The organism is Streptomyces sp. NPDC028331 (assembly GCF_055565775.1).
Genome location: NZ_JBVHTR010000030.1, coordinates 1 through 55,526 on the forward strand (window position 1 = coordinate 1; position 55,526 = coordinate 55,526).

Annotated in this window: 53 protein-coding genes, 4 tRNA genes and 2 pseudogenes (1 of these 59 running past the window's edge); 33 read left to right on the forward strand and 26 right to left on the reverse strand. The window is 71.7% G+C overall.

Annotated elements, in window-relative coordinates; genetic code table 11:
• Positions 1-163 precede the first annotated feature (163 nt).
• From ACZ4SW_RS32285 to ACZ4SW_RS32310, 6 genes and pseudogenes are all read left to right on the forward strand, one after another.
• Positions 164-792: pseudogene (locus tag ACZ4SW_RS32285) on the forward strand (HhH-GPD-type base excision DNA repair protein).
• A 60-nt stretch (positions 793-852) separates the two neighbouring features.
• Complete coding sequence (locus ACZ4SW_RS32290) at positions 853-1,530, forward strand: HdeD family acid-resistance protein (RefSeq protein ID WP_468252448.1); 678 nt, start codon at positions 853-855, stop codon at positions 1,528-1,530.
• Between the two features lie 128 nt (positions 1,531-1,658).
• Positions 1,659-2,000 carry a hypothetical protein gene (locus ACZ4SW_RS32295; protein ID WP_468252450.1) on the forward strand — a complete coding sequence of 114 codons (342 nt, stop codon included), beginning with the start codon at positions 1,659-1,661 and terminating at the stop codon, positions 1,998-2,000.
• A 54-nt stretch (positions 2,001-2,054) separates the two neighbouring features.
• Entirely contained in the window at positions 2,055-2,228 is a 174-nt protein-coding gene (locus ACZ4SW_RS32300; protein WP_468252451.1) for a hypothetical protein, read from the forward strand.
• Between the two features lie 156 nt (positions 2,229-2,384).
• Positions 2,385-2,681, forward strand: coding sequence for a type II toxin-antitoxin system VapB family antitoxin (locus ACZ4SW_RS32305; RefSeq protein ID WP_004943146.1), 297 nt, complete (start codon positions 2,385-2,387; stop codon positions 2,679-2,681).
• A 132-nt stretch (positions 2,682-2,813) separates the two neighbouring features.
• Entirely contained in the window at positions 2,814-3,461 is a 648-nt protein-coding gene (locus tag ACZ4SW_RS32310; protein WP_468252452.1) for a LytR C-terminal domain-containing protein, read from the forward strand.
• Positions 3,462-3,564: 103 nt separating this feature from the next.
• On the opposite strand, the gene upp is transcribed toward ACZ4SW_RS32310, so the two are convergent.
• Positions 3,565-4,200 (reverse strand): uracil phosphoribosyltransferase, encoded by a 636-nt coding sequence (gene upp, locus ACZ4SW_RS32315; protein WP_468252454.1) that lies wholly within the window; start codon positions 4,198-4,200, stop codon positions 3,565-3,567.
• 97 nt (positions 4,201-4,297) lie between these two features.
• On the opposite strand from upp, the gene ACZ4SW_RS32320 reads away from it, so the two are divergent.
• The 8 genes from ACZ4SW_RS32320 (at position 4,298) to ACZ4SW_RS32355 (ending at position 9,439) form a co-directional block, all read left to right on the forward strand.
• Positions 4,298-4,483, forward strand: a complete 186-nt coding sequence (locus ACZ4SW_RS32320) for a hypothetical protein (RefSeq protein WP_468252590.1) — start codon at positions 4,298-4,300, stop codon at positions 4,481-4,483.
• Positions 4,484-4,757: 274 nt separating this feature from the next.
• Positions 4,758-5,291 (forward strand): tRNA adenosine deaminase-associated protein, encoded by a 534-nt coding sequence (locus ACZ4SW_RS32325; protein WP_468252593.1) that lies wholly within the window; start codon positions 4,758-4,760, stop codon positions 5,289-5,291.
• A gap of 66 nt (positions 5,292-5,357) precedes the next feature.
• On the forward strand, positions 5,358-5,786 hold the full coding sequence (tadA, locus tag ACZ4SW_RS32330) for a tRNA adenosine(34) deaminase TadA (protein ID WP_468252595.1): 429 nt from the start codon (positions 5,358-5,360) through the stop codon (positions 5,784-5,786).
• 68 nt (positions 5,787-5,854) lie between these two features.
• A tRNA-Ser gene (locus ACZ4SW_RS32335) sits at positions 5,855-5,939 on the forward strand.
• Between the two features lie 625 nt (positions 5,940-6,564).
• On the forward strand, positions 6,565-6,741 hold the full coding sequence (locus ACZ4SW_RS32340) for a hypothetical protein (RefSeq protein ID WP_468252456.1): 177 nt from the start codon (positions 6,565-6,567) through the stop codon (positions 6,739-6,741).
• A 79-nt stretch (positions 6,742-6,820) separates the two neighbouring features.
• Entirely contained in the window at positions 6,821-7,114 is a 294-nt protein-coding gene (locus ACZ4SW_RS32345) for a Dabb family protein (protein ID WP_468252458.1), read from the forward strand.
• Between the two features lie 219 nt (positions 7,115-7,333).
• Positions 7,334-8,248 (forward strand): RNA polymerase sigma factor SigF, encoded by a 915-nt coding sequence (locus tag ACZ4SW_RS32350; RefSeq protein ID WP_468252461.1) that lies wholly within the window; start codon positions 7,334-7,336, stop codon positions 8,246-8,248.
• A 246-nt stretch (positions 8,249-8,494) separates the two neighbouring features.
• The gene (locus ACZ4SW_RS32355; protein ID WP_103844213.1) at positions 8,495-9,439 is read left to right on the forward strand and encodes an RNA polymerase sigma factor SigF; all 945 of its coding nucleotides are present in this window, start codon (positions 8,495-8,497) and stop codon (positions 9,437-9,439) included.
• Positions 9,440-10,242: 803 nt separating this feature from the next.
• Here ACZ4SW_RS32355 and ACZ4SW_RS32360 read toward each other — a convergent pair.
• Complete coding sequence (locus ACZ4SW_RS32360; protein ID WP_468252464.1) at positions 10,243-10,440, reverse strand: hypothetical protein; 198 nt, start codon at positions 10,438-10,440, stop codon at positions 10,243-10,245.
• A 246-nt stretch (positions 10,441-10,686) separates the two neighbouring features.
• Here ACZ4SW_RS32360 and ACZ4SW_RS32365 point away from each other — a divergent pair, with 246 nt between their 5' ends.
• From ACZ4SW_RS32365 to ACZ4SW_RS32375, 3 genes are all read left to right on the forward strand, one after another.
• On the forward strand, positions 10,687-11,196 hold the full coding sequence (locus ACZ4SW_RS32365; RefSeq protein ID WP_468252465.1) for a MarR family winged helix-turn-helix transcriptional regulator: 510 nt from the start codon (positions 10,687-10,689) through the stop codon (positions 11,194-11,196).
• 85 nt (positions 11,197-11,281) lie between these two features.
• Positions 11,282-13,753 carry an MFS transporter gene (locus ACZ4SW_RS32370; RefSeq protein WP_468252597.1) on the forward strand — a complete coding sequence of 824 codons (2,472 nt, stop codon included), beginning with the start codon at positions 11,282-11,284 and terminating at the stop codon, positions 13,751-13,753.
• A 117-nt stretch (positions 13,754-13,870) separates the two neighbouring features.
• Positions 13,871-14,692 carry a YceI family protein gene (locus ACZ4SW_RS32375; RefSeq protein ID WP_468252467.1) on the forward strand — a complete coding sequence of 274 codons (822 nt, stop codon included), beginning with the start codon at positions 13,871-13,873 and terminating at the stop codon, positions 14,690-14,692.
• On the opposite strand, the gene ACZ4SW_RS32380 is transcribed toward ACZ4SW_RS32375, so the two are convergent.
• The gene (locus tag ACZ4SW_RS32380; RefSeq protein WP_468252468.1) at positions 14,678-15,406 is read right to left on the reverse strand and encodes a GAF and ANTAR domain-containing protein; all 729 of its coding nucleotides are present in this window, start codon (positions 15,404-15,406) and stop codon (positions 14,678-14,680) included. The two genes, ACZ4SW_RS32375 and ACZ4SW_RS32380, sit on opposite strands and share 15 nt — an antisense overlap.
• Before the next feature lie 41 nt (positions 15,407-15,447).
• The gene (locus ACZ4SW_RS32385; protein WP_468252470.1) at positions 15,448-16,038 is read right to left on the reverse strand and encodes a GAF and ANTAR domain-containing protein; all 591 of its coding nucleotides are present in this window, start codon (positions 16,036-16,038) and stop codon (positions 15,448-15,450) included.
• 347 nt (positions 16,039-16,385) lie between these two features.
• Between ACZ4SW_RS32385 and ACZ4SW_RS32390 the strand changes: the two genes are divergently transcribed.
• On the forward strand, positions 16,386-16,739 hold the full coding sequence (locus ACZ4SW_RS32390; protein WP_468252471.1) for an STAS domain-containing protein: 354 nt from the start codon (positions 16,386-16,388) through the stop codon (positions 16,737-16,739).
• A gap of 66 nt (positions 16,740-16,805) precedes the next feature.
• On the forward strand, positions 16,806-17,279 hold the full coding sequence (locus tag ACZ4SW_RS32395; RefSeq protein WP_468252473.1) for a PPOX class F420-dependent oxidoreductase: 474 nt from the start codon (positions 16,806-16,808) through the stop codon (positions 17,277-17,279).
• Between the two features lie 143 nt (positions 17,280-17,422).
• On the opposite strand, the gene ACZ4SW_RS32400 is transcribed toward ACZ4SW_RS32395, so the two are convergent.
• From ACZ4SW_RS32400 to ACZ4SW_RS32430, 7 genes and pseudogenes are all read right to left on the reverse strand, one after another.
• Positions 17,423-19,666, reverse strand: coding sequence for a glycosyltransferase family 39 protein (locus ACZ4SW_RS32400; protein ID WP_468252474.1), 2,244 nt, complete (start codon positions 19,664-19,666; stop codon positions 17,423-17,425).
• Complete coding sequence (locus ACZ4SW_RS32405) at positions 19,663-21,147, reverse strand: bifunctional glycosyltransferase family 2/GtrA family protein (RefSeq protein ID WP_468252475.1); 1,485 nt, start codon at positions 21,145-21,147, stop codon at positions 19,663-19,665. The genes ACZ4SW_RS32400 and ACZ4SW_RS32405 overlap by 4 nt, the downstream gene beginning before the upstream one ends.
• Positions 21,148-21,161: 14 nt before the next feature.
• On the reverse strand, positions 21,162-22,826 hold the full coding sequence (locus ACZ4SW_RS32410) for an ATP-binding protein (protein WP_468252477.1): 1,665 nt from the start codon (positions 22,824-22,826) through the stop codon (positions 21,162-21,164).
• A complete protein-coding gene (locus ACZ4SW_RS32415; protein WP_236041816.1) occupies positions 22,823-23,563 on the reverse strand; it encodes a response regulator transcription factor in 741 nt (246 codons plus the stop codon). Before ACZ4SW_RS32415 ends, ACZ4SW_RS32410 begins: the two co-directional genes overlap by 4 nt.
• A 432-nt stretch (positions 23,564-23,995) precedes the next feature.
• On the reverse strand, positions 23,996-24,352 hold the full coding sequence (locus ACZ4SW_RS32420) for an antibiotic biosynthesis monooxygenase family protein (RefSeq protein WP_468252478.1): 357 nt from the start codon (positions 24,350-24,352) through the stop codon (positions 23,996-23,998).
• 59 nt (positions 24,353-24,411) lie between these two features.
• Positions 24,412-25,279 (reverse strand): annotated as a pseudogene (locus tag ACZ4SW_RS32425) (DUF2797 domain-containing protein).
• 105 nt (positions 25,280-25,384) lie between these two features.
• On the reverse strand, positions 25,385-26,041 hold the full coding sequence (locus tag ACZ4SW_RS32430) for a class I SAM-dependent methyltransferase (protein WP_468252480.1): 657 nt from the start codon (positions 26,039-26,041) through the stop codon (positions 25,385-25,387).
• Between the two features lie 345 nt (positions 26,042-26,386).
• Between ACZ4SW_RS32430 and ACZ4SW_RS32435 the strand changes: the two genes are divergently transcribed.
• Positions 26,387-27,664: a glycoside hydrolase family 3 N-terminal domain-containing protein gene (locus ACZ4SW_RS32435; protein ID WP_468252481.1), complete on the forward strand. Its 1,278-nt coding sequence runs from the start codon at positions 26,387-26,389 to the stop codon at positions 27,662-27,664.
• A 197-nt stretch (positions 27,665-27,861) separates the two neighbouring features.
• Here the strand turns inward: ACZ4SW_RS32435 and ACZ4SW_RS32440 are convergent, their stop codons facing one another.
• The 5 genes from ACZ4SW_RS32440 to ACZ4SW_RS32460 all read right to left on the reverse strand — a co-directional run bounded on the left by ACZ4SW_RS32440 (position 27,862) and on the right by ACZ4SW_RS32460 (position 31,836).
• Positions 27,862-28,956, reverse strand: a complete 1,095-nt coding sequence (locus ACZ4SW_RS32440; RefSeq protein ID WP_468252483.1) for a hypothetical protein — start codon at positions 28,954-28,956, stop codon at positions 27,862-27,864.
• A 433-nt stretch (positions 28,957-29,389) separates the two neighbouring features.
• The gene (locus tag ACZ4SW_RS32445; RefSeq protein ID WP_468252484.1) at positions 29,390-29,848 is read right to left on the reverse strand and encodes a PPOX class F420-dependent oxidoreductase; all 459 of its coding nucleotides are present in this window, start codon (positions 29,846-29,848) and stop codon (positions 29,390-29,392) included.
• Between the two features lie 103 nt (positions 29,849-29,951).
• The gene (locus tag ACZ4SW_RS32450; RefSeq protein ID WP_468252486.1) at positions 29,952-30,779 is read right to left on the reverse strand and encodes a hypothetical protein; all 828 of its coding nucleotides are present in this window, start codon (positions 30,777-30,779) and stop codon (positions 29,952-29,954) included.
• Positions 30,780-31,456: 677 nt separating this feature from the next.
• Positions 31,457-31,529 (reverse strand) — tRNA-Arg (locus ACZ4SW_RS32455).
• Positions 31,530-31,745: 216 nt separating this feature from the next.
• Positions 31,746-31,836 (reverse strand) — tRNA-Ser (locus tag ACZ4SW_RS32460).
• A gap of 276 nt (positions 31,837-32,112) precedes the next feature.
• On the opposite strand from ACZ4SW_RS32460, the gene ACZ4SW_RS32465 reads away from it, so the two are divergent.
• The gene (locus tag ACZ4SW_RS32465; protein WP_468252487.1) at positions 32,113-32,550 is read left to right on the forward strand and encodes an SSI family serine proteinase inhibitor; all 438 of its coding nucleotides are present in this window, start codon (positions 32,113-32,115) and stop codon (positions 32,548-32,550) included.
• Positions 32,551-32,748: 198 nt separating this feature from the next.
• A complete protein-coding gene (locus ACZ4SW_RS32470; protein ID WP_468252489.1) occupies positions 32,749-37,020 on the forward strand; it encodes a PAS domain-containing protein in 4,272 nt (1,423 codons plus the stop codon).
• A 178-nt stretch (positions 37,021-37,198) separates the two neighbouring features.
• Here the strand turns inward: ACZ4SW_RS32470 and ACZ4SW_RS32475 are convergent, their stop codons facing one another.
• From ACZ4SW_RS32475 to ACZ4SW_RS32495, 5 genes are all read right to left on the reverse strand, one after another.
• The gene (locus ACZ4SW_RS32475; RefSeq protein ID WP_468252598.1) at positions 37,199-38,854 is read right to left on the reverse strand and encodes a long-chain fatty acid--CoA ligase; all 1,656 of its coding nucleotides are present in this window, start codon (positions 38,852-38,854) and stop codon (positions 37,199-37,201) included.
• Between the two features lie 119 nt (positions 38,855-38,973).
• Positions 38,974-39,528: a SigE family RNA polymerase sigma factor gene (locus ACZ4SW_RS32480; protein ID WP_468252491.1), complete on the reverse strand. Its 555-nt coding sequence runs from the start codon at positions 39,526-39,528 to the stop codon at positions 38,974-38,976.
• 259 nt (positions 39,529-39,787) lie between these two features.
• Positions 39,788-40,954, reverse strand: coding sequence for a lipid-transfer protein (locus ACZ4SW_RS32485; protein ID WP_468252493.1), 1,167 nt, complete (start codon positions 40,952-40,954; stop codon positions 39,788-39,790).
• Positions 40,951-41,421 carry a MaoC/PaaZ C-terminal domain-containing protein gene (locus ACZ4SW_RS32490; protein ID WP_468252600.1) on the reverse strand — a complete coding sequence of 157 codons (471 nt, stop codon included), beginning with the start codon at positions 41,419-41,421 and terminating at the stop codon, positions 40,951-40,953. Before ACZ4SW_RS32490 ends, ACZ4SW_RS32485 begins: the two co-directional genes overlap by 4 nt.
• A 5-nt stretch (positions 41,422-41,426) precedes the next feature.
• Positions 41,427-42,455 carry a bifunctional MaoC family dehydratase N-terminal/OB-fold nucleic acid binding domain-containing protein gene (locus tag ACZ4SW_RS32495; RefSeq protein WP_468252495.1) on the reverse strand — a complete coding sequence of 343 codons (1,029 nt, stop codon included), beginning with the start codon at positions 42,453-42,455 and terminating at the stop codon, positions 41,427-41,429.
• 171 nt (positions 42,456-42,626) lie between these two features.
• Here ACZ4SW_RS32495 and ACZ4SW_RS32500 point away from each other — a divergent pair, with 171 nt between their 5' ends.
• On the forward strand, positions 42,627-43,499 hold the full coding sequence (locus ACZ4SW_RS32500) for a bifunctional DNA primase/polymerase (RefSeq protein WP_468252496.1): 873 nt from the start codon (positions 42,627-42,629) through the stop codon (positions 43,497-43,499).
• A 145-nt stretch (positions 43,500-43,644) separates the two neighbouring features.
• Positions 43,645-44,112 (forward strand): DUF6083 domain-containing protein, encoded by a 468-nt coding sequence (locus ACZ4SW_RS32505; RefSeq protein WP_468252498.1) that lies wholly within the window; start codon positions 43,645-43,647, stop codon positions 44,110-44,112.
• Positions 44,113-44,594: 482 nt separating this feature from the next.
• On the opposite strand, the gene ACZ4SW_RS32510 is transcribed toward ACZ4SW_RS32505, so the two are convergent.
• Complete coding sequence (locus ACZ4SW_RS32510) at positions 44,595-44,924, reverse strand: helix-turn-helix transcriptional regulator (protein WP_468252499.1); 330 nt, start codon at positions 44,922-44,924, stop codon at positions 44,595-44,597.
• A 139-nt stretch (positions 44,925-45,063) separates the two neighbouring features.
• Here ACZ4SW_RS32510 and ACZ4SW_RS32515 point away from each other — a divergent pair, with 139 nt between their 5' ends.
• The 3 genes from ACZ4SW_RS32515 (at position 45,064) to ACZ4SW_RS32525 (ending at position 47,138) form a co-directional block, all read left to right on the forward strand.
• Entirely contained in the window at positions 45,064-45,432 is a 369-nt protein-coding gene (locus ACZ4SW_RS32515; RefSeq protein ID WP_468252501.1) for an STAS domain-containing protein, read from the forward strand.
• A 55-nt stretch (positions 45,433-45,487) separates the two neighbouring features.
• Entirely contained in the window at positions 45,488-45,826 is a 339-nt protein-coding gene (locus ACZ4SW_RS32520) for an ANTAR domain-containing protein (protein WP_468252502.1), read from the forward strand.
• 349 nt (positions 45,827-46,175) lie between these two features.
• Entirely contained in the window at positions 46,176-47,138 is a 963-nt protein-coding gene (locus tag ACZ4SW_RS32525; protein ID WP_468252503.1) for a hypothetical protein, read from the forward strand.
• Positions 47,139-47,360: 222 nt separating this feature from the next.
• Here the strand turns inward: ACZ4SW_RS32525 and ACZ4SW_RS32530 are convergent.
• Positions 47,361-47,445 (reverse strand) — tRNA-Ser (locus ACZ4SW_RS32530).
• Between the two features lie 170 nt (positions 47,446-47,615).
• Positions 47,616-48,506: an arsenite methyltransferase gene (arsM, locus tag ACZ4SW_RS32535; protein ID WP_468252505.1), complete on the reverse strand. Its 891-nt coding sequence runs from the start codon at positions 48,504-48,506 to the stop codon at positions 47,616-47,618.
• Positions 48,507-48,611: 105 nt separating this feature from the next.
• Between arsM and ACZ4SW_RS32540 the strand changes: the two genes are divergently transcribed.
• The 3 genes from ACZ4SW_RS32540 to ACZ4SW_RS32550 are packed head-to-tail and all read left to right on the forward strand — an operon-like array spanning position 48,612 to position 50,172.
• Positions 48,612-48,986, forward strand: coding sequence for an ArsR/SmtB family transcription factor (locus ACZ4SW_RS32540; RefSeq protein ID WP_468252507.1), 375 nt, complete (start codon positions 48,612-48,614; stop codon positions 48,984-48,986).
• Entirely contained in the window at positions 48,983-49,717 is a 735-nt protein-coding gene (locus tag ACZ4SW_RS32545; protein ID WP_468252508.1) for an aquaporin, read from the forward strand. Before ACZ4SW_RS32540 ends, ACZ4SW_RS32545 begins: the two co-directional genes overlap by 4 nt.
• A 32-nt stretch (positions 49,718-49,749) precedes the next feature.
• A complete protein-coding gene (locus ACZ4SW_RS32550) occupies positions 49,750-50,172 on the forward strand; it encodes an arsenate reductase ArsC (protein ID WP_468252510.1) in 423 nt (140 codons plus the stop codon).
• Positions 50,173-50,485: 313 nt separating this feature from the next.
• On the opposite strand, the gene ACZ4SW_RS32555 is transcribed toward ACZ4SW_RS32550, so the two are convergent.
• Entirely contained in the window at positions 50,486-51,991 is a 1,506-nt protein-coding gene (locus ACZ4SW_RS32555; protein WP_468252511.1) for a S1C family serine protease, read from the reverse strand.
• A gap of 277 nt (positions 51,992-52,268) precedes the next feature.
• On the opposite strand from ACZ4SW_RS32555, the gene ACZ4SW_RS32560 reads away from it, so the two are divergent.
• From ACZ4SW_RS32560 to ACZ4SW_RS32570, 3 genes are all read left to right on the forward strand, one after another.
• The gene (locus ACZ4SW_RS32560; protein WP_468252513.1) at positions 52,269-53,078 is read left to right on the forward strand and encodes a glycerophosphodiester phosphodiesterase; all 810 of its coding nucleotides are present in this window, start codon (positions 52,269-52,271) and stop codon (positions 53,076-53,078) included.
• Positions 53,079-53,282: 204 nt separating this feature from the next.
• On the forward strand, positions 53,283-53,825 hold the full coding sequence (locus tag ACZ4SW_RS32565; protein ID WP_468252514.1) for an ATP-binding protein: 543 nt from the start codon (positions 53,283-53,285) through the stop codon (positions 53,823-53,825).
• Positions 53,826-54,097: 272 nt separating this feature from the next.
• Positions 54,098-55,078, forward strand: a complete 981-nt coding sequence (locus ACZ4SW_RS32570; RefSeq protein ID WP_468252516.1) for a DUF5926 family protein — start codon at positions 54,098-54,100, stop codon at positions 55,076-55,078.
• Positions 55,079-55,472: 394 nt separating this feature from the next.
• Here the strand turns inward: ACZ4SW_RS32570 and ACZ4SW_RS32575 are convergent, their stop codons facing one another.
• Positions 55,473-55,526: the end of a hypothetical protein gene (locus ACZ4SW_RS32575; RefSeq protein ID WP_468252517.1), read on the reverse strand. Its footprint extends 510 nt past the window's final position; only the last 54 of its 564 coding nucleotides appear in the window; the start codon falls outside the window, past its right edge — the gene reads right to left on this strand; the stop codon is at positions 55,473-55,475.

Here is a 55,526-nt window from a genome sequence, read left to right on the forward strand (position 1 = left end):
CGAGTACATCCAGTACGCGGGCGATGCTCCGCCTTGCGATGTACCGCACCGGACGCCGCGAGCTTCCCGGCAAACCTTTCCGGTCACAGCACTAGTGCCGCGCCCCCGGCCTCCGGAGGGCGTCCCGGCTGCGGGCCGGGCGCCCGCGGGCGACCATCGGGTCATGGACGTCACCCTTCACCTCGCCCAGGACCCCGAGGCCGACGCGCTCCTCGGGCGCAGTCCGCTCGCCGCGCTGATCGGGATGCTGCTGGACCAGCAGGTCCCCATGGAGTGGGCGTTCAAGGGGCCGTGGACCATCGCGCGGCGGCTGGGCACCGACGACCTCGACGCGCACGACATCGCGGCCCAGGACCCGGAGGCGTTCGCCGAGTTGCTGTCGCGCAAGCCCGCCGTGCACCGCTATCCGGGATCGATGGCGTGGGGGTCCCCCCTGCTCGAGCGAAGCCGAGAGCTTGGGGGAGGATCCAGCAGCTCTGCCAGTACCTCGTCGAGCACTACGACGGGGACCCGGAGGCCCTCTGGGCGGACGCCGGCAGCGGCCGGGAACTGCTCGGGCGGCTCCAGGACCTGCCCGGCTTCGGCAGGCAGAAGGCGCAGATCTTCCTCGCGCTGCTCGGCAAGCAGCTCGGCGTGCGGCCCGAGGGCTGGCGCGAGGCCGCGGGGCCCTACGGGGAGGCCACCTCGTTCCGGTCCGTCGCCGACATCACCGGGCCCGAGTCGCTGGCGAAGGTCCGGGCGCACAAGCAGGAGATGAAGGCGGCGGCGAAGGCCGCCCAGGGCCACCGGTAGCCGTCAGTCGGTCGGACCGCCCGGGTGGCGGGGCACCCGTCGCCGTTCCCAGCATGGATCATGCCCGACGCACCGACCGGACCCCCGGGTGGCCCGGAATACGACGACCGCCACGTCCACGCCACGCGCGGCACGCACACGCAGCGACCGACGTGGGACATGCGGGAGCCGCCCTTCGAGGGGCCGTTGCACGTCCTGGCCCGCACCGCCTGGCAGGTCGTGCTGCTCACCGGCGTCGCGTCGCTGGTCCTCGGCGTCCTGCTCCTCGTCTGGCCGGGCCCGTCCCTGCTCGCGGCCGGGGTGCTCTTCGGGGTGTACCTGCTCGCCAGCGGCGTGCTCCAACTGGCGTCCGCCTTCGGCACGCACAAGGCCACCTCGCTGCGCGTCCTGGCCTTCATCAGCGGCGCGCTGTCGATCCTGCTGGGCCTGTTCTGCTTCCGCGGCCGCCTGGAGTCGATCCTGCTGCTCGCACTGTGGATCGGGATCGGCTGGCTGATCCGCGGCATCACCCAGACCATGGCCGCCGCCCACGATCCGGCGGTGCCGGCGCGCGGCTGGCAGATCTTCCTCGGCTTCGTCACCTTCATCGCCGGGATCGTGCTGATCGTCTCGCCGTTCCGGTCGATCGCCGTGCTCACCCTGGTCGCCGGGTGGTGGCTGGTGGTGGTCGGCATCGTCGAGATCGTCACCGCGGTCCGGATCCGGGGCGGGGCGCGGCACATCCCGCACACCGTGTGAAGATCCCACGAAGGCATCGCGCCGATCACATGGAGAACGTCAATCACACGTCCGGCCGGTACACCGTGCGAGCGGTTGTCGGGGCCGACACGATGAAAGACGTGCCGGGGACGGGGAGATGACCCCACGTGAGCCACGCACCGCACCCCCCACGCACCGCCCGGCGGTACGCCTGGTTCCGGGTGCTCGTGGTGCTCGTCACCCTCTTCGTGGCCGGCGCGTACACCGACGCGGTGGAGGCCGACTCCGCCTCCGTGTCCGCAGTCCGGGCGTGCGACGCGGACTACGAGGTCCTCGCCCCGGCACCACGGACCGCGGCCCTCCAGGGGCCCCGCGCCGTCGCGCCACTGCGGCCGGGACCGGCCTCCCTCACCGCGCCGTCCGGCCCGGACGACCTGCCTCTCGTCCCCGTCCGGGCGCCGCGCTCGGCCGCACTGCACGCCCTGCGCACCGTGGTCCTGCGCTGCTGACGGATCCGGCCCACCCGGAACCGTCACACCATCGGCAACGCGAGGAACCCCTTCATGCTCATCGACCCCTACGCGGTCCTGCACGCCCTGGTGCGTGCGGAGGCCCTGCGCAGCACCAAACCGACCCAGGAACCCGAGCCGGAGCCCGAGGCGATGGACCCGCCCCGCCCGGCGGTCCCGCCGGAGAGGAACCACGAGCGGCGCCCGTGGACCCCTCAGCACCCCTGACCCACGACAGCGGCCGCCCCCCGGCGGGGCGGCCGCGCCTCTTGCGGCACGCATCCCGGCCCCTCTCCCTTTTTGCCCCGTTTACCGCATCTTTTCCGAGGGCGCACTCCGTCGCCATGGCTGCGCCCGGAACGTGTCGACCGGTAGGCTTTCCGTGTGATCTTCAAGCGCATCGGAAACGGCCGGCCGTACCCCGACCACGGCCGGGAGAGCACCCGGCAGTGGGCGGACGTCGCGCCGCGCCCGGTCCGCCTCGATCAGCTCGTGACGACCAAGCAGCAGCTCGACCTGGAGACCCTGCTCGCCGAGGACTCGACGTTCTACGGCGACCTCTTCGCGCACGTCGTGAAGTGGCAGGGGGACCTCTACCTCGAGGACGGCCTGCACCGCGCGGTCCGCGCGGCGCTGCAGCAGCGCCAGGTGCTGCACGCACGGGTGCTCGAACTGGACTGACCCCGTCGGCACCCGGCCCGCCGCCGCTCCCATCGGGCCGTACGAGCGCCCTTTGACCCTTTCGGGTTGGACTGCGCGGCATCCGATGATCATCTAGTAGGCATTGCTGCCCGGGCGCACTACGCTGCGCCCATGAGCATGCTGACTCCTCCCGGCATGGGCGGCCAGTACCGCATCACGGGGGACAAGTACCCGCGGATGCGCCCGCCCCGGCGCCGCGGCCGGCTCGTGGTCGCCATCGTCACGTCCGTGGCCGCCGTCGGGCTGATCGGCTGGGGAACCGTGCAGCTCATCGACGTCTTCACCGGCGGCAGCGGCAGAACGTCGGCATCCGGCCCGAAGGCGGGATGCACCACGAAGGTGAGCGCGTCGCCCGCCGCCGCGGAGGCCCTGCCCCGACCGGACCGGATCACGGTCAACGTCCTCAACGCCACGCAGCGCGGCGGCCTCGCCAAGGAAACCGCGGACGAGCTGAAGAAGCGCGGCTTCCACATCGGCACCGTGGGCAACGCGACGCAGCAGTACGACAAGAAGGTCAAGGGCGTGGCGATACTGCTCGGCCCGAAGGCCTCCCTGCACACCACCCTGCCGGTCCTCGCGGCCCAGCTCGCGGGCGCCGACCAGCGCACGGACGCCCGCACGGACGCGTCGGTCGACCTGATCCTGGGCGACGGCTTCAAGTCCCTGGCGAGCAAGCCGGACGCGGACAAGGCCCTGGCCGCGCTGACCAACCCGGCACCGACGTCGTCACCCGGCGAGAGCGGCAAGAAGAGCTGCTGAGGTCCCTCCCGGGCACCGGCTTCCGGGTATCCGGCTCCCGGGCCGCACCGGGGGTCCGGCCGTGCGGTCCCGACCGGGGACGCACGGCCGTCGCGTACGTCTCCTACTCCGCCGCCCCGTACAGCCGGTCCCCCGCGTCTCCCAGGCCCGGAACGATGTAGCCGTGCTCGTTGAGGCGTTCGTCGACCGCGGCCGTCACCACCGTGACCGGCGTGCCCGCCAGTTCACGCTCCATGACCTCGACGCCCTCCGGGGCGGCCAGCAGCACCACGGCCGTCACATCGTCCGCGCCGCGCTTGATCAGCTCCTGGATCGCCGCGACGAGCGTGCCGCCGGTCGCGAGCATCGGGTCCAGGACGTACACCTGCCGCCCCGAGAGGTCCTCCGGCATGCGCGACGCGTACGTGGAGGCCTGCAGCGTCTCCTCGTTGCGGATCATGCCGAGGAAGCCCACCTCGGCGGTCGGCAGCAGCCGCACCATGCCGTCCAGCATGCCGAGCCCGGCGCGCAGGATCGGCACCACGAGCGGGCGCGGGCGGGACAGCTTCACACCGGTGGTCGCGGCGACCGGCGTCTCGATCCGGATCGCCTCGGTGCGCACGTCCCGCGTGGCCTCGTAGGCGAGCAGGGTGACGAGTTCGTCGGCCAGCCGACGGAAGGTCGCGGAGTCGGTGCGCCGGTCGCGCAACGTGGTGAGCTTGTGGGCGACCAGGGGGTGGTCGACGACATGGAGACGCATGCCCCCACAGTAACCGGGCCCAGGCGTCCGTCCGGACCTGGCATCGAACCCCCCATCAGAGGGAAAGTGGGAGGAACCGAACAGGGGTGGTGTGACGATGCCGGACCGGGAGTCCCGACAGGAGACGGAGGCACAGGAGCCGGACGCCGAGCGCAGGCGGCGCCGCGCCAGGTTCCTGCGCGAACTGGCGGAGGCACGGGAGCTGCGCGCCCGCGTCCAGCCCCGCCGCGCCAAGGCCGCACGGCTGCGTCACGCCATGCGCATGCGCACCTTCCGCTGGTAGCGACGCGGCCGTGGCGGGGGTGGCCGTGCGGCCACACCGGCGAAGGCCGCGTACGATCCGCTGGTGGCGGCAACGAGTGCGCTGGTGAGTGGACCGCTCTACTCGAGTGCTCGCGATCAAAACAGCCAGACACAGGGAGCCGAAGACGTCCCCTGAACGCCTTGTTTCTGCCACGATTCCGAGTGGGTGGGGCTCGGAGCCCAGCTCTCTCCGCCCTAAACCTCCGCCGGGGGGACCCCCAACCGGCACGCCTATGACCAGTGGGAGAGTCACGGTGTACTTCGCCGCACTGCTCGCGCGCACCGAAGACGGGTGGGAAGCGAGCGACACAGAGCTCGACGATGTGGAGACGCTGTCCGACCTGGCCGACCTGGCCCGGGAAGCCTCGGCCGACGACGACACGGTGCTCGTTCTGATCGAGCAGGAGGACGCGTGGTTCGGCGTCGTCCGCGTGGACGGCGAGGACGACCCTCGTATCTACGTCTCGGACGCCGCGGCCGCAGCCCGCAGTTCGTACGGCGAGATCCTGCTCACCGACGAACTGCTCGGAAGGGAGCCCGGCGACGACGGTCCGGACCTGGACTCCCTCGACCTCGACGGCACGGAGGACGGTGAGCCCGAGGACGCCGACGACGAGGACGCGCCCGGCGCGGACGCCGCCGTGCCGCACGGCCCCGTGGGAGACAGCGAGATCCTCGACGACCTCGGCGTCTCCGAGAAGGAGCTGCGTGCCCTGGACGCCGAGGACGCGCTCGGCGCGATCGCCGAGGCCCTGGGCGCCTCGGAGGTCCTGGAGACCGTCCGCTAGGCGCCGCGGGTGACTGAGGACGCGACGCCGGCCCCCGACCCCGTGCGGGACCGGTGGCGGGCCGCGATGCGGCTCGCCCTGGACGAGGCGGCGCGGGCCACCGAGGGCGGTGACGTGCCCGTCGGTGCCGTCGTGCTGTCCCGGGACGGCACGGTGCTGGCCACCGGTCACAACGAGCGCGAGGCGACGGGCGACCCGTCGGCCCACGCGGAGATCGTCGCGCTCCGCCGGGCCGCGGCGGCGCTCGGCGAGTGGCGGCTGCCCGGGTGCACGCTGGTCGTCACCCTGGAGCCCTGCACGATGTGCGCGGGCGCGGTGCAGCAGTCCCGGGTGGAGCGGCTGGTCTACGGTGCGCGCGACGAGAAGGCGGGCGCGGTCGGGTCGCTGTGGGACCTGGTGCGCGACCGGCGCCTGAACCATCGCCCGGAGGTGATCGCCGGCGTGCTCGCGGACGACTGCGCGCGGCTTCTGACGGACTTCTTCCGCGGCCGCTGAGTCCCCGGCCGGGCGGCCCCCGCAAACGGATTTCAGACCATGGCCCACCTTGGGGTAGGGTCTCCCTCGGTAGCGTGTCCGAGCGGCCGAAGGAGCTCGCCTCGAAAGCGAGTGTGGCGCAAGTCACCGAGGGTTCAAATCCCTCCGCTACCGCTGGAGAAGGGCCCCGCCTAGGCGGGGCCTTTCGCATGCCCGGGCAAACGGACGCGCCCCCGCCACCGGGCAGGCCGCACCACCGCCGCGTACTTCGAGCGACCCCACCGCACCGCACTGCCCGGCAGGCGCCGTTGGCGCACCGCAACGGCGCCGGGGTGACCCCTGCGACGGACCCCGCACGGGATCCGGGCGGCGCGAAGCCCCGGCGTGCCGCTCAGTCCGCCGGGGCTTCGGCCCGCCCCCTGGAGCGGGGCGGCGGCCTCGGGGGAACAGGGCGCCGTCCTCTCCTCGAGGACACGGGCGTCGGTGGCCGCCTCGCAGCCCGGGGACCTCGCGGTGCGGGTCCCACAGCCGGGTCCGGTCACCCGGGTCCGGTCCTCCCGGCCCTCCGGGCCCCTGCCGGTCCGGTGGGCTCCTCTCCATCGTCCGGCGTCACGCCGTTCCGGCAACCCGGCCGAACGGCCCCACCCCCGGGCCATTGGTCCCCGAAGTCCTCGTACGAAAGGACCGGGTGAGGACCTGGTGCATACCGGATCTTTTGCGGAGCCCCGAACACCTGGCCGGGTTACACTCACCCGCGGCGAACGGGCCCCTCGGGGCGGACGAGACGGGGGAGGCCACGGTGGCGGTACCGGGAAAGAAGATCGCGTTCTACGTGCTCGTGGTCTTCGTGCTGTATGTGATCATCACCGACCCGGCCAAGGCCGCCGACTACGTGCAGATCGGGTTCGAGGGCATCTCGAACGCCGCCAAGGCCATCGGCCACTTCATGACCTGGCTCGCCGACGGGGCCAAGTAGGCCGGGTAAGGTCCCCTCGAAGCCCGGCCGAGCGCAGCGCCGGGCGGCCGACGCCGTCGCCGTACCCCTGGGAGCACCCGTGATCCGCCACCTGGTCCTCTTCAAGCTCAACGAGGGCGTCCGGCGTGACGACCCGCGCGTCGTGGAGGGCGTCCGCGCCTTCGAGGCCCTCGGCGACCTCATCGACGACCTCCGCTTCTGGGAGCTGGGCTGGAACATCAGCGACCGCCCCGTCGCCCACGACTTCGCGATCAACTCGGCGGTGGACGACGCGGACGCCCTCAAGCGGTACCTGGAGCACCCGGCGCACCAGGCGGGCGTCGCCCTGTGGCGCGAGTTCGCCACTTGGGTGATCGCCGACTACGAAATCTGAGCGACACCGCCCACCGATTCCGGGCGACACAACCGACGGAGCCCTCCACCGGAACAGTGGAGGGCTTTCCTGCGTCTTGTGCCCCATTCCCTGCCCCGGTCGCTCCCCCAACACGGAGTTATGCGGTGCTTGCACACAGTGTCCATTTCTTGTGATGCTATGACCGCTTTTGACGGTGAGTTGACAGATGCGTTGACGGATGAAGAGGTGGCGTTGACCGTGTCGGCCAGTACTGCGCCGCCCCAGGAGGAAGAGGCTCCGGCCCCGCCCCCCGACCGGCATCAGACGTCCGCCACGGACCCCGCCCACCCCGACACGACCGAACCGGCCCCCGACACCTCCGCCCCCCGCCCCCAGGAAGCCGCAAGGCGCCGCGGCGCCGACACCCGGGCCCTCACCCAGATGCTCTTCGCCCAGCTCAAGGAGCTCCAGCCGGGCACCGACGAGCACCACCGGGTGCGCGGCGCGCTCATCGAGGCGAACCTCCCCCTCGTCCGCTACGCGGCCGCCCGCTTCCGCTCCCGCAACGAGCCCATGGAGGACGTCGTCCAGGTCGGCACGATCGGTCTGATCAACGCCATCGACCGCTTCGACCCCGACCGCGGCGTGCAGTTCCCGACCTTCGCGATGCCCACCGTCGTCGGCGAGATCAAGCGCTACTTCCGCGACAACGTCCGCACCGTCCACGTCCCGCGCCGGCTGCACGAGCTGTGGGTGCAGGTCAACAGCGCCACCGAGGACCTGACGACGGCGTACGGACGCTCCCCCACCACCGCCGAGATCGCCGAGCGGCTGCGCATCAGCGAGGAGGAGGTGCTGTCCTGTATCGAGGCGGGCCGCTCCTACCACGCGACCTCCCTCGAGGCCGCCCAGGAGGGCGACGGGCTGCCCGGCCTGCTCGACCGGCTCGGCTACGAGGACCCCGCCCTCGACGGCGTCGAGCACCGCGACCTCGTCCGGCACCTGCTCGTGCAACTGCCCGAGCGCGAGCAGCGGATCCTGCTGCTGCGCTACTACAGCAACCTCACCCAGTCCCAGATCAGCGCCGAACTGGGTGTCTCCCAGATGCATGTGTCAAGGCTTCTGGCGCGGAGCTTCGCGCGTCTGAGATCCGCAAACAGGATCGACGCATAACTCACGCGAGCGAATCGCCCGCAAGCGTTCTTCCCGACAACACTCCGCTGAAAAGCCCTCAGAACCCTTCCAACCAGGGCGCATTCGCGTTTCGCATATCGACATGTCACTACAGCGCGTTGCCGACATGTGACATTCTTCCGGCAGCGCGTTTGCCGCGGCCTCGCGACCGGTATTCAGGTGGAGGCTGCGTTCCTTACGACGGGAGCGTCCGCCGCGACCGTCCCGCGACCCAAAGGGGGTGGCATGTCCGCAGACCAGGGCAGCTCGAAGGTGCTCACGCTCATGCAGAGCGACTCCGCGCCCGACGTGCTCCAGGACCTTCAGGCCCCTCAGGACCTCCCGGGTGCCGAGACCCTTCCCGCCCAGGACCTCCCGGGCGCCGAGGCTCTCCCGGCCCCCGAGGCCCCGGACCTTCCGTCCACGGAGGGCATCGACACCCGCACCCTGTCCCGCTCCCTGTTCCTGCGGCTCGCCGCACTCGACGAGAACAGCCCGGAGCGTGCCTACGTCCGGGACACGCTCATCGAACTGAACCTCCCGCTCGTGCGGTACGCGGCGGCCCGCTTCCGCAGCCGCAACGAGCCGATGGAGGACATCGTCCAGGTCGGCACCATCGGGCTGATCAAGGCCATCGACCGCTTCGACTGCGAGCGGGGCGTGGAGTTCCCGACCTTCGCGATGCCGACGGTCGTGGGCGAGATCAAGCGGTTCTTCCGGGACACGTCCTGGTCGGTGCGGGTGCCGCGCCGCCTCCAGGAACTGCGCCTGGCCCTCACCAAGGCCAGCGACGAGCTGTCGCAGAAGCTGGACCGCTCCCCGACGGTCACCGAACTGGCCTCCGCGCTCGGCGTGTCGGAGGAGGACGTGGTCGACGGCCTCGCGGTCGGCAACGCGTACACGGCCTCCTCGCTGGACTCCCCGACCCCCGAGGACGACGGCGGCGAGGGCTCGCTCGCGGACCGCCTCGGCTACGAGGACTCGGCCCTGGAGGGCGTGGAGTACCGGGAATCCCTCAAGCCGCTGCTGGCCAAGCTCCCGCCCCGCGAGCGGCGGATCATCATGCTCCGCTTCTTCGCCAACATGACGCAGTCCCAGATCGGCGAGGAGGTCGGCATCTCCCAGATGCACGTCTCCCGCCTCCTGACCCGCACGCTGGCCCAGCTCCGGGAGGGTCTGATCTCCGACTGAGCGGCGGCGGTGCGCAGTTGCGCGGCGCCCGTCGGCCTGCACCGGCCCGCGCCGCGGCACCCCGTCGACGGCCCAGACCGGCCGTCGCCCGCACGAAACGGTGACCCGCACCCCCGAGGGGCGGGTCGTCGCACTCGCTTGGCGAGGAACGGGACGGCCGGCGGCAGGTAACCGAGGCGTGGCCGGTACGTCGTACTGCGACTGCGCCTCTGATGTGACTGCACGTCGGCACGACTGGCGCGCGTACGCCGCGGTCGACCCGTGGGCGGCGGCTGGCTCCCCTCGGCGGACCGCCCGGGAGCAGGGCTCGCGGGACCAGGCCCGCCAGGAGCCCGCGACTTCCGCACGCGCGCTCCGACGGCAGCCGGTGGCAGCAGCCCGGCCTCCAGCCCGACAGCCGTACGGGAAACGGCCGGTACGGCCACCGGGCCCCGCACCGACACCAAGTCACCCCTGCCGGGCCCGGTTTCGCCCTCCCCGACGTCAACCACCGCGTCAGCCCCGCTCAGCCCGCACCGGGTGTCCCCGCCAACTCCGGCGGTCTTCCGATGCGTTCGGGCACGGTGACCCCCGGAACGCACATCATCGGGGCGCTCGGGATCGACCGGGAGACGGTCGAGTCCACGCAGGCGCTGCCCGCGCCGAGCGCCGCCGGGCGTCGGTGTAGGGGACCTGGACGGTGTGCGGTCGACGCCGTGTTGAATCCCCGCGCGCGAGCGAAGCCGTCCGCGGGGGGGTCGGCAGGGACATCGAGACCCGGGACGTGTCCGCCCAGTGGACACAGGGGGAGTGAGGGCGGTGCCCTACTTCAGCGCGAGCCAGGCGACCGCGGCGACGACCGCGACGGCGACGACGATGCCGACGATCAGGCCGATACGGGGGCCGGCCGGAGCGGCCGCCTGCTGCCGGCCCTGGGGGGCCGCCTCGTCGACGAACGCGCGGAACATCTGCGTGCTGCCAGCGGGGTCGTAGTTGCCCTGGGGGCCCTGGGTGTTAGCCATGGCCCCGGACCCTAGCGAATACGTGGGGCACTGCCCAAGTGAGGGTTGTGTGAGCGAGCCCGTCTCGGGCCCGGGCGCGAGGCCGTTCACAGCGATGCCACAGACAGGGACACCTTCCGACCTGCACATTTACTGTCGCCAACACTTGCCTTTGCCAAGTTTTTATCCCGGGCGCCCACTGATTCATTTGCCTGCAGCAACCAATCTCTCTATGGTTGCTTCAGGCAACGATGAGAAGGAGGTGCCATGGCCGAGCGAGCGCAGTACCAAGAGCTGGCGCGTCAGCTCAGCGCCTTCGGTGCCGTGAAGCGAGACCTCGGGCGCTGCCTGCCGCCCGACTGCCCCGGCGGATCCGCCGCCGTGCTGACCCTGCTCGGCCACCACGGCGACATGCGCATGAGCAAGCTCGCGGAACTGCTGGCCGTCGACATGTCGGTCACCAGCCGCCATGTCGCGCACGTCGCGGACCGCGGCTGGATCGAGCGCTGCCCGGACCCCGCGGACAAGCGCTCCCGCATCCTGCGCCTGACCGCGCCCGGCCGGGTCCAGCTCGACGAGCTGTCCCGGCGCACCGCCGCGCTGCTCGCCGACCGGCTGAGCGACTGGTCCGAGGACGACGTCGGCCGGCTCATCCAGCTCATGGCACGACTCCGGGAGAGCTTCGGCGACTGCCGTTCCGGGCCCCGGCCCGCGCAGACGGCACCCGCGACCAAAGCCGTTGCCCACCAGACCACCCGTACACCCGCAAGCACGTAAGTAAAGGAAGCCCATGGCAACGACCACACCAGCCGGTGTGCGGGCTCACGCCAAGCACGGGGGAGCCTCCCCGGACGGCGCTCCGATGACGCACCGGCAGATCATGGAGGCCCTCTCCGGGCTCCTCCTCGGCATGTTCGTGGCGATCCTGTCGTCCACGATCGTCACCAACGCGCTGCCGCACATCATCGGCGACCTCGGCGGCGGCCAGTCCGCCTACACCTGGGTCGTCACCGCCTCGCTGCTGGCGATGACCGCGACCACCCCGCTGTGGGGCAAGCTCGCGGACCTGTACAGCAAGAAGGCGCTCGTCCAGATAGCCCTGATCGTCTACGTCCTGGGCTCGATGGCGGCCGGCCTGTCGCAGAACCCGGGCATGCTGATCGCCTGCCGTGTCGTGCAGGGCATCGGCGTCGGCGGCCTGTCCGCGCTGGCGCAGATCGTCATGGCCGCGATGATCTCCCCGCGCGAGCGCGGGCGTTACTCCGGCTACCTGGGCGCCACGTTCGCCATCGCCACCGTCGGCGGCCCGCTGCTCGGCGGTGTCATCACCGACACCTCCTGGCTGGGCTGGCGCTGGTGCTTCTACGTCGGCGTGCCCTTCGCGGTGATCGCGCTGATCGTGCTGCAGAAGACCCTGCACCTGCCCGTGGTGAAGCGGGAGGTCAAGGTCGACTGGGGCGGCGCGTTCTTCATCGCGGCCGCGGTCTCGCTGCTGCTCGTCTGGGTGACCTTCGCCGGTGACAAGTACGACTGGCTGTCCTGGCAGACGTACACCATGGTCGGCGGTTCCATCGTCCTCGGTGCGCTGTTCGTGCTGACCGAGACCAAGGCGAGCGAGCCGATCATCCCGCTGCGGCTGTTCCGCAACCGCACCATCACCCTGGCGTCGCTCGCCTCGCTCTTCGTGGGCGTCGCGATGTTCACCGGCACGGTGTTCTTCAGCCAGTACTTCCAGCTCGCCCGCGACAAGTCCCCGACGATGTCGGGCGTCCTGACGATCCCGATGATCGGTGGCCTGTTCGTCTCCTCCACCGTCTCCGGCCAGTTCATCACCCGCACGGGACGCTGGAAGGCGTGGCTGGTCAGCGGTGGTGTGCTGGTGACGGCCGGCCTGGGCCTGCTCGGCAGCATCCGGTACGACACGGCCTACTGGAAGATGTCGATCTTCATGGCCCTGATGGGTCTCGGCATCGGCATGATGATGCAGAACCTGGTGCTGTGCACCCAGAACCAGGTGGCGCCCTCCGACCTCGGCTCCGCCAGCTCCACGGTCACCTTCTTCCGTTCCCTCGGCGGTGCGGTCGGCGTCTCCGCGCTCGGCGCGGTGCTCTCCCACCGGATCACCCACTACATCACGGACGGCATCAGCGCCCTGAGCCCGAAGTACCAGGCCGCCCTGGCCGGCTCGAGCTCCACGGACAGCATCCCGGACCTGGGCAAGCTGCCGGTCCCGCTGCGCACGCTGCTGCAGAGCGCCTACGGCCACGGCATCGCCGACGTCTTCCTGATCGCCGGCTGCCTCGCGGCCGTCGCCTTCCTGATCACCCTGTTCATCAAGGAGGTCCCGTTGAAGACCAAGGGCGCGCTGGCGCAGGCCGCCGCCGACTCGGCGCCGCAGGAGGCCCCCGCGGTGGCCGCCCCGGCCGCCGCATCGGCCGAGACCGCCGCGCCGGCCGCGGAGAGGGTCCCGAGCTGGGCGGTGGCGAGCACCGAGGCCGGTCCCGAGGGCACGGGCACGCAGCGGCTCGCGGCCGTCGCCACCATCGCCCGGCCGGAGGCCTCCGGTGACGGCGGCGGCATCCCGGTCCGCGGCTTCGTCCGCGGCGGGGAGGGCGCGCCGGTCCCGCAGGCCGCCGTCACCCTGATCTCCCTCGGGGGACGGCAGCTCGGCCGGTCGGTCGCGCAGGCCGACGGCGCCTACGCGGTGGACGCGCCGGGCACCGGCTCCTACGTCCTGATCGCCTCCGCCGACGGCTACCAGCCGCAGGCCTCCACGATCGTCGTGCACGACGAACCGGTGTCGTACGACGTCCTGCTCAGCGGCACCAGCGGCCTGAGCGGTGTCGTCCGCGCCACGGAGACCGGGCTGCCGGTCAAGGACGCGATGGTCATCGTCACCGACGTGCGCGGGGACCTGCTGGCCACCGCCACCACCGGCGAGCAGGGCACCTTCTCCTTCGCCGAGCTGGTGCCGGGTGCCGTGACCGTCGCCGTCAACGCCGCCGGTCACCGGCCGCGGGCCCTGCCCGTCGAGGTCGGCGCCGCCGGGGTGACCCGGGTCGAGATCGACCTCGACTCCGGCTCCCAGGTCCAGGGCGTCGTACGAGCCCCGCACGGCCCCCTCGCGGACGCCCGGGTGACCCTGGTGGACGCGGCCGGCAACGTGGTCGGCACCGCCACCACCGGTGCGGACGGCGCGTACGCCTTCACCGATCTGGGCAGCGGTGAGTACACCGTCATCGCGACCGGTTACCCGCCGGTGGCCACGGCGGTGACCGTCTCCGGCCGCGGCGTCGACGACCACGACATCGAACTCGCCCACCCGGGCGAGTAGTCGGAAGTCCGGCTCCTGGGGGCGCGCGGTGAGCGACAAGCGCCCCCTCGGGCCGGACTTTTTTCGGCCGCCACGGGGATTTATCAAGATTCAAGGGATTTAGAGGGGAACCACGCGATGGGACTGACCGCACGGATCCGTACGCGAGACGGATGGGCCGTGTCGCACGCGGTCGTCACCGTGACCGACATGACCGGGACGCAGGTCCTGCGCGCCGAGGCCGACGCGGAGGGTGTCGTCCGGGACGCGACCGAGCTGGCGCCCGGCGCCTACACCGTGATCGTCACGGCGGTCGGTTACGCGCCCGCCGCCGCCAGCGCGATCGTCACCGCCAGCGGACGGGCCGAGGTCGGTACCGTGACGCTCGCGCGGCAGGGCGGCACCGAACTGCCGCCGCCCGGGCCGTGGACCATCGACCCGGCGCACTCCTCGGTGGGCGCGGTCGCGCAGCACCTGGGGATCTCCAGCGTGCACGGGCGGTTCACGGACTTCGCCGGGCGCATCGAGATCGCCCCGGACGAGGTGGAGAAGTCGCGCGTCGAGGCCGTCATCCGCGCCGAGTCCATCGACACGGGCAACGGCATGCGCGACACCCACCTGAGGTCGGCGGACTTCCTGGACGTCGAGAAGTACCCGGAGATCACCTACCGCTCGACCGGCCTGACGGCCGCGGGCGCCGACCGCTGGACCGTCCACGGCGAGCTGACGCTGCACGGGGTGGTCCGCCCGGTCGATCTGGACCTCGCCTACCTCGGCACCGGTTCCGACCCGTGGGGCGGCACCCGCGCCGCCTTCCGCGCGACCACGGAACTGCGCCGGGAGGACTTCGCGATGAACTACAACCAGATCGTCCAGGCGGGCATCGCCGCGATCGGCACCACCCTGAAGGTGGAGCTGGACATCCAGGCCGTGCAGGGCGAGGCGCTACCGTCCGCGTGACGGCGGGCGGTCTTCGCCCGAGACGCGGGACACCAGATGGGTGGCCAGGTCCCGCAGCTTGGTGTTGGTGTCCTGGGAGATACGGCGCAGGCGCTCCAGGGCGATACGGGCGCTGACCCGCTCCTGCGCCATCAGGATGCCCACCGCCTGGTCGATGACGCTGCGGGAGAGCAGCGCGGTGCGTACGTCGGACGCGTCGGCGCGCTCGCGTTCCAGGCGCAGGGCGACTTCGACGGCCTCGGCGGTCCGCGCCGCGAAGGCGCGGGCCAGGTCCCGGTGCTCGCCGAGCAGTCCGGGCTCGGCGCCGTAGAAGTTCAGCGCGGCGCCGGTGTCGCCCTCGACGACGAGCGGCACCGCGAGCACGCACCGCACCCCGACCGAGAGCGCGTACCGCGTGTACTCAGGCCAGCGGGTCTCGCCGGCCAGGTCGGGCGCGTACTGTTCGGTCCCGGTGTCGGCGGCCGTGACGCAGGGGCCGGTGCCGTTCTCGTACTGGCGCAGGTCCAGGCCGCTCACGGAGCCGTGGAGGCCCGTCGGTTCGGTTCCGCTGCCGGCCAGGGTCAGCAGACGGTCCCCGCGGCGGACGGTGATACTGCACGCGGCACAGCCGGGCACGGCCTCGACCGCACGGTCGGTCAGGTCCCGCAGCAGCGTGTCGAGACCGCCGCTGCGCACGATCGCCTGGTCGAGCGGGTAGGGCATCTCGGGTCTCATGTCATGCTTTTGTCCCCGTTTCGCCGATCGACTCCCCACCGTCATGTGGTGTGGTTCGCATCGACGATGCGGCGGGCGAGGTCCCGCAGTTTGACGTTCTCCCGCTGCGAGGCGCGGACCAGGCTGTCGAACGCCTCCGTGGCGTCCATGTTCAGGCGCTCCATCAGGATGCCGGTGGCCTGGCCGATCAGGTCCCGGGTGTGCATCGCCTCGGTGAGCTGCTCGCGCACGGTCACCGAGTCCAGCGCGAGGCCGACGTGTGCCGTGAACAGCCGTCCGATCCGCGTCGCGGCGTCGTCGAAGGCGTGCGGCTTGCGGGCGTAGACGGTGAGCACGGTCAGCCGTCGCTTGTCGGCGCGCAGCCGCAGCGCGAGCGCCGAGCGCAGGCCCAGGCCCGTCAGCACGGAGCCGCCCGCGTCGCTCTCGCTGTCCTCCACGTGCACGACGGGCGCGTGCCACAGATGGTCCCAGTACGGGGCACCGTCGCGGCCCGGGCGGGAGTCGTGGGCGGTGCGGACGACCTCGTCGCTCCAGGCGACCGTACGGAAGTGACTGCCGCGTTCCGCCTCGGAGATGGCCGCGTGTTCGGCACCGGGCACGAGCCGCACGGCGAGGCGCACGGCGGTGCTCATGGTGCTGGCGGGGGTGGTCGTGTCGTGCAGTTGCCGAGCCGCTGCCGTCAACGCTTCGGCCAGCTCGAAACCCCTCGCAAAACCGGGCACATCGGAAAAGTCGGACGCAGGCACACGAACCTCTTCGGCGTGCACGGCCATACGGCCATGCGCAGGAGAGCTCCGCAGCACATTCCCGACTGCGAGCACAGGACGCACAGAACTTTATCTCCTTCCGGCGCGGCGATTGACGTCCGGTTGACTCTCGGCGGTGCCCCTTTCGGAGCGGTGGCCGGAAGTGGTCCAATGAGGCGAAGGTCAGGAAGCGGCCTCCCTGAGCCCGGACGAACCTCTGCCAGGTGAGTGCCATGACCCATGTCCCGAGCCGGTGCCGGGTGCGCGACCTGCCTGGTCGCAGCCTGATCCTCCTGCCCCCGGAGATCGACCTGTCCAACTCCCCCGCACTGGGCGCCGCCATCATGTCCTTCGCCGGGGCACGCGCCGACCGGCTGAGCGTGCTGGTCCTGGACTTCACCCGGACCGACTTCATGGACTCCCAGGGCGCCCGCCTCGTCCAGAACGTACGGTGCCGGCTGCCCGCGCGGGTCGGAGTACGCGTGGTGGCGGCACCGATCGGCGTCCCGCGCCGCGTCCTGGAGCTGACCGGGGTACGGCGCGACGTGCCCGTGTACGACAGCCTGACGGAGGCGCTGGACTCCTGAGCGCGCCGTGGTCGTAGGCACGACAGGGTCAGCCCCCGCACCGGCCTGGACCTCTAGGCTGCGGGCATGGCACCGAACATCGCGACCAACACCGACGTATCACTGAACGAGTTGCTGGACTTCGTACGCCCCCGTCACCGCGCGATCCTGCTGACCCGCCGCGCCGACGGCAGCCCCCAGGGCTCACCGCTGACCTGCGGCGTCGACGACTCGGGGCGGATCGTCGTCTCGACCTACCCGGAGCGCGCCAAGACCCGCAACGCCAAGCGGGACGAGCGGGTCAGCGTCATCGTGCTCAGCGACGACTGGAACGGGCCCTGGGTGCAGATCGACGGCACCGCCGAGGTCGTCGACGCGCCGGACTCGGTCGAACCGCTCGTCGAGTACTACCGCAACATCGCGGGCGAGCACCCGGACTGGGACGAGTACCGCCAGGCCATGGTGAAGCAGGGCAAGTCGATCATCCGGATCACCCCGGTGCGCTGGGGGCCGGTGGCGACGGGCGGCTTCCCGGCCCGTCTCGTCTCCTCCGAGGACTGAGGACCGGGAGCTTCACGCCCCCGGGTGACCATCGCGTCGATGCCCCGCGACGAGCGTGTGAAACGCGAAGGCGAACGCCGCCACGGACGCAGAAGCGGTGGGCCGGGCGTTCGTGCCCGGTCCACCGCTCGACGGGCCGGCCGTCAGCCGCCGCTCGCCTGCTGCGTGAGGTCGTAGAAGGTGGCCGAACCGGCCGTGACCTTCTTGAAGTTCTTCTGCACCCACGAACTGATCTGCGAGGAGACGTCGGAGCCGCCGTTGCCGCCTCCGCCGCCGAAGCCGCCGCCCGAGATGAAGTAGTGGATCCTCCCTTCGGCCACGTACTTCTGGAACTGGGCCAGTGTCGGGGACGGGTCGCTGCCGTTGAAGCCGCCGATCGCCATCACCGGGTCACCGGTGGCGAGCTGGTAACTGGCGGCGTTCTGGGAGCCGATGGACGCGGCGACCCAGGTGTACTGGCTCGCGTCCTTCTCCAGCAGGGCCTTGGCCGCGGAGCTGACGTTCGCACCGTTGAGCAGGCCGCCCATGCCGCCGCCACCGCCCATGCCGCCGTCGCCCGTGCGCCCGCCGCCGGGGAAGCCCTGGTTGCCGTTCGGGCCCTGGATGGTGCCGTTGCCCTGCTGCCCGTTCCGGCCCGGCATACCTCCGCCCGGGAACCCGCCGGTGCCGGTGCCGCCGCCCGGGAAGCCCTGCGGGCCGTTCCGGCCCTGCGCGGTGCCGTTGCCCTGCTGCCCGTTCCGGCCCGGCACACCACCGCCGAAGCCGCCGCGCCTGCCGCCACCGCCGGGGCCGCCGAAGCCCATGGTGCTCGCGCCCGCCGGACCGGCCGTGACGATCGACCCGGTGTGGCCCTGGTTCACCGTGGTGAGGGTGTACGCCGTCGGGCCCGCGAGCGCGGTCACGAAGCTCAGCCCCACCGCCGCGAGGGCGAGCCGCCGCCCGAGCCGGGACACGAAGACGAGCCCCAGGGCGCCGGTCAATCCGCCGACCAGGACCAGCCACTTCAGCCAGGGCAGGTAGTCGGGGGTGCGGTTGAGGAGCACGTACCCCCAGGCCGCGGTCGCCGTGGCGGTCGCCGCGAGCGTGAGCGACGCCCATGTCCTCGACCGCTCCTCCCACAGGACCGTGACGCCCATGCCGACCAGCGCGGCGATGTAGGGGGCGAGGGCCACCGTGTAGTACTGGTGGAAGATGCCCGCCATGTAGCTGAAGATCACGGCGGTCATGAGGAGCGAGCCGCCCCAGGCGAGGAACGAGCCGCGGACCAGGTCCGTGCGCCCGGCCTTCCGGGTGAGCACCAGGCCCGCGATCAGCAGGATCAGCGCCGCCGGGAGCAGCCAGGAGATCTGGGAGCCGATCTCGGAGTTGAACATGCGGTCCCAGCCGGTCGCGCCCCACTGGCCGCCGTTGCCGCCGCCACCGCCGACACTGCCGGTCTCGTCGCCGTTGATGCGGCCCAGGCCGTTGTAGCCGAAGGTCAGCTCCAGGAAGGAGTTGTTCTGCGAGCCGCCGATGTACGGGCGGGACGAGGCGGGCCACAGCTCCACGATCGCGACCCACCAGCCGCCCGAGACGACCAGCGCGACGGTCGCGAGACCGAGCTGAACCAGCCGCTTCCTCAGCCTCACCGGGGCGCAGACGCCGTACACCAGCGCCAGTGCGGGCAGGATCAGGAAGGCCTGCAGGGTCTTCGTCAGGAAGGCGAAGCCGACCGCGACACCCGCCCACACCAGCCACTTGGTGCGGCCGTCCTCCAGGCCCCGGATGACGAAGTAGACCGTGAGCGCCATCAGCAGCGCCAGCAGCGCGTCCGGGTTGTTGAACCGGAACATCAGCGCCGCGACCGGGGTGAGCGCGAGCACCGCACCCGCGATCAGGCCCGCCGCCGGGCTGAACCGGCGCCTCACGGCCGCGTACACCACGGCGACCGTCAGGACGCCCATGACGACCTCGGGGACGAGGATCGCCCACGAGTCGAGGCCGAAGATCCGCACCGACAGGGCCATCGGCCACAGCGAGGCCGGGGGCTTGTCGACGGTGATGGCGTTGCCCGCGTCCAGCGAGCCGAAGAAGAACGCCTTCCACGACGTGCTGCCGGCCTGGACCGCCGCAGAGTAGAAGGAGTTGGCGTACCCGGAGGCGTTCAGGTCGTACAGGTACAGCAGCCCGGTGGCGAGCAGCAGTCCGAGGAAGGCGGGGCGCGCCCAGCGGGGGTCCTCGGGCCGGCCGCGCCAGAGTCTGCGGGTCAGCGGCTGCTGGGGCTCACCGGCCCCGGGTACGGGGGCCGCAGGCGTGGCCGGCGCGTGCGGGGGAGCGGTCGGGGGCGGTCCCCAGGAGTGGGGGGCCGCACCCGACTGGTGGGTGGGCCGGTCGTACTGCGTGGTCATCGGTGGTCCCTCGGGTCGGTGTCCTGCGGGCGCACCGGCTGCGGCGGCACGGTGGCGTCCCTGAAGGAGGTGCGGTCCGCGTCGGCACCGGCGCGGAAGGGGGTGGTGTCGTACGCGGCGTCGTACCCGGTCTCGTACGAGGGCTGCGGCACCGCGTGGCGCCGGGGCAGCGGCGGTGGCTGCTGCTGCGGGTACGCCCGAGGCGTGTCGGCGGCGCCGGGCTGCGGCACCGGCGCGTCGTCGCGGCGGTCCGGGAACACCCACGCCCTGAACAGCAGGAACCGCAGCACGGTCGCCGCGAGGTTGGCGGCGATCAGCACCGCCAGCTCCGTGGAGTGCGCCGGGTTGCTCGTCGCCGCGTTCAGGGCGGCGAGGGAGCCGCTGGTCAGGGCGAGGCCGATGCCGAAGACCACCAGGCCCTGCGCCTGGTGGCGGACGGCGCCGCCCCTGCCGCGTACGCCGAAGGTGAGCCTGCGGTTGGCTGCCGTGTTGGCGACCGCCGAGACCAGCAGGGCCAGCGCGTTGGCGATCTGAGAGCCCGAGAACTGCCGGAAGACGCTGTAGAGGGCCAGGTAGAAGAGGGTGGACAGACCGCCGACCACGCAGAAGCCGACGAGTTGGCGGGCCAGGCCCCCCGGCACGTCTCCGAGCTCGCGGTCGCGCGGGTCGTCGCCGAACGGCCGGGCCAGCCGGTCCAGCGGCAGCGACCCGGTGGCCAGCGCCTTGCCGATGCGCCACACGCCCTTCAGGTCGTCGGTCGCCGTCTTCACGATGTGCACCGTGGAGTCGGGGTCGTCGACCCAGTCCACCGGCACCTCGTGGATCCGCAGGCCCGCGCGCTCGGCGAGCACCAGCATCTCGGTGTCGAAGAACCAGCCGGTGTCCTCCACCAGCGGCAGCAGCACCTGGGCCACATCACGGCGGATCGCCTTGAAGCCGCACTGCGCGTCGGAGAAACGGGCCTGGAGCGAGCCGCGCAGGATCAGGTTGTAGGCGCGGCTGATGAACTCCCGCTTGGGGCCGCGCACGACCCGGGAGCTGCGGGCGAGCCGGGAGCCGATCGCCAGGTCGGAGTGGCCGGAGATCAGCGGCGCGACCAGCGGCAGGAGTGCGTTGAGGTCGGTGGACAGGTCCACGTCCATGTAGGCGAGGATCGGGGCGTCCGATGCGGACCAGACGGTCCGCAGCGCCCGGCCACGGCCCTTCTGCTCCAGCCGGAAGGACCTCACCTCGGGGATCCGCTCCTCGAGCCGCGCCGACACCTGCGGGGTGGTGTCCGTGGACGCGTTGTCCGCGATCGTGATGCGGAACGCGTACGGGAACGTGCGCCTGAGGTGCTCGTGCAGTCTGAGCACACACGGCTCGAGGTCCTTCTCCTCGTTGTAGACGGGGATCACTACGTCCAGGACAGGCGTACCGGCTCCTGCGGCCGGGAGGTGCTCCCGCGCCGGCAGGGTGCCGGGAGAAGAGTCGGTTCGCATGGAACCGACTCTTCTCAAGCGCCCTGTCGCACCCGTGTGGTGGCGCTGTGCTGTGCCTGTGAGTGCTGTTCCCAGGCGTTCTCGGGGGCGGGTGAGGGCACGCGCGGGGTGAGCGCCGGCAGATGCACGGTGAACACCGTCCGCCCGGGAACGCTGTCGACGGTGACGGCGCCGCCGTGCGCGGTCGCCACGGCCTGCACGATGGCGAGCCCGAGCCCGGTGGAGCCGGTGGAGCGGGAACGCGCCGAGTCACCGCGCGCGAACCGCTCGAAGACGTGCGGCAGCAGATCGGACGGGATGCCCTGCCCGTCGTCCTGGACGTCCACGCACAGCCACGGGCCGCGCCGCTGCACGCGTGCGGTGACGGTCGTGCCGGGCGGGGTGTGGGTGCGGGCGTTGGCGAGCAGATTGACGAGGACCTGTTGCAGGCGTGCGGCATCCGCCGACACCAGCGCGGGTTCGTCGGGCAGTTCGAGCCGCCAGTTGTGGTCGGGGCCTGCGGCGCGCGCGTCACTGATGGTGTCCACGACCAGCGGGACGAGGTCGGTCTGCTCGAACCGGAGCGGGCGTCCGGCGTCCAGCCGGGCGAGCAGCAGCAGGTCCTCGACGAGGAGGGTCATGCGCCCGGCCTCGGACTCGATCCGTCCGAGGGCGTGCCGGGTGTCGGGGCCCTGCTCCTCGCGTCCCCGTCTGGTCAGCTCGGCGTACCCGCGGATGGAGGCCAGTGGTGTGCGCAGCTCGTGACTGGCGTCCGCGACGAACTGCCGTACCCGCATCTCGCTCTGCTGCCGTGCGTGCAGGGCGCCGTGGACGTGGTCGAGCATGCGGTTGAGGGCGGCCCCGACCTGCCCGACCTCGGTGTGCGGATCGGTCTCGGACTCCGGGACCCGCTCGTTCAGGGTCACCTCACCGGTGTGCAGCGGGAGTTCGGAGACGCGGGTGGCGGTCGCGGCCACCTTGCGCAACGGGCGCAGCGCGATCCCGACGAGCGCGGACCCGGCGATCGCGGCGGCGACCAGGCCGGCTGCGGTGACGCTCACCTCGACGAGGACGAGGGTGTCGATGGTGTTGGTGACGGCCCGGGTGGGCAGGGCGACGTAGAAGCTGCCGTGGGCACCGGTGACGTACTTGACGCGGTAGTCCCCGAGCCCCGGGAGCGTGACGGTGTGCACCTTGCCGTCACGGGGGGCGGAGCCGAGCGCGGAGGTCTGCGCCCGGGACAGCTCGACGGCCTTCATCCGCTCGAAGCCGGCGCTGCTGGAGGAGACCTCCTTCTTGATGACCGCCTTGGTGACGGCACCGTTGGAGTCCGCCTGGGCGACGACGGTGTCGGGTTGCCCCGGTCCCCTGGTGACGAAGTCGTCCAGCCTGTCCTGCGCCGTCGCGGTGCCGGAGGAGTTCCCCGCGGCGTCGCCGTTCGGGTTGTCCGGACCGCCCGGACGACCGTTCCCGAGGCCGGCCGGGCTGCCCACGGGCGGACCCGAGACCGCCTTGCCGACATCGGCCACCTGCCCGTCCAGCTCCCCGTACAGGTGCTGCCCCAGCGCGATGGTCGTCACGGTGCCGATCACGGCGCACACCACGGCGATCAGGCTGACCGCCGAGACGACGAGCCGCGTCCGCAGCGTGCGCGGCTGTCGTCCTCGCCTCTGCGTACGCGGCCGTCGTCGCCTGCTCATGACGCCGCGGGCTTGATCATGTAACCGGCGCCGCGGCGGGTGTGGATCATCGGCTCGCGGCCCGCGTCGATCTTCCTGCGCAGGTACGAGATGTAGAGCTCCACGACGTTCGCCTGGCCGCCGAAGTCGTACGACCACACGCGGTCGAGGATCTGCGCCTTGCTGAGCACGCGCCGCGGGTTGCGCATCAGGAAACGCAGCAGCTCGAACTCGGTGGCGGTGAGGTGGATGTTGTCCCCGCCCCGGGACACCTCGTGGCTGTCCTCGTCGAGCATGAGGTCCCCGACGACCAGCACCGAGTCGGAGCGGCGGTCGGCGGCACCGGACCGCCGTATCAGCCCGCGCAGCCGGGCCACGACCTCTTCCAGGCTGAACGGCTTGGTGACGTAGTCGTCCCCGCCGGCCGTCAGACCGGCGATGCGGTCCTCCACGGCGTCCTTGGCGGTGAGGAACAGAACCGGCACGTCGGGCAGCTCGCGCCGCAGCCGGCCGAGAACGGTCAGGCCGTCCATGTCCGGAAGCATCATGTCGAGCACGACGGCGTCGGGCCGGAACTCGCGCGCGGTCTGCACCGCGCCCTGTCCGTCACCCGCGCTGCGGATCTGCCAGCCTTCGTAGCGAAGGGCCATGGACAGCAGTTCGGTGATAGACAGCTCGTCGTCCACCACCAGCACTCGGACGGGGCTCCCGTCCGGCCTCAGCAGTTCGGTGCGCCCCTGGGGCGAGGTCGTGGTCATGGCGGACACCCTGTCGGGATCCTCTGAGAGCGCCCTTTCACGAATCTGTGATTTCCCTGAGAAACACACAGGCACCTCTCAGGGAACTCCTGGGAGGATCCCTTGACGCGGCATCAGGACTCGGTCAGGAGTCGCCGGGGTGCGACCCGACCGGAATCCGAGCGGAATCCGATCGGCACCCGACCGGAATCCGATCGGCATCCGACCGGAATCCGATCGGCACCCGACCGGAATTCGACCAGGAGATCAGCCAGAAGGTCGATCAGGAGCTCGATCAGGAGGTCGGTCAGGGGTCGATCAGGAGGTCGGTCAGGGGTCGATCAGGAGGTCGGTCAGGGGTCGATCAGGAGGTCGGTCAGGGGTCGATCAGGAGGTCGCCCAGAGGACGACCCCACGCCCCACGCCCCACGCCCCGTTCACTCGGACGCCAGTTCACTCACTCGCCGCGTCCCGCTCGAACGCATGGCTGCGCTCGACCTTGGCGACGTGCAGGGTGTACGCCTCGTACCACTGGGCGCGCCCGCGCTTCTGGGCCGCGCGGTGCTCCAGGTTGCCCCGCCACTCCTCGACGGCGGCCAGGTCACGGAAGTACCCGACCGTGATCGACAGCCCGCCCGGCGTCCGGGCGTGGTCCATTCCGAGGAACCCGGGGACCTCGCGGACGAGTTCCTCCATCCGCTCGGAGGTCTCCGGGTAGCCGTCTTCGTCCTCGGTGCGCACGGAGGTGAAGACGACGGCGTAGTAAGGGGGCTCATGGGCGGCGACAGGCGCAACGCGGTGATCGCTCATGTCGCCACGATGGACGAGACGGCACCCGGCGTCCAGCCCCCCCTCGCCTCCTCGTGCCGTCAGAACAGCCCGTCCTGCACCCCCGTCTCCCCCACCTCCCGCACCGGCACGGTCACCTCGTCCCGGTCGGTGGCCGTCAGCTCCCACCCCGTCATCAGCCGCGTGTCCAGTACGAGAACCCCGCGCCCGGTGGCGAGGTGAAGGTCAGGCCCGGCGGCCGCCAGCACGTCGCCGCTCAGCCCTCCGCTCGCCACCAGCTCGCTCACCACACCGTCCGCCCGGGGCAGCCCCTCCAGCCCGAACACCCCGCCATGGTCGACGGCCCGGAAGGGCACCCGCTCCAGCGACTCCGGCCAGCCGCCGAGCGCCACGGCCCGGGCGTGCAGCTCCGCCAGCTCGGCGGCCCGCTCCCCGGCCGGCGGCAGGGCGGCCCGCACCGCCCGCTTGTCGGCGTACGGGATCCGGTCCGGCACCCGGAGCGCGGCCCGCAGCAGCTCCTCCGCGCGCCGCGCCGCCATCAGCGGCCCGCACCCCAGCCAGCCGAAGCAGACGGCGCCCTGCTCCAGCAACCGCGCGGATCCGCGCTCCGCCGCGGTGATCCCGACCTTGACCATGCCGGGCCCGAACCAGGCGAGATAGACCCGGTACGGCCGCGGATCGTCGGCGAAGGTGTCGGCGGCGACGGAACGGGCCCGATCGAGACGGGCACACTCCTCGCACCGCCCACCCGTACTCCGCCCGGGCACCACCGCCTGCCGCGCACACGCATGCCCCCGCGCCCCCACACACCTGCGCACACCCCCCGCGACCACGGCGAAGGCCACCCGCTTGCCCCGCTCCAGCCCACTGCGCCGCCCCCCCTTCCCACGCCAGCCCGGGGCCGTCCTCACCCCACCGCAGCCCCGCGCATCTCCACACCTGAGTCATCACTACGCAGCGTAGGCGCCACCACTGACAACGACCCGGAACCCGGTCCACGAGGGGCACGGTCACAAGGTCCCGTCGGCCCAGGGGCTGTCAACGGCCCGCGCGTCAGGCCGACTTGAACACCAAGGTGTAGCGCCAGAACAACCGACGGCGCAGCCGTGCCCCCGGCAGGACGCGGCGAGCCTCGCGGACGACCTCGGAGAAGGTCATCTCCGCCGGCCGGGTCGGCGCGGTCATCGAGACCGGCTTCGCCGCCGTGCGCCCCTTGTTTTTCAGCCAGCCGATGACGGCGTTCGACGGGATGGCGACGCTGCCGAGCAGGTGGTCACCGAGGGTGTCCGCCCGGGCCAGGCCGACGACCACCAGCGTTCCGCCGGGTGCCAGATGCCGCCGGAAGACGGTGAGCGCGTCGGCGAAGGGCAGGTGGTGCAGAACGGCGACGCACGTGATGACGTCATAGGAAGGCGCGGGAATCTCGGTGAGCGCGTCTCCGACGGTGAAGGTCACGGGGGCGGACGACGGTGTCAGCGCTCGCGCCCGGTCGACGATCACAGGATGGGAGTCGATCCCGTGCACCACCGCGGCACGGGTGGCCAGCAGCCTGGCCAGGTCACCGCTGCCCGAGCCGACGTCCAGCGCACGGTCGCAGCGCGCCGGGAGCTGCCGCAGGATCCACCGGTGGTAATGGGCGTTGTGGTCCCACGGATGGGCGGCGTTGAACCGGTCGAGCGCGTGCAGAACGCGACCCGGCAGCAATCGCATGCTCACTCCTGTTCTCGTCGGCGAACCCAGCGAACCGTACGGCGGCGAACTCGTCGGCGAACCCGGCGAACCGTACGGCGGCGAACGCCCTCAAGCATGCGCGTACGTCGAACTCGCCGCCGGCGCCCTCCCCCGGACCGGCTCCCGCCCGGAAGGGCAGGCGCGCCCTCACACCGGCTGGACTTTCGTCCGGCTCCGGGACGCGAGATCCTGGTGGGAGGCCGTCCGCGGACCGGCGAACACATGCGGGCCGGAGCGCCCCCCACGCTTCATGCTGCCCACCTCATGCTCATACGGCCCTCAGCGCGACGGGCACCGTCGCGTCTTCCGAAAGGAGGCCGGGCGATGAATCCCCCGTCGTACCGCGACCGCAGGAGCGCGACAGCACCGCCGCGGCTCCCCGGCCGGGCCACCACCGCACGCAGACTGACCACCGCCACCGCCGTGGCGGCGCTGCTCCTGGCGGGCTGTGGCACCGGCGCCCCCACGGGGACCCCGCACGCCCCGCACTCCAGTGGCCCCGGCGTGTCCCTCGCCCCGTCCACCGCGCCTTCCCGCTCCCCTTCGTCCTCCGCTCCGGGCCGCACCACCACCGCGTGCACGAACGGCACGAAGCTGGCCGGGTGGTCGGACCGCAGGCTGGCCATGCTGACCATCGCCGTCCCGGTGCCGGAGACATCGGTGTCCGACGTCACCTCCGAGGTGAGCGCCGGTGCGGGCGGTGTGCTGCTGTTCGGCGGCAAGGCGCCGTCCGACCTGGGCTCCCGGCTGACCGCCCTGAAGTCCCATGTCCCCGGCCACCTGGGCCTGTTGGTGATGACCGACGAGGAGGGCGGCGGCATCCAGCGCATGGCGAACCTCGTCGGATCCCTGCCCTGGGCCGCGTACATGGGCGCGCACTGGACCCCGGCCCAGATCCAGCAGAACGTCACCAAGGTCGCCACCAGGATGGCGGCCGCCCAGGTGAACATGGACCTCGCGCCGGTGGTCGACGTCGACGGCAGGAACGTGGCCCCCAGCCGGACCAACCCCGACGGATGGCGGTCCTTCAGCGGCAGCACCTCGGTGGTCTCCCAGGACGGTGTCGCGTACATGAACGGGCTGCGCGCCGGACACGTGATACCCGTCGTCAAGCACTTCCCGGGCCTCGGCGGCTCCAGCTACAACTCCGACTTCGGCCCGGCCCGCACCCTGCCCTGGTCCACCCTGCAGAAGGTGGGCATCCCGCCGTTCACAGCGGCCATCAAGGCCGGCACCCCGGCCATCATGGTCTCCAACAACGTGGTGCCGGGCCTGGGCACCAATCCCGCGAGCCTTTCCCCCACCGCCATCAGCTCCGAGCTGCGCGGAAAGCTGGGCTTCAAGGGGCTGGTGATCACCGACTCGCTCAGCGCCAAGGCGATCTCCGCCGCCGGCTTCAGCATCCCCGGCGCCGCCGTCCAGGCCCTGCGCTCCGGTGCCGACATGGTCATGTTCGACCTGGGCGGCAACGTCGGCTCCCAGACGTCCTCGATCGCCACGGCGATCACCGGTGCGGTGGCCGGCGGACACCTCGCCCGCAGCCGCCTCATCGACGCGGCGGGGCACGTCCTGGCCGTCCGGCACGTGAATCTCTGCTCCTGAGCCGACCCTCGCACCACCGCCGCACGCCCCGGAAACGCCAGAGGCCCCGGATCTCCGGGGCCTCTGACCTGTGCGCACTCGGCAGGATTCGAACCTGCAACCTTCTGATCCGTAGGCGCGTGCACGTTGCGCACAGCTTCCGCGCACTGGTTGCCGTCACTTACGACTGCGACGGCCGGTCCCGTCGGCCGGGGTCGTCACCGATGAGGATGACTGAGGTTGTCGTACCAGTGGTGGTCGTGCCAGTGCCAGCCGCCCCCGCCGCCTTCGGCCCTCACGGTGAAGCACTCGCTGCTGCCGTCCGCCGACACGGCGGCGTAATTCGGGTTGCCCGAGTACTCCGCGCGCCAGCAGTAGGTCCCTGCGACAGTCGGCCGGAACGGCGGGGACGTCGCGGTGGCGGTGGTCGACGACGTGGCGGTCAGCGGCCGTGGGCCGCCCACCGCGGTGCCGCCGCTCGTGCAGCTCGTCGCCGGCGGACCGCAGACGAAGAAGGTCACCGTCGCGCCGGACGCCGCAGGGTTGCCTTCCTGGGCGTTCCCGGTCACCGTCGCGCGGTCGACGACCGTGGTGCCGACCTGGAGCCTGGTCCTGGAGGGTGTCGTGACGATACTCGGCGCGGACGTGTAGCTGATGGTCACCGAGGGAGTACCGGTGGGATTGGCGACCGTGGAGACGTTGCTGGCGCTTGCGAAGGCGAAGCTGGAGCCGCCGCCCCCGCCGGCACCGGCGTTGGTCCCCGTACCGCCGCCGCCCCCGCCCCAAAACCCGGCGCCGCCTCCGCCGCCACCGGCCGCGAACGAGAAGCTGCCACCGCTGCCACCGGCACCCGGTGTTCCGCTCCCACCGTTGGAGGGGGAGCCGGCGGAGCCCCCGCCGCCCGTTCCTCCGGACGTGCACGTTCCACCGGTGCCCGGCCCGGCACCGCCGGTCCCGGTGCCATCAGTGCCGGGGTTGCAGTAGGCGAGCCCGACACCACCGGCGCCACCGCTCAGGGATTGGTTGCCTCCACCACCACCCCCGCCGCCTGCACCCACCAGCCAGCGCGGGTCCGCCGAATCACCGGTCAGCATGCAGCCGGACGAGGTCGCTGAGCACGTGCGGAGGTCGGACTCGCCGCCGCCCGCCCCACCGCGGGTGGTACCACCGGGGCCTCCGCCCACTCCGACCTCGACGTACAGCGTGCTGCCGGGGGTGACCGGGACGTCGGCCGTCACCTGCGCGCCCGCGCCTCCGGCGCCGCTCGAGGAGGCACCGGCTGCGCCGTCGGTGACCACATGGATGCTGGTCACTCCGGAGGGCACGGTGAACGTGTCTTCACCGGTGGTGGTGTACGTACAGGTGGGCGGCGGCCCGCTACTGAAGACCCCGTTGGTCCCGCACGGACTCTGTGCGGACGCCTCCTGCCCCGTCATCCCCACGACACCGAGCGCCAGACCCACGGCAAGCGTCGCGGCCGGCGCCCAGCCGCGCGGGCCGAACGCCCTTGCCCCACCACCATCCTTGTGATGCATCGAACCTCCCGAGGGACACGGCCACCTGTAGCCGATTCTCTGACGTACCGTCAGTAAACCAAGGGAGGATGATCGTCCCCACGCGCCGCGCTGACCGGTGCAGCCATGCGGCCGAGCCGGCGCCTCGGGGCACACTGGACAGGACAATCTTCACGGGGCCCCTGCCGTCCGATGGTCAGAAAAGTCAGAGGCGCTGTGGATCACTCATGTCCTAGCCGTCGATGTCGAGCGCCGTGCCGTACAGGCGGTCTACCTTCAACCGGATGACCACCCGGCGCTCGGCAACCAGCTGCTCCAGGAACGCACCTTCATCCTCCGGCTTCGCTGCTTGCGGGATCATCTCAAGGAGTTCCCGCCCGACGGCGTCGCCTGGAACGGTCGTGCTCTCGGAGACCTCGGCCTCGCCTTCAGCGACAGCAAACGACCACACGTCGCCACCTTGCACATGAAGCGCCGCACGCGGGTCACGTCGCAGATGCCCGACCTTGACCCGGTCGGCCGTCGTCGAGAACCGCACGATGCGGGCTTCGGGATCCCAGCTGTACAGCATGGTGGTCAGGTGGGGGTGGCCACTGCGCTTGACGGTGGCGAGTGTGCCGAACTGCTCCTTGCCAAGCAGGCTGGAGAGGGCTTCGTCGGACAGTGGGCGAGGTGCTGGTCCTTGAGTCATGACGTGATCAACGTCCGTGGCCGCCCCACAATTTCATGGACGCAAGTCCAAGACCACTTTCACAACAGACCGTAGTGGCCTGCGCCGGCCGGAACCTTCTGAGCTATCGCGTACTCACTCGTGAGTCCGGCTGCCGCCTCGACTGCCGCACTTTCGCCGAGGAGGCCGCCGTGTGCCGCTGCCGGAGCAGGAGTCGCACCATCACGGTGCACACCACGACCGGCACGGTCACGAGCACAGTCCACCACGGGATGCCGAGCCACACCGACGCGGCCCCCACGCCCACGCCGACTCCGATGTTGGTGAAGGTCAACCACCTGCCGTACGGCTCCCAGACGAAGGGCGCGTAGGCGGTCGGCCTGGCCAGGCGGACCGTGCCGAATACCAGCGACTGGGCTGCGAGGAGTGCGACGAGGACGCCTAGGGCGGCGTTCCCCTGGTGCTCGTCGCGGGGTGCGGCGGAGGTGTTCTGACGGACGCCGTCCTTGCTGAGGACGACGATGTCGTGGCGCCAGCCGGTCGCGGTGACCTCGTCACCCCGACGCAGCTTGTCGAAGAGTGGCCCGGAGTCGCTGAACCGCACGACCCTCTGCCGGGAGTCGTCGCCCTTGTCCTTGAGGGTTGCCTCGTAGGCCGTGACCTTTCCTGTGAACGTGGACTCGGCCTTCGTGACGGTGAAGTGCCAGGTGGTGAGGCAGTCCTTCGCAGCCACCTCCTGCGGGGTCGCCTGCGCGGGGCACGGCTCGGCTGCCCGGTAGTGTTCGTAGCGCTCCTGTTGGCCTGGCGTCCACACCGTGAACGTCAGGTAGCTCAGCACCGCCCACGTCAAAGACAGCACGATCAGCGCCAGACCTGTGAGCCGCGCCCGGCCCGGCGACTTCCGGTCGGGACTGTCCTTCTTGCCCGCCGTGGCCCACGACCGCTCTGCCATCGCTGCCCCCACCCGTTTTTCATGAGCTGAAGCAGATCTAACACCCCTTGCCAGCTACATCAACCCAACATTCACCCCAGCTCCCATCCCGTACGCCGTCGACCCACACACCGTGGAACGGGCGTGGTTCCTGGCGTCCAGGTGGAGCGCGCCACTGTACGAACGACCTGGACGCCAGGGGCCGCGTCTGCTCGGCTCTGCCTGGGTCGATGGTCCCGTCGGGTGATCCAGGCGGCCCGGGATGCCCTCCGGGCTGCACTGACCCACGCCGTCACCGAAGAGGAGATCAGCAAGAACGTGGCCTCCTTGGTCAAGGTCCCCATGCCTCGCCGCCGCCGGATCAAGCCGTGGTCCGTGGTGGAGGCGGGGCGCTTTCTCGCCGATTCCCTGGCCCGGGAGGATCCGCTCTTCGCGGCCTGGGTCCTGGTCCTCTGTCTGGGGCTGCGTCGTGGTGAGGTCCTGGGCCTGACCTGGAAGTCGATCGACTTCGAGGTGGGTGAGCTGTACGTGGATCACCAGATCCAGCGGGCGGGCCGACAGATACTCCGCTGCGATGGGCGGCGGCGACGCAGAAACCGACTGACAGCAACGGCTGACATCAGCCGTTGCTGTACTTCGCTGCTGTACGCCCCGGAAACGTCAGAGGCCCCGGATCACTCCGGGGCCTCTGACCTGTGCGCACTCGGCAGGATTCGAACCTGCAACCTTCTGATCCGTAGTCAGATGCTCTATCCGTTAAGCTACGAGTGCTTGTTCTGTTTTTCGTCTCCGCTCCCGGCCCTTCCGGCCCGCTCGCGGCGACAGGAAGAACATTACATGACTGCCGCCGCCATGTGAAATCCGTTTGCCCTACCCCTTGTGACCTGCGGAAACGCCCTGCCGGGCGGGTCGGGGAAGCGGCTCGCGGCGATCACTCCGGGAACGACGAAGCCCCGGTCGCGGGACCGGGGCTTCGGTGATCGAGCGCGGAGGCGGAGGGATTTGAACCCTCGATGGGCTTTAAGGCCCAAACCGCATTAGCAGTGCGGCGCCATAGACCGGACTAGGCGACGCCTCCAGCACAACCGCTCACGCGCGAGCGCGAGTGGTGCGTGCAGATGATGACACAGTCGAGCGGGGTGTCACCAATCGGCTCCCACGGTACTAGGCGGAAAGGCCGCAGGGCAAAGCACTGGGCCGCATCGGGTCCCATCGGGTCGCGTCGGGTCGCATCGGTTGCCGCCGGGACGCGGCCAGGGGCTGCCGAGGGCTCGCCGACTCCCTTGGCGAAGCCCTGCCGGGCGTCCGTCGGCACGCTCCGCAACCGCTCCACTGCGCCTGCGTTAGGCAGGGCATGGTCCGCTTCAGCCTCCGCCGCCGCTCCCTCCTTCTCGGCGCCCTCGCGTTCCTCCCCCTCGCCGCCCCGGCCGGTCCCGCGTACGCGCAGGGTCATCGCCCCGCCTTCCACGGTGACCGGCTCGCCGTCACCGTCCGCCATGCCGGGCGTGCCGACGGGACCTACGTGCTGCGGTGTCATCCCGCGGGCGGCACCCACCCCGCCGCCGACCGCGCGTGTGCCGTGCTCGAGCGGCGGACCGTCTGGGGGCGCGACCCCTTCGCCCCGGTGCCGTCGGACAGGCCCTGCACCCTCCAGTACGGCGGGCCGGCCACCGCGCACGTCACCGGGAGATGGGCCGGGCGGCCGGTCGACACCTGGTTCGACCGTGGCAACGGGTGCCGGATCGCCCGCTGGGACGCGCTGGTGCCGCTACTGCCGGACGTGCGTTCGTAGAAGCGGCGAACCGGCCCCCTTCCGCACGGCTACCTGCGCGGTCACAGCTTCTGCGTCACTTCCGCGTGCGACCTCCCTCTCATCCGGCGCCGCGGGCGCTACGACTCCCCGTAGACTCCCTCGCGTGACACGCTGCGGGCCGGTTGGCAAGATGGCCCCCGCGGTCAGCAAGGTGCGGTAAGAGGGAGGAAGCGTCTCGTGAGCAGCAGGCCATCCCGAGGCGCTGCTCGCCTCGCTGCCATACTGGATGCGCTCCCCGACGCATTGGTGCTGGTCAACGCCAACGGCACGGTCGTCAACGCCAACACCATCGCCCTGGAGGCGTTTGAGACGCCCGGCACCGCGCTGGTGGGGCGCGGGCTGCTCGACCTGCTGCCGCAGTTCGACTCGCGGCTGATCCCCGGGTCCATGCGGCGCCCCGACTCCCTCGACCCGCGCGGGCGCACCAAGCCGACGCGGATGGTCGCCCGGCGCACGGACGGCAGTGAGTTCCCCGTCGAGGTCACGAGCGCCAACCTGGAGGACGGCCGGCAGGCCTACGACGGCTACGGCTACACCGGCGACGAACTGCTGATGCTCGTCGTCCGCGACCTGTCCGGAACCGTCGACACCGAGGCCGAACTCGCCCGCTCGCAGCGGCAGACCGAGATGATCCTGCGGGCCGCGGCCGAGGGCGTGGTGGGCACGGACACCGACGGGCGGATCGTGCTCGTCAACCCGGCCGCCGCCCAGATCCTCGGATACCGGGCCAGCGACCTGGGCGGGAACGAGCTGCACACCCTCGTCCTGCACTCCCGCGACGACGGCTCCCCCTTCCCGTACACGGAGTCGGCGCTGTACGACACCCTGCGCTCCGGGCGCAAGCACCGGGTGCGCGGGCAGGTGCTGTGGTCGAAGGCCGGGGACAAGGTTCCGGTCGACCTGACGACCTCGCCGGTGCGCGACGGCGACCAGATCGTCGGCGCCGTGATGACGTTCACCGACCGGCGCCCGTTCGACGCGCTCGTCGCGGAGAAGGACGAGGCCGCCAAGCAGCACCAGGAGGAGCTGGAGCGGATCACCGCGCAGCACAAGGAGGAGCTGGAGCGGCTGCGCGAGGAGCACGCCGCCGAGCTGGCCGAGCTGCGCGAGCGGCACGCGGAGGAGATCGCGGCAGGGGAGGAGCGCTACGCCGCTCTCGGCGAGCGCGAGAAGGACCGCTACGAGGCGCTGACCGCCCGGCACGACCAACTGCTCGCCGTGCTCCGCCAGTCGCTGCGCGGTCCCCTCGACGAACTGCGCGGTGAGCTGTCCAAGCTCGCCGCGGACGACGCCGGTCAGCTGTGGCCGGAGGCCAACCAGGTGCTGCACCACCTCGCGGCCGGTTACTCCCGCATCACCACGCTCATCGACAACGTGCTCGGCTACCAGCAGCTCGACGCCGGCGACGACGGCCTGGTACGGACGGCCGTCATGCTCGACGCGGTGGTCGCCGCCGGTGTCGACGGCGCCGTCGAGCTGATCGGGCCCGGCCGGGTCCAGTTCGCGGTGCACGCTCCGCCCATCGAGGCCGAGGTCGACCCGCAGCGCCTGGCGCAGGCGCTCGCGCATCTGATCGCGGACGTGGCGGGCGTCGACTCCACGGGCAACGCGCCGGTCTCGGCGGGCGGTTACATGGACAACACCGTCGTCGTGGCGGCCGCGCAGCGCGGCGAGGTCGTACGGATCGAGGTGCGCGGCCCGTACGCCGGGGGCGACCCGGTGCACCAGCCGATCGTCGGCGGCATCGTGCGCGCGCACGGCGGTGTGCTGCAGACGCACGAGGTGCCGGGCATGAGCGGCAGCGCATACGTGCTCGAAGTGCCGCTCGGCGGCGGCGCGGGTGCGGTCGCGGCGGCCCCGGCGGAGCCCGCGGCCGAAACGCCGGCGGAGGAGCCCGGCACCGAGGTGGCGCTGCCCGAACAGGCCGAGCAGCAGAGCGGCGGTCGGCGGCGCGCTCGCCGGTCGTCCGTGGACGCGTTCCTGGAGAGCGAGGTCGGCGATGCCGCCCCCGCGCCGTCCGACACGTCCGCGGTGGCGCCCACCGGGCGGCGTCGGCGGCGTGCGGCGCAGGAACCCGCCGCCGAGGCACCGGTTCCGGCGCAGGCGACGGGTGCCGAGGTCGCGGTCGAAGCGGGCGGCGGTACAGGACGCCGGCGCGGTCGGCCGAACCTCGCCGAAGGAGTCGCCGAGGGCTCGGTGGTGACCGCCGCCGAGCACGCCGCGGGAGCCCCCGCCGCGGCCACCGGGCTCGGTGGGACGGTGCCGCCGCAGGGCGTGCCCGCGCCCTCGGGCCGCCGGGCCCGCCGGGACACCGAGCAGCAGGCGCTGCCGCCCGCGTTGCCCGCGGCCTCCGGTGCGCCGTCCCCCGGCGACACCGGTACCGCCCCCGCACCCACCGGACGCCGTCGGCGTGCCCTGGCCGCCGCGAACGAGCGGGCCGCCGCCGCGGAGGCCGCTCCCCGGACGGTGTTCGCGCTGCCGCCCGCCGAGGCGGACCGCGCGCCGGAGCAGAGCACGGCCGCTGCCGCTGCCGCACAGGCCGACGAGGGCCGCCATGACGCGGTGCCGCACGACGCGGCCGAGGAGCACACGCCGCCGCAGCCGCACCCGGTGTCCGCGCCCACGGGCCGCCGTCGCGCCCGCCCGGCCGCCGAGCCGGGACAGCCGCAGCAGGCGCCGGACGGCGCGTCCGTCACGGGGACAGCGCCTCAGGGTGTGCCCGCGCAGATGACACCCGGCGCCCCTGCTCAAGGCGTTCCCCCGCAGGACGTCCCGCAGCCCGTTCCGGCCCAGGAAACACCGGGCGCGCCGAGCGGACCGGTGCCGCCCGGCGGCCCGCTGCCGGCTCAGGCGGCGCCCGGTCGACCCGTCCCGCCGCAGCCCGTCCCGCCGCAGCCCGTTCCGCCGCAGCCCGTTCCGGTCCAGCCCGCAGCCGGGGTCCAGCCCGTGCCCATGGCCCCGGGCCGACCGGTGGTGGCCCCCGAGCAGCCCATGACCCCGGCTCAGCCCCTCCCCGCCGCCCCGCACGCCCAGCCCGCCGCAGGACAGCCGGCGCAGCCCGTCGCCCCCCGGCCCGCGGCACAGCCACACCCCCAGCCGGGCCCGCAGGCGACACCGGCCGCGGCGCCGACGGCGGCCCCCGGCGCCCCGGTGCCGCCGCAGGCTCCCCAGCCCGCCCCCGGCGCCGGTATGCCCGTACCGCACATGCCGGGGACCACCCCGTCCGCGGGCACGCCGCTGCCGCCGGAGCAGCAGCGCACGCCTCAGCCGCGCGCAGCCCAGCCGCTGCCCGCGGAAACGGCCGCCCCCGCCGACTCCAACTCGACGCAGGGCCGCGCGATCAGCGTGCGCACGCTCGGTCAGGGGGTGCCCTTCGCACGGCAGGCGCAGCCGGGGGTCCCGGCCCGCCCGACGGCGCCGACGCCTCCCCCGCACGCGTCGAACGGCTCGGGCCGCCGCCGCAAGCTCGGCACACCTCCCGAGCCCGCCGGTGAGCGCCCGGAGGCGACCGCGCGCCCGCACCCGCAGCCCGTGTCGGCTCCCATCCCGCCTCAGCCGTCCCTGGCCGGGCAGCCCCGTCCGGCCCCGGCCACCGAGGGCGCCGGACGGTCGTACGCCATAGGGGCACCGGACGAGAACGCCGACGAAGGCCCCGAGCCGCTCGACGGTCCCGGCGGTGCCGTGGAGATCGCCGATCAGCCCCTCGTACAGCCGCTGGACGACGAGCTGCCCCCGGAGCCGCTCGACAACCCGCGCCGGCTGCTCGTCTGGCCCGCGCCGGACGTCACGACCCAGCAGGCGCTCAGCGACCGCGGCTATCGGCCCGTCGTCGTCAACTCGCGTGAGGAGGTCGACGCGCAGATCGCCGCGTTCCCGGCGGCGCTCTTCGTCGACCCGCTCACCGGCCCGATCACCCGCACCGCGCTCCAGTCGCTGCGCCAGGCCGCGGTGGCCGCGGAGGTCCCCGTACTGGTCACGGCGGGGCTCGGGCAGGCGACGCGGGAGGCGGCGTACGGCGCCGACCCGGCCGTCCTGCTGAAGGCGCTCGCCCCGCGCGACTCCGAGCAGCACCCGCCGCGCGTGCTGCTCATCGAGGAGCACGCGGAGATCGCCCTGGCGCTCACGGCCACGCTGGAGCGGCGCGGCATGCAGGTCGCGCGGGCCGCGTCGGACGCGGACGCGGTCACCCTGGCCGCGCAGATGCGGCCGAACCTGGTGGTGATGGACCTGATGCAGGTGCAGCGCCACCAGGCCGGGGTCGTGGACTGGCTGCGCGCGAACAGCCTGCTCAACCGCACCCCGCTCGTCGTCTACACCGCCGCCGTGGACCCGGCCGACCTACCGCGGCTGGTCTCGGGCGAGACGGTCCTGTTCCTGGCGGAACGCTCGACCAGCACCGAGGTGCAGGAGCGGATCGTGGACCTGCTGGCACGCATCGGCACGAACTGAGGCTGCTCGGCCCAGCGTTGAGCGGGGCGGTGTTTCACGTGAAACACCGCCCCGCTCAATGCAGCGATCACTGTGCGTCAGCGTCAGAGCTGCGCGTCGGCGGCAGATCCGTGCGCCGACGTGAGATCTGCGCGTCGACGTGAGATCCGTGCGTCGACGTGAGATCTGTGCACCGACGTCAGATCCGCGTGACGTCCAGCTCTCCCTCCGCGTACTGCCGCCGCAGCACCTTCTTGTCGAACTTGCCGACGCTCGTCTTGGGCACCGCCTCGACGATCGTCCAGCGCTCGGGCAACTGCCACTTGGCGATGCCGCGCTCATCGGCGAGGAAGGAGCGCAGGACGGCGAAGTCGGCCGTGGCTCCCGGCTTCAGCACCACGGTGGCCAGCGGCCGTTCGCCCCACTTCTCGTCCGGGACCGCGACGACGGCGGCCTCGGCGATGTCCGGGTGGGCCATCAGGGCGTTCTCCAGGTCCACCGACGAGATCCACTCGCCACCGGACTTGATGACGTCCTTGGCGCGGTCGGTGAGGGTGAGGAATCCCTCGGGGCTGATGGTGCCCACGTCGCCGGTCTTCAGCCAGCCGTCCTCGCTGAACTTGTCGGCGGGGCGCAGCGGTTCGGCGTCCGGACCGTTGTAGTAGGCGCCCGCGATCCACGGGCCGCGCACCTCCAGTTCGCCCGCCGACTCGCCGTCCCAGGGGAGCCGCTCGCCGCCGGGACCGGTGAGACGGGCCTCGACCCCGGCGGGGAAGCGGCCCTGGGTGAGCCGGTAGGTGAACTCCTCGTCCGTGCCGACGGCGTGGGCCGGCGGCCGGGCGACCGTGCCGAGCGGGGACGTCTCGGTCATGCCCCAGGCGTGGCAGACGCGCATGCCGAGCTTGTCGAAGGCCTCCATGAGGGAGGGCGGGCACGCGGAGCCGCCGATGGTGACCTGGGTGAGGGAGGAGACGTCGCGCGGCCGGGAGGTGAGCTCGGCGAGCAGGCCCTGCCAGATGGTGGGGACGGCGGCGGCGTGCGTGGGCCGCTCCTTCTCGATCATCTCGGCGAGGGGGGCGGGCTGCAGGAAGCGGTCCGGCATCAGCATGTTCACGCCGGTCATGAAGGTGGCGTGCGGCAGGCCCCAGGCGTTGACGTGGAACTGGGGGACCACGACGAGGGAGGTGTCCTGGTCGGTCAGGCCCATCGACTGGGTCATGTTGACCTGCATGGAGTGCAGGTAGATCGAGCGGTGGGAGTAGACGACGCCCTTGGGTTCGCCGGTGGTGCCGGAGGTGTAGCACATGGCGGCGGCCTGGCGTTCGTCGATCTCGGGCCAGTCGAACGTCGTGGGCTTGCCCGCGATCAGCTCCTCGTACTCGTGCACCCGGGCGCGGGCGCCGTCGAGGAGAGACCGGTCGCCCGGGCCCGACACGACGACGTGCTCGACCGTCGGCAGCTTCGGCAGCAGCGGCGCGAGCAGCGGGAGCAGCGAGCCGTTGACGATGATCACCCGGTCGGCGGCGTGGTTGGCGATCCACACGAGCTGCTCGGCGGGCAGGCGGAGGTTGAGCGTGTGCAGGACCGCGCCCATGGCGGGGATCGCGAAGTAGGCCTCGACGTGCTCGGCGTTGTTCCACATGAGGGTCGCGACCCGGTCGTCGCCCCGGACACCCAGGTCGTCGCGGAGGGCATGGGCGAGCTGCACCGCGCGGGTCCCCGCCTCGGCGAAGCTGCGGCGCTGCGGCTCGCCCTCGCCGGTCCAGGTGGTGATCCGGGACGTCCCGTGCACCAGCGCCCCATGGACGAGGATGCGGGTGACGGTCAGCGGTACGTCCTGCATGGTGCTCAGCACGGAGTCCTCCCGGGCGTCATTGCCTGTACGGCAGTAGGGGGTCGCGCTGATTCTGCGCACATACCGCTTGGTATGTCACTAGGGGCCGGGATGATCGATCAAGGCAGGGGCACCGGTCCTCAGTGCACCGGTGCCAGTTCCGGATCCTCGCGGAGCTTGCCCAGGGCGCGGGACACCGCCGACTTGACCGTGCCGACGGAGACGCCGAGCACCTCGGCCGTCTGGGCCTCGCTCAGGTCCTCGTAGTAGCGCAGGACGACCATCGCCCGCTGGCGTGCGGGCAGTTTCATGATCGCGCGCCACATGGCGTCGTGCAGCGCCTGCTCCTCGGCCGGGTCCGCGGCGGGCAGGCTCTCCGGCTCCGGCAGCTCGTCGCACACGAACTCGTCGACCTTGCGCTTGCGCCACTGCGAGGTCCGCGTGTTCAGCAGCGCGCGGCGCACGTACCCGTCGAGCGCGCGGTGGTCCTCGATCCGGTCCCAGGCGACATACGTCTTGGTCAGCGCGGTCTGCAGCAGATCCTCCGCGTCGCTGGCGTTCGCGGTGAGCGACCGGGCGGTGCGCAGCAGCACCGGCTGACGGGCCTTCACGTACGACGAGAACGACGGGAACGGAAGGGTCTGCCTCGCCGGCGTGGCGGCGTCCGAAGCGCTGGTGCAGACGGGTGTGGTCATGGCTCCACGCTAGGTTCGGCGCCCCGTACGGCGGATCGCCCGCAGGTCCCGAAGACGCCTCCCCCTCAGGTTGTAGGCGGGGGGCCGGCTCCACCTCCTGAAGGTGGACGAGCCGGCGCTCACCCCTGAGGGTTGCCCCCTGAGGGACGAGTACGGGGGGAGTACGCGAGCCGTGCGCGCAGGGCAGGCGCACCGGGGTGAACGGGCCGCGCCGCCCGCGCCCCGTACTGGGACCAACGGGCCGCGCGGCGCACGCCGTTCATCCGTCCGCCGTCAGGATCAGGCCGGAGGTCGGTACGCCGGTGCCCGCGGTGACCAGGGTGCGAGCGGCTCCGGGTATCTGGTTGACCGCCGTGCCCCGCAGTTGCCGTACCGCCTCCGCGATGCCGTTCATGCCGTGCAGGTACGCCTCCCCGAGCTGCCCTCCGTGGGTGTTCAGCGGCAGCGCCCGCGCGGCCACGAAGTCCGCCGCCGCGCCGCGCTCGCAGAAGCCGAACTCCTCCAGTTGCATCAGCACGAACGGCGTGAAGTGGTCGTAGAGGATGCCGACGTCGATGTCCGCGGGCCCCATGCCCGATGTCCGCCAAAGCTGGCGGGCCACCACGCCGATCTCGGGGAGGCCGGTCAGGTCGTCCCGGTAGAAACTGGTCATCTGCTCCTGGGCGCGGCCCGCGCCCTGGGCGGCGGCCGTGACCACCGCGGGCGGGTGGGGCAGGTCGCGTGCCCGTTCGCGGGAGGTGACCACCAGTGCCTGGCCGCCGTCCGTCTCCTGGCAGCAGTCGAGCAGCCGCAGCGGTTCCACGATCCAGCGGGATGCCGCGTGGTCGGCGAGGGTGATGGGCCGGCCGTGGAAGTGGGCCGCCGGATTCGTCGCCGCGTAGGCACGGTCGACGACGGCGACGTGCCCGAACACCTCCGGCGTCAGACCGTACGTGTGCAGATAGCGCTGGGCCGCCATCGCCACCCACGACGCCGGGGTGAGCAGCCCGGACGGCAGCGACCAGCCCAGCGCGGTCCCCTCCGCCGACGGTTCGCGGTGCTGCACCCCGGAGCCGAAGCGGCGGCCGGAGCGTTCGTTGAAGGCGCGGTAGCAGACCACGACGTCGGCCACCCCGGTCGCCACCGCGAGCGCGGCCTGCTGGACCGTCGCGCACGCCGCCCCGCCGCCGTAGTGGATCCGGGAGAAGAAGGACAGCTCGCCGATGCCTGCGGCCTGGGCGACGGTGATCTCGGGGTTGGTGTCCATGGTGAACGTGACCATGCCGTCCACGTCCGCGGGCGTGAGCCCCGCGTCGTCCAGCGCGGCACGCACCGCGTCCACGGCCAGCCGCAGCTCGCTGCGCCCGGAGTCCTTGGAGAACTCGGTGGCCCCGATCCCCACGACGGCGGCCCGCCCGCCGAGCGTGTCCCTCGCCCGTACGCTCATGCCCCATCCTCACTCGGGACGCCTACGGCTCCGTCCCTGCTCGGCAGGGATCCGCCTCCCCCGGTCGCAGCGCTGCCGGCACCCCCGCCCGGCACGGTGACGGTGACCGTGCCCGTGACGTGCCGGCCCACGCCGTTCGCCCCGACGACCTTCACCGTGGCCGTGTCCCCGTCGACCTGCTCGACCGTGCCGGTCAGCACCATCGTGTCCCCCGGGTGGTTGGGCGCGCCGAGCCGGATGGCGACCTTGCGCAGGACCGCCGCCGGGCCGAAGTGGTCCGTGACGTACCGGCCGACCAGGCCGTTGGTGGTCAGGATGTTCATGAAGATGTCGGGGGAGCCCTTCCGCCGGGCCAGCTCGGCGTCGTGGTGCACGTCCTGGTAGTCGCGGGAGGCGATCGCGCCGGCCACGATCAGCGTGCGGGTGATCTCGATCTCCAGCGGCGGCAGCTCCGTCCCCGCCCGCAGCACGCTCACGGCGCCACCCCACGGCCGTCGTCACCGGCGTCGGTGGTGGCGGCGGTGGCGCCGCCGTCGTCGTCGGCGCGGAACACCGGGAGCTCCAGCTCCTCGTCGTATCGCACGAACTCCAGGCGTACCGGCATGCCGATCCGCACCTTGTCGTACGGCACCCCGGTCACGTTGCTGACGATCCGGACGCCCTCGGCGAGCTCGATCAGGCCGACGGCGTAGGGCGGGTCGAAGGCCGGGAAGGGCGGATGGTGCACGACGACGTACGAGTAGACGGTGCCGGCCCCGCTCGCCTCGAACGTGTCCCACTCCGGCGAGCCGCACACGGTGCACCCGGGCAGCCAGGGGAAGCGCGGGGTACCGCAGCCGGCGCACCGCTGGATCAGCAGCCGATGCCGGGCGACGCCCTCCCAGAATCCGGCGTTGTCCCGGTTGATCACCGGGCGGGGCCGTCTGGCGGCGGGCTCGGTGGTGGCGGACTGGGGGGTGACGGCCTCGGAGGCGGCGGACTGCAGGGGGGCGAGCTCGGTGGTGGCGGAAGCGTGCCGGGCGGGCGCGTACTTGAGGATCCGGAACCGGTGGGTCCCCACCGGCACGCCGTCCACGCGTACGTCCATCCGCGTCGTCACGAAGTACCCCGTGCCGAGCTTCGTGCGCTTGCGGTCCGAGACCGACTCGATCACCACGTCGAACGTGACCTCGTCGCCGGGGCGCAGCGGGCGCAGGTACTCCTGCTCGCTGTCGGTGGCGACGACGGAGGTGCAGCCGGCCTGGTCGAGCAGGGCGAACAGTTCGTCGTACGCCCGCGTGCGCCCGGCATGCCCGGACAGGCCGCTCATCGTCCACACCTGGAGCATGGTGGGCGGAGCGATGGCGTCCGGGCCGGTGTACGCGGGGTTGGTGTCGCCCATCGCCTCACACCAGTGCCGGATCATGGGCGCGTTGACCGGGTCCTTGCCGATCCCCGCGACGACGGCCGGCCGCCCCTCGTACGCCTTCAGCCGCGCGGCGAAGTCCTCCTCGACCGGCATCGTGGCGGGCCTCCCGGATCTCGTGGCGACAGGAACTCGCTGGGGAGCACTGCGAGCAAGACTTTCTGACTGTCCGTCAGTTAGGTGGGACTGTCAAGGTCCTTCCCGAGGGCCGCCCCGCACCCACCCACCCCTCTTCCCATTTTCGAACATACGTACGAACATAGAGTCATGGCCACCACCGAACGGCAGGCCACCACCCTGGCCCTGGCCCACGCCCTGTCCGCCGCGGAGCGCGGCCTGGCGGTGATCCCGCTGTCCCGTACGAAGCTGCCGGCCCTGCGATCCCCCCACCGCGACGACCCCGACCCGACGGCACCCGCCTGCCACGGCGCATGCGGCCGTTTCGGACACGGGGTGTACGACGCCACGACCGACCCCCGCCGCATTCGCGAGATGTTCGCCGCCGCGCCCCGGGCCACCGGCTACGGCATCGCCTGCGGGCTGCACCCCCACCACCTGATCGGCATCGACCTCGACACCAAGTCCGGCACCGACTCCTCCACGGCCCTGCGCGAACTCGCCCTGCGCCACCTGTTCACCATCCCCGCGACGGTGGTCGTACTGACCCCGAGCGGCGGCCGCCACCTGTGGCTGAGCGGTCCGCCGGACGTCGTCGTACCGAACTCGGCGAGCCGCCTCGCCCCCGGCATCGACGTCCGGGGCGCCGGCGGCTACCTGGTCGGCCCCGGCTCGCGCACCGAGCACGGCGTGTACAGCGCGGCTCCGGGCACCGCCCACCTGCCGCCCGCGCCCTGCCCGCCCGCCCTGCTGCGCCTGCTGACACCCCCACCGCGCCCGCCCCACGCCACCCCCTCGTCGGCGGGCCGGCACGGCCAGGGCCTGGTCCAGTTCGTCCTCGCCGCGCACGAGGGCCAGCGCAACACCCGCCTGTTCTGGGCCGCCTGCCGGGCCTACGAGAACGGCTTCGGCCCCGACCTGGCCCCCGCGCTGCTCGACGCGGCGATCCGCACGGGCCTCACCGCACGCGAGGCCCGCTCGACCCTCGCGTCGGCGGCCCGGATGACGGCACAACGACCGTGACCGCCACGCGCCGCCGCGCCACGTCGAGATGGTTTGAGGAGGTAGTGAAAGCTGTGCACCGATTGGGCCGTTGAAGGGCGACTTCAGCGAACAAGGCCGAAAGAAGCCCTGTTTGACCGATGTTTCGAGCACGCACACTCGGAAAATGGCGGTTCTCGAAGGTGTCAGTAGGCCTCGATGCCTGTTGTGCTCCGCGAGCGGCCCCGACGTCCGGGAACGCGGGCGCCTGGTGCCCCTGTCGGCCGAACTGTGCGACAGGTGCTGGAACACGGTCGCCAACGAGCTCGCCCTGGCCGAGGGGGCCACTGCGGCAGCGGAGCCGCTCCCGGACCCGGACGACGTGGGATGGGCCGAGCCCCGCACCTGCCGCCGGTGCCGGACCGTCGTGCGGTGCTACCCGACCAACTACGACCGCTGGGTCGAACTGGCCGCTTTCGAACTGTCGGCCAAACAGGTGCCGCCCAGGCATCGCTGGCGCCTGGTGAGCAGGACGGCCGCGAACAGTCCGGTCGAAGTGGAGAGGGTGGCCGTGAGGGTCTGCGCGATCGACCCGACCCCCGGAGAACTTGTCGTACCGGCTCACGAGTTCCTGTGCCTGAGCCAGCACGCATGACCAGCCGGAAAGGACGGCGACCCTTGACCAATCGACCTGGGCAGGGGCCGTTCCGCCGGGTGCGGATCAACGCGCTGACGAAGCGCTGCAGAGCGCAGAAGCGACAGGCGCCACCGAGCTGTTCTCCCAGGTCAGGCCCAGGCCGGCCGCGAGTGATCGCAGGGGGCCGTTAGGGGAGTTTCCTCATCACCCGCAACCCGATCCAATACGTGAGGATCGCAACCGCCAAGCTCGCGAGCGAAGCGGCTGTATACGCATACTCCCGGGTCAGTTGCTTCGCCGTTTCACGAGCTGGCCCCAGAGTGAAGAAGAAGCCGGTTGTGGCCGCCAGGGTGGCTCCGGCCTTGTCCTTGGTCCACCGTGCGTTCGGCCCGGAGTCGCTCGTCACCGGTCGGTTGTATCGGGGGCAGCGGGCGGTGCGCAAGATCGGGGTCGCGATCGGCCGCTTGTGGACACCTTGCGCCGTCAGTGCTCGCCGAAGGCTACTGAGCCACCGGGGCCTTGGCGCGCTCGGTCTCGTCCTGTATGAGCAGCGAAAGCAGAGAGGCCACGGTGAGGCCGGCCTCTGCCGGGTGGCGCAGCACCTTGTCGGGCTCGATGCGGTAGGTGTTCGTGCGCCCATCACGGGTGTGGGAGAGGTAACCGCCCTGCTCAAGGTCGGAGATGATGCGCTGGACGGCGCGCTCCGTGAGCCGGCAGCGGGCAGCGATGTCGCGGATCCGGATGCTTGGGTTCTCGGCAATGGCTGCCAGCACACGCGCGTGGCTGGTGATGAACGTCCATCCACTGTGAGGTTCGGGCACTCCAACCATGACCCGCATTTTAGGGGGCCACCATTGCCGAACCCAGATACATGACATATTTTTCGTGTAATCTCTGACGTGCTCCACGGGGAGCGCCACGGAAGGAGCCCCGAAGGTGTCCCGGGATGAGGCTGTCACGCCAAGGCTTATGAGCGACGCAGGCGGGGAGCAGGGGTCGGGCCGGGCCGGCGAACAGGCCCCGGAAGCTGCGTTGGACCAGTACGAATGGCGCGGTGCCTGGGTCGTCGCCGCTCACGGCTCCTACGACATGGATACGATCCCGCCTTTGGCCCACGCACTGGACACCGCCGCCAGGAAGCATCCCAAGGTGGTCCTGGACGCCTCCGATGTCGTCTTCGCGGACTCCTCGTTCCTCAATCTGTTGATCCATACCCATCGAGTGGGCACCCTGCGCGTGGCCGCGCCGCCATGGCGGCTTCAGCGGCTGTTTGCGATCACTGGAGCCGACACCGTCCTGGAGATTCGAGAGACCGTGGACGTCGCCGCCGTCTCCTGAGCCCCTCCGCTGAAGAGCCCGGATGCGCACGGACTGATGCAGCGCCGTTTGGAAGTTGCGGATCAACATGCAAGACCGCTCTGACGCCGACCGCGAGATCCGCGACCTGCGGAGGCAGATCGAGCAACTGAAGCAGGCGCTCGACTCGCACGCCCTCATCGACCAGGCGATCGGCGTGGTGATCGCCTACGGCGGCGTACAGCCCACACAAGGGTGGGCGATCCTCAAGCAGGTATCGCAGCACACGAACATCAAACTGCGGGAGGTGGCAGACCACGTCGTGCAGTGGCCGCAGAGTGCGTGCCTGCCTCCGGAGATTCGCAGCGCTCTGGATACCGCGTTGGAGAACCAGAAGCCTTCCCGTAGCCCTGCACCGCGCGTGCCCGTGGATTAGACACTGTGCAGCACTGAGCAAGCGCTGATCTGTGCTGCGCTGGTCGGCTCGTTCGCCGAGAGGCGCCCGCTGCGTAGTCCGCCGTGCGAGTGCGGAGCGCGGCCAGGGCCGCGGTCTCCTCTCCGCAGGCCGGACGGGTACCGACCGGGTATCAGTCATGCGGACGGAGATGCCCCACCCGTAGTCGGTTCAGAGCCGTAGCGGGAAGCCGCTTCCGCTGTTGCTCAGCAGTGACGTTCCGATGATCGGTCAGGAACGATCTTCGTGCCATGGTTGTCGTGCCGGCCCGGGGGAGGGCACGGCACGAGCCGCTGAATCGCTCAGCACGAAGTTGCCTGGGGGGCCTTCCATGTCCGTCCGTCGTCGTCTCGCCGGTACCGCCACCGTCGTCGCCGCCACCGCCGCGTCCGCCGCCCTCACGCTGCTCCCCGGTACGGCGAACGCCGCGACGCAGAGCACCACCGCCAACCCGCTCACCATCACGGCGACCCCGGCCCAGCTCGGTCCGCTGCTGCCGGGTGGGGCGGCAAAGACCTTCGACTTCACCGTCACCAACCACTCCGACGCCGCGATAGCCATGAACGGCGAGCTCAGCGGGGCCGCGCACGGTGCCCTGCCGCTGACCGACGGGGATGTGAAGCTGAGTGTGCAGGCGGTGCACGCTCCGGCCACCACCTCCCTTTTCGCCAGCCAGGACGGCGGCTTCATCGGGTCCTTCTACCCGAAGGGCGGCCACTGGGGCAGCACGTTCAAGCTGCCTGCTCACTCCAGCTACACCTGGAAGATCACTGTCGCCGCGACCAAGGCGTTCCCGATCAACGACGACCGCCTCGAGATCGGCTTCGGTGCCGTCGCCGACAAGGGCCGGAACGTGGCCGAGCGTGCGATGCCGTTCCACATCGGCGCGTTCGACCTGAACAACGGGGGCCCGATCGTCACCGAGGTGAGCGGTGGGAAGAGCCTGACGGCCAAGCAGCCGCTGACCCTGGATGTCAGCTTCACCAACCGCACCGGTCTGCCGCTGGCGAAGAAGGTCTACCCCTGGATCGGCCAGGGCTCCCGCTCCCCGCTGGCGGGCGTCACGCTCGCCTACGACCTGTGGGACGGCAAGCGCTGGGTGTCTCTCGGTAAGGGGGACACCGCACTGCCGGTCCTGCCCGCGCACATGGCCAACGGGGTCACCGTCCACGACAAGGTCCGGGTCCGTATCGCCGGCTGGAACAACAAGGCCCGCTCCGGCCAGATCCAGCTGGAGGTCGCCTACGACGGCTTCTACGGCGCCGTCGTCAAGAACATCCAGGCCGCCGACTGAGGCGCCCTCTCTCAGATGGGGCCTTGTCTCGCCTGTAAGAGCTTCCAGGCAGCCTGTATGACCTTCAACGGCCGATCTCTGTAGGGCTACGGATCAGAAGGTGCCCGTGCCCCACCCGTGCCCGCTCCTGCGAAAAACCACGGGGAACCGCGGTGACGAGCGGGCACCGCGCAGCACAACGGCCCCCGACCGCATTACCTGGTCAGGGGCCGTTCATCTGCGCGGTGGGTGTGGGATTTGAACCCACGGTGGCTTGCGCCACGACGGTTTTCAAGACCGTTCCCTTAGGCCGCTCGGGCAACCCACCTCTGCCCCGGCCCACCTGGGGCGGAGCGGCTACAGCCTACCGGCCTCCGGCCTCGCGCGGGGCTTGTGGTCCACATGGGGTCCACTGGCCGTCCTGCCCCTGTCCTCCACACCTCGGGCCCCCGCCGGGCAGCATGTGGCCCGACCCTGCCGCCGACGTCCGGGTCACCGTCAGTTCTGACAGCCGCAGCCGCTTGCGGCCTTGGCCTCAGCGACGGTGGTGGACGGATCGGCGGACTGCTCGCCGGAGGTGCAACAGGCGGTTACGCCGCAGCAGGCGGCGGTTGCGGAGGAGCCGTCCGACCCGGTCGCGCCGGCGGGCTTGACGGCGCGGACGATGGCGGAGTGCATGCCGTCGGCCACCGGGTGGGTGGGAGTGATCTCGACGTCCGTGAAGCCGGCCGCCTCCAGTCCCCGGCGGTATTCGGCGAACGACAGGGCACCGGCGATGCAGCCGACGTGGTCGCCGCGCTCGGCGCGCTGCTCGGGTGTGAGGGTGTCGTCGGCGACGACGTCGGAGACGCCGATGCGGCCGCCGGGCTTCAGGACACGAAAGGTCTCGGCGAACACGGCGGGCTTGTCGACGGACAGGTTGATCACGCAGTTCGAGATCACCACGTCGACGGTGTTCGCGGGCAGCGGGACGGACTCGATGGTGCCCTTCAGGAACTCGACGTTCGTCGCCCCCGCCTTCTCGGCGTTGGCCAGGGCCAGGGTCAGCATCTCGTCGGTCATGTCCACCCCGTACGCCTTGCCGGTGGGTCCGACGCGTCGGGCGGAGAGCAGGACGTCGATGCCGCCGCCCGACCCGAGGTCGAGGACGCGTTCGCCCTCCCGCAGTTCTGCGACGGCGGTCGGGTTGCCGCAGCCGAGTGACGCGGCGACGGCCTCGGCGGGCAGCGCGTCGCGCTCGTCGGCGGCGTACAGGGTCGAGCCGAAGTTCTCGTCGGCCTCGACCGGCTGCGGCCCGCAGCATGCGGTACCACCCTCGGTCACCTTCACCGCCGCCGCCGCGTAGCGCCGGCGGACGGTTTCCCGCAGGTCCGTGGACTGTTCGCTCATGACTCACTCCCGGGTGACGGGGCATGGCGGCGCCCCGGAACGGCCTGTATCGACGTTCGTTGATGCAACCTTGCGCCTTGCATTGAAGAACGTCAACATAGAGCCATGTCGAAACAAGAGCTCGCGGTGATCGGGCAGGACACCGCCTGCTGCGCCCATCTGGCCACGGCGCCGCTGGACGAGGACCAGGCGGCCGAGCTGGCGAAGGTGTTCAAGGCCCTCGGCGACCCGGTCCGGCTGCGGCTGATGTCGATGATCGCCTCGCGCGGCGAGGGCGGTGAGGTCTGTGTGTGCGAGCTGACCCCCGCCTTCGAGCTGTCCCAGCCGACGATCTCCCACCACCTCAAGCTGCTCCGGCAGGCCGGACTCATCGACTGCGAACGGCGCGGGACCTGGGTGTACTACCGGGTTCTGCCGGGCGTCCTGGATCGGCTCGCCGCGTACCTCACCGCGCCACGGACCGCCGGAGCCACCGCGTGACCGCGCCCCTGGGCCGACGGCTCGCCGCCGAAGCCGTTGGAACCGGGCTGCTGGTGGCGGTGGTGGTCGGCTCCGGTATCCAGGCCGCCGAACTGTCGCGCGACGTGGGCGTGCAGTTGCTCGCCGACTCCCTCGCCACCGTCTTCGGCCTGGGCGTGCTGATCGCCCTGCTCGGGCCGGTCTCCGGGGCGCACTTCAACCCGGCGGTCACCCTGGCCGCCTGGTTCACCGGCCGCCACAGGACCGACGGCCTCACCCTGCGGGACGTGGCCGCGTACGTGCCCGCACAGATCGCCGGGGCCGTTGGCGGGGCGGTCCTGGCCGACGCCATGTTCGCCGAACCGGTGGTCGAGTGGTCCACGCACGACCGGTCCGCTTCTCACCTGTGGCTCGGTGAGGTGGTCGCCACGGCCGGGTTGATGCTGCTGATCTTCGGCCTGGAACGCATCGGCCGAGCGCCCCTGGCACCGGTGGCCGTGTCCTCGTACATCGGTGCCGCCTACTGGTTCACCTCCTCCACCTCCTTCGCGAACCCGGCAGTGACCATCGGCCGGGCCTTCACCGACACCTTCGCCGGAATCGCCCCTGCCTCCGTCGCCCCGTTCATCGCTGCGCAAATGGTGGGAGCCGTGCTCGGGCTGGGTGCCGTCATCGCGGTGTACGGCCGTCCCGCTCCCGCCGGGGACGAGGTCGTCGTCCCCCGCGTCGAGCCCGAACCCGCCTCCTCCTGACCCACACTCCCCTCTCCCGGAAGACGCCCGCCATGAGCACCCCCGCCCCGCGCCCCTCGGTCCTGTTCGTCTGCGTCCACAACGCCGGCCGCTCCCAGATGGGCGCCGCGTTCCTGACCCACCTGGGCGGTGACCGGGTGGAGGTCCGCTCGGCCGGCTCCGCCCCCGCCGACGCGGTCAACCCCGCCGTGGTCGAGGCGATGGCGGAGGTCGGCATCGACATCTCCGCCGAGACGCCCAAGGCCCTCACCACGGAGGCGGTGCGGTCCTCGGACGTGGTGATCACGATGGGCTGCGGAGACGCCTGTCCGGTGTTTCCCGGCAAGCGGTACCTGGACTGGCGACTGGACGACCCGGCGGGCCGGGGGATCGGCGCGGTGCGGCCCATCCGGGACGAGATCGAGCAGCGCGTGCGGGGCCTGCTCACAGAGCTCGGTGTCCCAACGGAGGCATGAGGGACTGCCCGTGTACCGACGAGCCCGGTGAACTCCACGGCCGAGACGGTGCTGGATCGAGGTGGACGGGCCCATGCGGAAGGGTGCCCGGGTGCCCCTCATCCAGGGGCACCCTTCGACCAGTAGGTCTCTGACCAGCGGAGGCGGTGGGATCCGAACCCGTAGTGGCGCTTTCACGTCACCGCGGTTTCCAAGACCGTTCCCTCGGGTCGTTCGGGCGGCCCAGCTCAGCCACGGTCCACCCGGGGCGCGGTGGGAAAGTCCCACCGGTCCCGGGCGGTGCCCGTCCGGGCCACCGGGTGCATCGTGCGGCTCAGTTGTCGCCGACGCGGGAGCCCAGGGTCAGTTCCACGGTGTGGGTCCTGCCGTCGCGCTGGTAGGTGATCGTCACCTTGTCGCCGGGCTTGTGGGTCCAGATCTCGCCGATCAGGGTCGGGCCGCTGTCGATCACCGTGTCGTCCAGCTTGGTGATCACGTCGCCCGGCTTGAGGCCCGCCTTGTCCGCGGGGCCGCCGGACTCGACCGGGGCGGACCCGCCCGTGCCCTGCTCGGTGATCTTCGCGCCGCTGCCGGAGTCCTCCAGCGAGACCGAGGCGCCGATCTTCGCGTAGACCGGCTTGCCCGTCGCGATCAACTGCTGGGCGACGTACTTCGCCTGGTCGATCGGGATCGCGAAGCCCAGGCCGATCGAGCCGGACTGGCCGCTGCTGCCGAACCCGCCGTTGCTCGTGGACTGGATCGCCGAGTTGATTCCGATGACCGCGCCCTGGGCGTCCAGGAGCGGACCGCCGGAGTTGCCCGGGTTGATCGAGGCGTCCGTCTGCAGGGCGCTCATGTACGACGCCTTGCTCCCGGAGCTGCCGTCGCTGGAGGCCACCGGACGGTGCTTGGCGCTGATGATGCCCGAGGTCACCGTGTTCGACAGGCCGAAGGGCGCGCCGATCGCGATCGCCGGATCGCCGACCTCGACCTTGTCCGAATCGCCGAGCGCGAGGGGCTGGAGGTCCGAGGGGGCGTTCTTGAGCTTGATGACGGCCACGTCGTACCCCTGCGCGTGGCCGATGATCTCGGCGTCGTACTTCTTGCCGTTGGGGAACGTCGCCGTGAGCTTCCCGCCGTCGACCGCCTCGGCGACGACGTGGTTGTTGGTGATGATGTGGCCCTGCTTGTCGAAGACGAAGCCCGTGCCGGTGCCGCCCTGGCCGCCCGTGGACTCGGCCTCGATGGTGACCGTGCTCGGCAGTGCCCTGGCGGCCACGGCGGCGACCGTGCCGTTGTCGTGCTTCACATCGCCGCCGCTGGTGGCGGCGGAGACCGTTGTGGAGCCGCTGGAGTCGTCGTTCTTCGCGAGCTGGTAACCGATGCCGCCGCCGACGCCGCCCGCCACCAGCGCGGCGACGAGGACCGCGGCGACCAGACCGCCCCGCCTGCTCTTGGGCTGGGGAGCCTGGTTCTCGTACGGGGCGCCCCAGGGGTCGGCCGCACCGCCGCCGCCCGCGTACGCGGGAGTGGCCGGCGGAGGCGGCGGCCAGCCCGACTCGGGGGCGGAGGAGGCCCAGGGGCGGCCCGGCGGCACCGGAGGGAGCTGCGCCGTCGCCGCGCCCTCCGGCTGCGGCGCTCCCTCGGGCCGCGGCGGCTGCGGGGCGCCCGGTCCGAACGGCGCGCCTGCCTCCGGGGGACCGCCCGCCGCGCCCGGGGTCTCCGCGGACGGCGCCTGCCCCTCGGGAGCCGCGCCCGGCGCGGAAGCGGGAGCGTCCGCCGGCACGGGGGGTGCAGACGGGGCCGGGGGTACCGAAGTGCCCTCGTTCTCGGTGCTCACAGCTCTTCTCCTCGTTCCACGGCTGTCTTCTCGGTCGCACTCGGCCGCACTCGCTCACCCACGCGCGGCGCAGGGCGCTCAGCTGTGCATGTCCCTTTGTACGCCGTCAAGCTTTTCCCACCGGACGTCAGGGCACCATAAACGGCGGCTGTGGGTCCGTGACCACCCTTTATAACGGACTGGTGCGAACAGAAATCTGCATTCCCGGCATCTCTTCGATCCCCTCACGTCGTCCAGCGGTCCCACGGGTACCCCGGGACGGTGGGACGATGACGCGGTGACCCACGCACGACAGCACCCGGTCCAGGTGGTCGCCCACCGCGGGGCCTCCGAGGACGCCCCCGAGCACACCCTGGCCGCGTACAAGAAGGCGATCGAGGACGGTGCCGACGCCCTCGAGTGCGACGTCCGGCTGACCGCGGACGGACACCTCGTCTGCGTCCACGACCGGCGCGTGAACCGCACGTCCAACGGGCGCGGCGCCGTCTCCGCCCTGGAGCTCGCCGAACTCGCCGCGCTGGACTTCGGCTCCTGGAAGAGGGGCGACGAGGAGCCCGACTGGGAGCACCGGCCGCAGGACCCCGAGGACACCTCGGTGCTCACCCTGGAGCGGCTGCTGGAGCTCGTCGCCGACGCCGGTCGGCCCATCGACCTGGCCATCGAGACCAAGCACCCGACGCGCTGGGCGGGGCAGGTCGAGGACCGGCTGCTGCTCCTGCTGAAGCGGTTCGGCCTGGACGCCCCCGAGTCCGCGCAGAAGTCGCCGGTACGGATCATGAGCTTCTCGGCGCGGTCGCTGCACCGGGTGCGGGCGGCCTCGCCGACATTGCCGACGGTGTACCTGCTGCAGTTCCTCTCGCCCCGGCTGCGGGACGGGCGGCTGCCGGCGGGGGTCCGGATCGCGGGGCCCTCGATGCGGATCGTGCGCACTCACCCGGCGTACATCCAGCGGCTGAAGCGAGTCGGTCACCAGGTGCACGTGTGGACGGTGAACGAGCCGGACGACGTCGACCTCTGCCTGGAGCTGGGTGTCGACGCCATCATCACCAACCGCCCGCGCGCCGTGCTGGACCGGATCGGTCGCTGAGCGCGGCCGGCCTCCGCCACGGAACGTTTCTGCTCCGGGACTCGCATATGGGCGAAAACCAGCCAACGCGATGACAGGGAGTGCACCGGCGCGTTCGTTCCGTGTTCGTTCGTGTCAAGTGCATCACCCCGTGTGTACGGACGGTTTCCGGTCCGGTCGCTTGGGGCATTCACACCGTGGCGTGGGGCAAAGGAGGTCTCGGGGGTGGCGTTGGTGGTGGCACAGGAGGTGCCCACGTCGTCGAGCATGGCCGTACCCCATGGTCCTGCGGGCGTGGGGGAAGCGAGACACCGGATGCGCGATCAGTTGCGCACCGGTGGTGTATCGGAATCGGTCATCGACGATGCAGTACTGATCCTTTCGGAACTGCTCAGCAATGCGTGTCGACACGGCAGACCACTCCGCGACAGCCTGACGGAGGACGGTGACGTGCGCGCCGCGTGGCGCGTCGACACCTCCGGGCGGCTCACGGTCGAGGTGACGGACGGCGGCGGCCCGACCCGCCCGGTTCCGGCGACCCCGTCGGTGACCGCGCGCGGCGGCCGGGGGCTCAACATCATCAGGGCGCTGGCCAAGGACTGGGGCGTGCGGGACGACGCCCACGGCGAGGTCACGGTCTGGGTCGTCGTCCAGGACGACACCGCCTCGGCCCGCCGCAGCGAGGACTTCGCCTCACGCGTCACGGCACCCTCCGTGTCGCAGATGCCGGGGCTGGATTTCGGGGACGCGTTCGACGCGTTGGACTGAGGCGGCCGGGTCGCCCGACGGACGTCGGTTCCTCGGCGCAGCACGTACGGGGGCACAGCACGTACGGGGGCACAGCACGTACGGGGGCACAGCACGTGCACGGGCAGAGCACGTGCAGGGTCGCAGCGGTACATGGACGCTCCCTCCCTACCCCGATCCGCGTACCCCCAGGTGGACCCTTCGGTGCGTTGTCCACAGGATCCCTTCCGGAGTGGTACGAGCGGCTAGGCTCGCGACCGTACGAAACGAGCCGTAACCGGGAGACACGCACGATGGCCAAGAAGCGACCCCAGACCCAGGCCAAGCGCCCGCAGCCCACGGGCGGTGCCCGTGCCGACGGGGACGTCCCGGTCGTCGGCGGCCGGGAGCCCTGCCCCTGCGGCAGTGGCCGCCGCTACAAGGCCTGTCACGGCCGTGCCGCCGCGCACGCGGTGACCGAGCTGGTGCAGCGCCCCTTCGAGGGACTGCCCGGCGAGTGCGACTGGGTGGCGCTGCGCGAACTGGTGCCGGCGGCGACCGCCGAGCTCAAGCTCCGGGACGAACTCCCCGAGGGCGTCCCTTCGGTCACGCTCGCCACGGTCCTGCCGATGGCATGGCCGGCGCTGCGCCGCGACGACGGCTCGATCCTCCTCGGCCTGCAGAACGACACGGCGTCGGGCGACCTCAGCCGCGACCTCGCCGACACCCTCCAGCGCGCTCTCACCGCCGAGCCGGGCACCCCGGTCCAGGGCCGCCGGCCGCCCGCCGACGGCCCGCGCCTGCAGGACCTGCTGGACCCCGAGGGCCCCTTCGAGCCGGTCGTGCACAGCGGCTTCGAGTTCTGGGTCCCGGACGCGGAGAACACGACACCGGAGGTGGCCGCCTCCCTGGAGCGGGCCAACGCCGCAGCGATCCCCACCGTCCGGCTGACCGGCGTGGACGCCGCGTACTGGTGCGAGACCCCCGAGAAGAACCACCTGCGGTGGGTCATGCCGCACTCCGAGGAACGGCTTCTGGACGCGCTCGCGCGGCTGCACGCGGCCGGCCGGTCGAGCCTCGCCGAGGGCACGCGCCTGGTCGGCTCCTTCCGCGCGCACGGGCTCACGGTGCCGGTCTGGGACCTGCCGAGCGGCATGGGCGCGGACGACGTGGAGAAGCCGGCGGCCGAGTTCGCCGAGCGTCTCGCGACCGCGCTGGCCACCGAGGCGCCGCTCACCGCGGAGGAGCGCCGGGCCCGCGGCGGGCTGACCAACCGACAGGTCACGCTGAGCTGACGCACAGTACCGGCCCGATCCCCCGGTCGGGCCGGACCGGCCACCGCGACGTCCGGCCTCAGGTGACTCCTGTCACAAGACCCTGCTGCGACCGGCCAATCCGTGTCCGAATAGCCGAGATCGAATTTGCGAACAGCCGATCTCTTGTTACGGTTCCAGTAGCCCGGTTGCTGGTGCATCCCCCGTCGCCAGCAACCGGGTCTTTCCATGTGCGGGTACGCGCGGCGCGTCGAGCCGCGACATCAACTGCCGTAGCGGGTCGCCGAGTTCACTGATTCACCACCACAGACGAGCGGCGAGTCGCCGCCGTACGAGAACGGCGGTCGGTGCCGTACCCGACCGGCGCGTCAGTGCCGTACCCGACCGGCGCGTCAGTGCCGTACGGACCGGGGGTTCACTGTCCGCTCGCGGTCGCCTGGTCGCTTCCCGAGCGCAGCAGCAGCGGTCC

Coding starts and splice junctions, on each gene's coding strand:
- ACZ4SW_RS32400 (WP_468252474.1), bottom strand. CDS start 19,666: ATGACCACGCAGTACGACCGGCCCACCCACCAGTCGGGTGCGGCCCCC.
- ACZ4SW_RS32395 (WP_468252473.1), top strand. CDS start 16,806: ATGGCACCGAACATCGCGACCAACACCGACGTATCACTGAACGAGTTG.
- ACZ4SW_RS32380 (WP_468252468.1), bottom strand. CDS start 15,406: ATGAGACCCGAGATGCCCTACCCGCTCGACCAGGCGATCGTGCGCAGC.
- ACZ4SW_RS32450 (WP_468252486.1), bottom strand. CDS start 30,779: ATGGCAGAGCGGTCGTGGGCCACGGCGGGCAAGAAGGACAGTCCCGAC.
- ACZ4SW_RS32540 (WP_468252507.1), top strand. CDS start 48,612: ATGTCGAAACAAGAGCTCGCGGTGATCGGGCAGGACACCGCCTGCTGC.
- ACZ4SW_RS32415 (WP_236041816.1), bottom strand. CDS start 23,563: ATGACCACGACCTCGCCCCAGGGGCGCACCGAACTGCTGAGGCCGGAC.
- ACZ4SW_RS32435 (WP_468252481.1), top strand. CDS start 26,387: ATGAATCCCCCGTCGTACCGCGACCGCAGGAGCGCGACAGCACCGCCG.
- ACZ4SW_RS32365 (WP_468252465.1), top strand. CDS start 10,687: ATGGCCGAGCGAGCGCAGTACCAAGAGCTGGCGCGTCAGCTCAGCGCC.
- ACZ4SW_RS32385 (WP_468252470.1), bottom strand. CDS start 16,038: ATGAGCACCGCCGTGCGCCTCGCCGTGCGGCTCGTGCCCGGTGCCGAA.
- ACZ4SW_RS32525 (WP_468252503.1), top strand. CDS start 46,176: ATGTCCGTCCGTCGTCGTCTCGCCGGTACCGCCACCGTCGTCGCCGCC.
- ACZ4SW_RS32485 (WP_468252493.1), bottom strand. CDS start 40,954: ATGAGCGTACGGGCGAGGGACACGCTCGGCGGGCGGGCCGCCGTCGTG.
- arsM (WP_468252505.1), bottom strand. CDS start 48,506: ATGAGCGAACAGTCCACGGACCTGCGGGAAACCGTCCGCCGGCGCTAC.
- ACZ4SW_RS32375 (WP_468252467.1), top strand. CDS start 13,871: ATGGGACTGACCGCACGGATCCGTACGCGAGACGGATGGGCCGTGTCG.
- tadA (WP_468252595.1), top strand. CDS start 5,358: ATGCGGCTCGCCCTGGACGAGGCGGCGCGGGCCACCGAGGGCGGTGAC.
- ACZ4SW_RS32495 (WP_468252495.1), bottom strand. CDS start 42,455: ATGCCGGTCGAGGAGGACTTCGCCGCGCGGCTGAAGGCGTACGAGGGG.
- ACZ4SW_RS32430 (WP_468252480.1), bottom strand. CDS start 26,041: ATGCGATTGCTGCCGGGTCGCGTTCTGCACGCGCTCGACCGGTTCAAC.
- ACZ4SW_RS32320 (WP_468252590.1), top strand. CDS start 4,298: ATGCCGGACCGGGAGTCCCGACAGGAGACGGAGGCACAGGAGCCGGAC.
- ACZ4SW_RS32445 (WP_468252484.1), bottom strand. CDS start 29,848: ATGACTCAAGGACCAGCACCTCGCCCACTGTCCGACGAAGCCCTCTCC.
- ACZ4SW_RS32515 (WP_468252501.1), top strand. CDS start 45,064: ATGAGCGACGCAGGCGGGGAGCAGGGGTCGGGCCGGGCCGGCGAACAG.
- ACZ4SW_RS32355 (WP_103844213.1), top strand. CDS start 8,495: ATGTCCGCAGACCAGGGCAGCTCGAAGGTGCTCACGCTCATGCAGAGC.
- ACZ4SW_RS32510 (WP_468252499.1), bottom strand. CDS start 44,924: ATGGTTGGAGTGCCCGAACCTCACAGTGGATGGACGTTCATCACCAGC.
- ACZ4SW_RS32480 (WP_468252491.1), bottom strand. CDS start 39,528: ATGACCACACCCGTCTGCACCAGCGCTTCGGACGCCGCCACGCCGGCG.
- ACZ4SW_RS32465 (WP_468252487.1), top strand. CDS start 32,113: ATGGTCCGCTTCAGCCTCCGCCGCCGCTCCCTCCTTCTCGGCGCCCTC.
- upp (WP_468252454.1), bottom strand. CDS start 4,200: ATGCGTCTCCATGTCGTCGACCACCCCCTGGTCGCCCACAAGCTCACC.
- ACZ4SW_RS32505 (WP_468252498.1), top strand. CDS start 43,645: ATGGCGGTTCTCGAAGGTGTCAGTAGGCCTCGATGCCTGTTGTGCTCC.
- ACZ4SW_RS32300 (WP_468252451.1), top strand. CDS start 2,055: ATGCTCATCGACCCCTACGCGGTCCTGCACGCCCTGGTGCGTGCGGAG.
- ACZ4SW_RS32290 (WP_468252448.1), top strand. CDS start 853: ATGCCCGACGCACCGACCGGACCCCCGGGTGGCCCGGAATACGACGAC.
- ACZ4SW_RS32405 (WP_468252475.1), bottom strand. CDS start 21,147: ATGCGAACCGACTCTTCTCCCGGCACCCTGCCGGCGCGGGAGCACCTC.
- ACZ4SW_RS32420 (WP_468252478.1), bottom strand. CDS start 24,352: ATGAGCGATCACCGCGTTGCGCCTGTCGCCGCCCATGAGCCCCCTTAC.
- ACZ4SW_RS32570 (WP_468252516.1), top strand. CDS start 54,098: ATGGCCAAGAAGCGACCCCAGACCCAGGCCAAGCGCCCGCAGCCCACG.
- ACZ4SW_RS32410 (WP_468252477.1), bottom strand. CDS start 22,826: ATGAGCAGGCGACGACGGCCGCGTACGCAGAGGCGAGGACGACAGCCG.
- ACZ4SW_RS32500 (WP_468252496.1), top strand. CDS start 42,627: ATGGCCACCACCGAACGGCAGGCCACCACCCTGGCCCTGGCCCACGCC.
- ACZ4SW_RS32370 (WP_468252597.1), top strand. CDS start 11,282: ATGACGCACCGGCAGATCATGGAGGCCCTCTCCGGGCTCCTCCTCGGC.
- ACZ4SW_RS32360 (WP_468252464.1), bottom strand. CDS start 10,440: ATGGCTAACACCCAGGGCCCCCAGGGCAACTACGACCCCGCTGGCAGC.
- ACZ4SW_RS32550 (WP_468252510.1), top strand. CDS start 49,750: ATGAGCACCCCCGCCCCGCGCCCCTCGGTCCTGTTCGTCTGCGTCCAC.
- ACZ4SW_RS32310 (WP_468252452.1), top strand. CDS start 2,814: ATGAGCATGCTGACTCCTCCCGGCATGGGCGGCCAGTACCGCATCACG.
- ACZ4SW_RS32390 (WP_468252471.1), top strand. CDS start 16,386: ATGACCCATGTCCCGAGCCGGTGCCGGGTGCGCGACCTGCCTGGTCGC.